Below are 43,022 nucleotides of genomic sequence, written 5' to 3'. Positions count from 1 at the left end.
GCACCGCCACCAGCTGGCTCAGCCAGAGCGACGGAAGCTTCTTCCATAGCCCCGCCACCTACGCCATGCCCACCAACTGGCACGTCCAGTCACCACCAGACCACTTCGTGTGAGATAGGGCTAGCCGCCCGATTGATCTGAAGCGCCTTCAGGTACGGATCGGGCACGAGAATATCCAGCTGACAATCGACGTTTACGATCACCTCATTTTGGATCGTAAGAGGCCGCCTGGGCCGCTTCTGCGGAAAAAGCCCTGCTCGGGTAGCGAAGTTCAACCATACACAGGCGAAACATGATAATGCGCTTTGGCCGATTTGGCGCCATGTTGTAGCAGACTGTAAATCTGCCCGCGCAAGCGTACGCTGGTTCGAATCCAGCCCTCTCCACCATTCCAAAACGTGCGATCCTGAGGGACAAGCGACGCCGACGGCGCCGTTCCTCAACATGAACAGACGTTCACCCCCTTGAAAGCGCTAGAAAACACAAAGGTCGTACAAAGCACGGCCGCCGAGCTCAGGGCGAGGGGCTTGGCTTAGACTGGCTCCGCGTCTGCGCCGGCGGATTTTCTAAAGAAGCCAGGCTGAAATGGCGACGCAGGGTTGAGAGTGTGATGAGGTCGGCGCAGCTTTTTCCCACTCCGATCTCGCCGGAACGCCTTGGGCGCGCCGGGGACAACCTCTTCCCTCTCACGGCTATCTGGGGTCTTTGCCTCGCCGGTCTCTCTATAGTTGCATTCGCCTATTGGCCCGGTGTTATGATCGACGACGCCAGGTGGCAGTACCAGCAGTCCGTCGATGGGGCGTACGAAAACTGGCACCCGCCGATGATGGCGTGGATCTGGCACCAGCTCATGATCATCAAGCCCGGGCCGGGACCGATGCTGCTCCTTCAGCTGTCGCTCTACTGGGTCGGTATCGGGCTGGTGGGAGTGTGGCTCCATCACCGCGGCAGTTCCCGGCTTGGACTAGCCGCCGCATGCGTGGGCTGGCTGCCGGCACCGATGGCCCTCATGGGAAGCGTAACGAAGGACTGCCTCATGGCCGGCACACTGACGTGTGCAGTGGGAGTGCTACTGTGGAGCAAAACGATCGCAAGCTCGAAAGCGCGCACCGCTCTCGTTCTACTGGCGATCATCCTGCTTCTTTTCGCCGCGTCGCTCCGCGCCAATGCATTCTTGGCATGTGTCCCACTGGGGCTGGCAGCTTTGCCGCAACGACTGATTTGCACTGTTCCGCGTTTCCTCCTCAGTGCGCTCGCCTCAATTACGATCTTTTTCATGGCACCGTGGGCCGTTGCTGCGGCCCTTCACGCGGAAGACACGTCACCCGAACTCTCGCTGATCATTTTTGACCTGGGCGGGGTCACCGAGCACTCGGGCGTCAGTCAGTTCCGTGACCTGCACGTTCCGGACGCGGTCAGTACCAATCATGGCTGCTATGATCCAACCGAATGGGATAGTTATTCGGACTGGGCACGGCGGCCCTGTCCACTCGGCTTCACGCCCTTCCAGGCGCTTGTGGATGAAGGCGATACTGACCCGCGAGCGGTTTGGTTGAAGGCAATCGTGAAGCATCCGCTCGCCTACGCGCAGCACCGGTTCGCGCACTTCAACCGGTCCACGTGGTTCCTGGTATCAGCCAATCCAATCCCGACCGCTTGGACCCAGTCAGTGGATAATCCGTGGAATTTCCGCGTCAGGCAAAATGCCGCACTGACGAAGGTGGACAATGTCGCCAACGCCACGGCGAAAACGCCGTTAGGCTGGCCTATCCTCTGGATTGCCCTCTCGCTGGCGATCCTGAGTGCCTGCTGGCTGGCCGGACTTTCTGAGATCGTAACGGCAATCGCGTCTTCAGCCTTCCTCTATGGGATGGGATATCTGGTCTTCGGAGTGGCGACAGGAATGCGCTACTATTTGTGGGCGATCACAGGAGCCGCTCTGGCTGCGATCCTGGCACTATTCGAACTCGGGAAGTCATCGGTTCGATCGCGACGTCGCGCGACGTTTATGGCTGCTTCGACCCTCTGCGTTCCAACGGCGATGGCAATCGCTGCCCGGATCTACCTTTGAAGCGCCACGATGGCTGATCGGCAGATCTTTTATGACCCGTCGGGGCGTCGCCGAAAGCGCTTCAGGCTGGCGATCATCTTGTTCGTTTTGCTAATCCTCCTCACGGCGACTGCGCTATTCGCGACAATTCGCGTCGTTCCCGCTGAACAGCCGCTGCCGGTGGCGCTCGAGCACGGAATTCCGCAGCCGGCTCCCAAGTCGAGCCTTCTGGCACGGACGGGGAAGCGGGTGAATCTGGCCATCATGCGGCTGCTCGGCACTCAGCCGCCGAGCGTGAGGAAGGTTGGGGCGCGTCGGGCCACCGAGGTGGCAACGGCCATGAGCAAGCCGCTGTACGTCGGGTTCTACGCACCTTGGGACCCAAGTTCGGTCGCTTCGCTGCAGCGGCACGTCAACGACATCGATTGGTTGGCCCCAGTGTGGGTTACGGTCACAGGCGCCAATCACCAATTTTCAGCATTGCCGGACCAGAGCGGCCGCGCCTTGCTCAATTCGACGCGGCACAGGCCGCTTATCCTTCCGGTCGTCCAAAACTTCCAGAACGGTCAGGTCGATAGCGCCGGCATCAAGGGACTGCTTGCTGATGCTCGCCAGCGTCGCCGATTCCTCAACGAGCTCGAGCCCTTCCTAGTCGCAAATCATGCCTCCGGCGCCGTCTTCGACTTTGAACAACTCGATCGCGCCGACCAGTCGAACTACCTTGAGCTGCTACGCGAGGCTCGCCGAGTCTTCACCCGGCACGGCTGGCTGATCACGGTCGCGGTGCCCGTCGATCAGCAGTGGGACCTTCGGCGCTTTTCGGCGCTTGCCGACAAGCTCTTCGTCATGGCTTATGACGAACATTCAAACGACGGCCCCGCCGGGCCCATTGCATCCCAACAATGGTGGGCCAGTTCCGTAGCAGCCGCGCTACGCGATATCCCGCGAAGCAAGGTTATCGTGACCATCGGCAATTATGCTTATGATTGGCATGACGGGACCGGGGATCCCGAGAACGTCGAGGAGGCATGGGTCGACGCCGGGGATAGCGACACCCGACCGTCGTTCGACCGGGGGAGCGCAAACAGCACGTTCGCTTACGATGACGAAAACGGGCATCCCCACACCGTTTGGATGCTGGATGCCGCGAGCGCATTCAACCAGCTCAGCATCCTCGATCGTGCAGGGCTCCGCGAAGTGGCGCTGTGGAAACTCGGATCGGAAGATCCCGGCTTATGGTCGATCTTCGGCAAATCCATTGCGGCACCACGTACCGTAAACGGCCTCGAGCATTTGGCTCAAGGAACGAACGTGGACATCGAGGGTCACGGCGAGATCCTGCGCATCACGGCTTTACCGACGGCCGGCGAACGCCGGTTCGCCCTCAGTCCGAACGGACTGATCTCGAACGTCGACTTTGTGCGAATACCCCGGCCTTACACCATCACCCGCACGGGGTACCGGCCTCGCCTGGTCGCCCTCACCTTTGACGACGGGCCAGATGAGCATTGGACGCCGCGCATACTCGACATCCTAAAGTCGAAACACGTCCCCGCGACCTTCTTCGTCGTCGGCGAAAACGCACTGACCGAGCCCGGGCTTCTCGAGCGGGAGGTGCGCGAAGGACATGAGGTTGGGAGCCACACTTACACGCACCCAAATCTGGCGACGGCCGACCGCACGCGTACCTTATTTGAACTCAATGCGACGCAGCGTCTGTTCGAGGCTTTTACCGGAAGAACGCTTAAGCTCTTCCGCGCTCCGTTCTTTGGCGATGCTGAACCGACAACGGCCGATGAAATCATGCCGGTGTGGGAAGCGCAAAACCGCGGTTACGTCTCCGTCGGGTTGCATGTCGACAGCGAGGATTGGCAGCGCCCCGGCGTCGCCGCGATCGTCAATAATGTCGTGTCCCGGATTCTAACCGCGCCTTCGACCTGCAACGACGAGTCCGACGCTCAGTGCAGCCGGAACATCGTTTTGCTCCATGACTCGGGTGGAAATCGAGAGCAGACCGTCGCCGCTCTGCCGATCATCATCGATACGCTGCGGGCTCACGGCTACCACTTCGTTGCCGTGTCCGAGCTCGCGGGCCTGACACCAAGCCAGGCGATGCCGCCCCTCTCGAGTTCCGACCATCTTGCTGCTCGGATCGATCTTGGCCTGTTCGAGCTCCTTGGATTCAGCATCAAGGTGCTCGGATTCCTCTTTGCAGCGGCAATCACGCTCGGGATCGGACGGGCGGTGGTGCTTTCCGGCCTCGCCCTCCTCTCAGCTTGGAATGAGCTGCGACGCGAGCCGCCGCCAATTGCTGAAGATATCTTCGTCAGCGTCCTGATCCCCGCATTCAATGAGGAACGGGTCATCGAGCGCTCGGTTTCGCAGGTTCTCGCGAGCAAGAACGTCCGGGTCGAAGTCATCGTCATCGACGACGGGTCGAAGGACCGGACGTCGCAGACCGTCGAGAACGCATTCCGCGGTGACCAGCGCGTGCAACTGCTGAGACTTGAGAACGGCGGGAAAGCACGGGCGCTCAATCATGGACTTGCCCTGGCCAGGAGCGAGATCGTCATTGCGCTCGACGCCGACACGCAGTTCGAGCCTGACACAATTGCGCGTCTGTCGCGATGGTTCGCGCAGGATGACCGGCTCGCCGCAGTCGCGGGCAACGCCAAGGTCGGAAATCGCATCAACTTGGTCACCCGATGGCAGGCCCTCGAATACATTACCGCGCAGAACCTCGAGCGCCGGGCCCTGGCGCGCCTTGGCGCGATGACCGTAGTTCCTGGTGCAGTCGGCGCATGGCGCAAGCAGGCGATCGCCGAGGTCGGAGGCTATCCGCCGGAAACACTAGCCGAGGACCAGGATCTCACGATCGCAGTTCAGCGCGCCGGGTGGACCGTCGCCTACGATCAGAGCGCTATTGCCTGGACGGAAGCGCCGCAGTCCTTCCGTCAACTGGCCCGGCAGCGCTTCCGTTGGGCCTTCGGGACGATTCAATGCGTCTGGAAACACAAAGCGATCCTCACTCAGGGGAAACCTCGCGGGCTCGCTCGAATCGGCCTTCCTCAAACGATCCTCTTCCAACTCCTATTCGCCCTGATCTCCCCGATCATCGACCTGGCACTATTGGCAAACGTCTTCTGGACGGTGAGTTCGATCCACGAGCATGGATACACTGCGGTAAAAGGCGATCTTCACCAGGTCGCGCTGTTCTGGATCATCTTTGGGTTGATCGACCTCACGGCGGGACTGATCTCCTTCGCGCTCGAGCGGGGAGAGGACTGGCGCCTGATCGGCTGGCTGATCCCCCAGCGCTTCGGCTACCGCCAGATCATGTACTACGTGGTCATCAAGGCCGTTGTGCAAGCGCTTCGGGGGCCGCGAGTGGGTTGGTCATCGATAGCCAGATCGGGGCAAGTCGCGGTCAGTAGCCCACGTTAATGGTCAGCGCCTTTGCAGCGTCACCGTGGGTTTCCCCCGATTTACGATGCGGAGCTCCTGCTGTGGCATGCGGGCATGAACGAGCAGCAGCTTAGAACGTCTCACGCCTTCGATCGTCAAACCGACATGGTGTTCCTGCCAGGTGGCGAGTTCTGGATGGGGTCCGATGCCCACTATCCTGAAGAAGCACCACGGCACCCGGTGCGGGTGGACGGGTTCTGGATCGATGTGGCGCCGGTCACCAATGCACAGTTCGCGGCCTTCGTCGAAGATACCCGGCACGTCACATTCGCCGAGATCGCGCCGGACCCGAAGGATTATCCCGGCGCACTGCCCGAGATGTGCAAGCCCGGGTCGTTGCTCTTCACCCAGTCCGAAGGCCCGGTCGACTTGCGGGACTGGTCGCAATGGTGGCGGTTTGCGTTCGGCGTCCACTGGCGCTGTCCGCAGGGTATCGACACGGACTGGCGCGACTTACCTGACCATCCGGTGGTTCACGTCACCCACGGCGATGCCGAAGCATATGCCAAATGGGCAGGAAAGGCGCTGCCGACCGAGGCCGAGTGGGAATATGCGGCCTGGGCCGGCGCGGAAGACTGCGAGTTCGCCTGGGGCGATGAACTCGAACCTGATCGCGAGCACCGCGCCAATGTCTGGCAGGGCCAGTTCCCCTGGCAGAACTCATGCGGCGACGGGTTCGCGAGGACTTCACCCGTCGGCAGTTATCCTCCGAACGGGTTCGGCTTGTCCGACATGATCGGCAATGTCTGGGAGTGGACCGAAGACTGGTTCAGCACACGGCATCCCGAGCCGGCCAACAAGCCGTGCTGCGTGCCCTCCAATCCCCGCGGCGGGCCCAAGTCCAACAGCCATGATAGCTGCGGCGGCCCACCAATTCCCAGGAAAGTGGTGAAGGGCGGATCGCATCTTTGTGCGCCAAGTTATTGCCGCCGCTACCGCCCGGCGGCACGCCATCCGCAGCCGATTGATTCCTCGACCAGCCACATCGGCTTCCGCTGCATCAGGCGCGACCCTCAAGCCAGCTGAGTGCCGCGATCGTATATGACCGCGGCACTCAATCAATTCCTCAAGCCTTCGGCATCAACTGCTCGACGATTTGATCGATGCTGAAGCTTGCCGAGCGGGCACGCGGTGGGAACTCCTTGAAGCTCGAAAGCCATTCCGCGATCATCGGTTGTGCCGCGTACAACAGGAACATATTCTCGACCATCCAGTCGTCATATTTGAAGCTCTCCGCGCCTCGCTCGAAAGGATCGGCGCGCAAATTGTAGAACTTAGGGACGCGCATAGGCGACAAGGGCTCACGCCATACATCGATGCCGGTGTGGCGCTGTTCGCTGAACACGATCTTATACTGGTTGAATCGCGCAGCCATCAGATCGCCGTCGTCGCTCCAGTAAATGAAGCCCTTGCGCGGGCTTTCCTTTTCCTTGCCTGCCAAGAACGGCATCAAATTGTAGCCGTCGAGGTGGACCTTGTAAGTCTTGCCGTCGATCTCGTACCCCTTCTTCACCCTCTCGACGAGGTCGGGCTCGCCGTTGGCAGCGGCGAACGTCGGAATGAAGTCCTGAAGTGAACCGATCTCATTGATCACCTGGCCAGGCTTGATGACGCCCGGCCAGCGCATGGCACATGGGATCCTCCAGCCGCCCTCCCAGTTGGTGTCCTTCTCTCCACGGAATGGTGTGGAGCCGCCGTCCGGCCACGACATAACTTCCGCGCCATTATCGGTGGTGAAAACCACGATCGTGTTGTCCGCGACGCCGAGCTCGTCGAGCTTGTCGAGCAGCTGCCCGACGTAGCCGTCTAGTTCCACCATCCCGTCGGGATACAAACCCAGTCCCGTCTTCCCGACAGACGACGGCTTCAGGTGGGTGAAGATGTGCATCCGGGTCGTGTTGAAGTAACAGAACCAGGGAGCGTCCTCCTTGGACTTGCGGTCCATGAAATCGAGCGCAGCCGCCAGGAACTCCTCGTCGACCGTTTCCATCCGCTCCTTCGGAAGCGGTCCGGTGTTCTCGATCGTCTGCTTGCCGACTCGCCCGAAATGCGGATCGACGGTGTCGTCGTCCTTGTCGGTCGCCTTGCATTTCAAGACACCCCTGGGCCCAAACCTTTCCCTGAATTTCGGATCCTTCGGATAGTTCTCGTAATAAGGCTCTTCCTCGGCATTCAGGTGATAGAGATTGCCGAAGAATTCGTCGAAACCGTGAACTGTCGGCAGATGCTCGTTGCGGTCGCCCAGGTGGTTCTTGCCGAACTGGCCAGTCGCATAGCCGAACTTTTTAAGGAACTGCGCAACGGAGGGGTCTTCAGCGCTCAGGCCTAATTCCGCTCCGGGCATCCCAACCTTTGTCAGGCCCGTACGGATCGGCGACTGGCCGGTGATGAAAGCCGCACGACCGGCCGTACAGCTCTGCTGGCCATAGAAGTCCGTGAAGTTCGCGCCCTCTTTGGCGATCCGGTCGATGTTGGGCGTGCGGTAGCCCATGATGCCGTTGTTGTTGCAGCTGATGTTAAACCAGCCGATGTCGTCAGACATGATGAACAGGATATTCGGGCCCTTGGGCATAATCGACTCCCTCGACCGAGCAATGGTGGAACGATGTCTTGACCCTTGGCTGGAACTCCGGGCCATCGGGGATTCACCCCAATGGTCTCCAACCATCTGAAATTATTGTGGCTTCGGCGGCGCCTCCGGCATGATCATCTTGATCGGGAAATCGAGGCTCAGGAAGAAAGCCTTGCCATTGTCGACACGGTTCTCAGCGCCGAATTCCTTGAACGCTCTTCCCCGTACCGAAACCGGCGTCTTGCCGACCTCGAAGTTGTAAACCGTGGTTAGCCCTAGTCCGGTGACCTTGCCCTTGTACGGGCCTAGCGTCGCGCCCGGTCCGCTGTCTCCGGTAACCTGGTTGAAGTGGTAGGCCTGGATGCCGGCCGCGAATGCTTTTGAGAATATCCGCTCGACGGACCCTTCAACGTGGAACTCGGTGCCGGTCTTATATTCGGTGTAGTGGTTCTTTCCGTTGAACGTCAGGCCGGCTTTTCCGCTCACGTCCCAGCCCGCTTTATCGTCATGCCAGGTGACGGCGGAAGACCAGTCCATGACCCACCGGTGGAACGACAGGTTGGCCAGCTTGTCCTCACGATAAGTCCCAAGCGGCAAATTGAACGTGGGTCCAATCGACAGGTGGGTGTTGCCTCCAAGGTTCCAGCTGGCGGTCGCAAGCACGATCGGGTCACCGACGATCCACGCGGTGTCGCTCTTGGAAATTGTAACCTGACCGCCATGCGGACCGGTAATCACTGCGCTGACATCCGCGCCGACTTTGCCCACGGCACCCGCACCGCCCACGGCGAGCGTGCCGCCCAGAAAGTTCGTGGTGGGTACCCACATGAGAGTCGCAAAATCGGCATCGATCCTGGCGCGCAGGCCTGCGACTAGGCTTCCGCCGACCACGAACTGCTTCGAAGCGTTCGACTCGCCGCGATAGTGGAGCATCGTATTGTCGAAATATAGTCCGCGCAGGGGCGGCAGGAGCGCCGCACCAGGTCCGCCTGATCCCAGCAGGTAAAAGCTCGCACCGCCCTCCGACGCGTTGGCGGGCGAGGCGGAAAAAGCGCAGAAGAGTGCGCCGACAAACAAGCAAGAAAATGACTTCGCTCGGCGCTGCGCCACTTCTCGTTCCTCCAGATCAGAGTTGCAGCGTAGCGAGCCGTTGTTGTCCCCTTCATTGGGGGAAACCCGGGTTCCAGCTGGGGCACCTTCTTACTGTTGCCGCGCGGGGTATCGCACCCAAATGCTCGCAAACATTGCAAAGCGAACCGAAATTTTAGCATGCGGCACCGCGCGATCTTCTCACCGACCGCCGCCGCAATCATATGTTAGAAAATCAGGGATATTCCGGATGAGGGGCCATTCGGACGGGACGAGCCGACGCAACGCTGCCCTGTCAGCATCTGTTGGTTTGATCCCGGTTCTTGGGATTGTGAAGCAATGTTCTTAGATCTGAATCCAGACCGCTTTTGGGATGAGCCAGCGGCTTGCAAGAGCTGCAAGGGGCCCATCCTTTCGAATGATGCTACCGAAAATGTGCAGGTACCCTTCGATGGGCAGCACAAGCTGCATGAGCTGAACGGCGTCTACCATTCCGAATGCGCGAAGCCCTTTCTCAGCCTGATGCACGCAATGACGTTGCTGTCCCGCACCCACCGTTAGGCGTTCGAATTCCAAAGCAGTTGAAGACTCTGCCTGCATCGCCGCGCCACGGTTGCCAGCATGCGTCTGCTGCTCGACATTTCCCGGAAAACTGCAGAAAAGTAGTAAAGCCGTTCGACATGGAATAAGGGTCTCCGACGGACTCGTTGCTCGGGGAGACCGCCATGTCGCGCGGGATGGGAACTGCTTTGAAGGAGACGGCGCGTTTGCCTGACGCGGCCGATGGACACGAGGGGCCTGCGAACGACGACCTTATGGCCCAAAAGGTTGCTCGGCTGAACGCCGGACAGCTCGATTGCCTGCGCCTCGTCGACCAGCACCTTTCATCGAAAGAGATAGCGGTCGAACTCGGGATTTCTCCGCACACCGTCGATCAACGCATCCGCCAGGCTCTTGCGATCCTCGGCGTCGAGCGCCGGACCCAGGCAGCGCGGGCCGTCGCGCAGTACAAAGGCCCATATCAACGATTGATACATCAATCGCCGTACATTGAGGCGGCAAGCTCGGAAGGCCAACCAGAGGCCGCGGTCAGTCATCAGATTCGGCACGCTGATCGCGCAGGGGAGGTCGGAGGAGCGAGTTTCCTAACCGAGCAGAGGCCCGCATTAATTCGGCCTTCCCTGCAGTTACCATTCGCCACCAGGAGTAACCCGCGTAATGAGATGAGCGTCGGACAGAGGCTCTTCTGGGTCGTTGCGATCGCTATCGGATCGGCCTTCTCAGCGGGCATGTACCTAGCCGGGCTCGAGAGCTTGGCCAGGCTGATGAAGGGCTAATCGAAACCACGTTCGTTCTCATTTCGGCAACCATCCCGCGCGATTCTGTTCGCGCGGAAAGGAGCAGTCATGCGCAAGCATCAGATTGAAGACGCCGCATTTGAGGTCGCCACCCAAGTGCGCGCCGTCGAAGACAGTATCGAAGCCGCCATCGCCGAGATCGCCGAATTGCAGGCGCGCATGGTTCGCGCCCGCGGCATCACTCGTGCAAACATGGTCGCAAGCCATCCTGCGTTCGAGCTACTCGCCGCAACCACGAACGGCTTGATTGCGGCGCGCGGCGCGATCGGGAATTGCCATAATGCCTTGGTGGAAACCAAGCAGACCATCCCCGGTCTGCGAACAGTTGCCATCGGCGATGAGGACTGCCCACCAAAGGTCGGCTTCGCCGATCTCAGGGTAGTCGCTTGAGCGCTGATTGACCGCACCCAACTAAGCGTGCTCCGGGCACGGAGGAACCATGGCTCCAACGTTCTTCAGAATCATGCTTGGGATCGTCGCGCTGTCTGCGTTTTGGCTTGGACGGCGCGACGAGCGGATCGTTGGAATCACGCTGGTGCTAGGCGTCGTCGCTACGCACCTCGTCATCTCTCCCGTGGCTCATCGCTATTCGGGGGTGGAGACGCCCGTGATGCTGGTGGATGTCGCAGTGTTCCTTGGCTTCCTGTGGGTCGCGCTTAAGTCGGAGCGTTTTTGGCCGCTGTGGATCGCTGGCCTCCAGCTCACCACCCTTTTCGGCCATCTGATGAAGTTCATCGCGTCCGATCTGGTCAATCGCGCTTACGGGGCGGCCTTGGTCTTCTGGAGCTATCCGATCGTGCTGATCCTCGCGATTGGCACGTGGCGGACGTACCGCCGTACGGCCGCCGAGAAGCGTTCGGCTCTTCCGGCCTGAACGGCCGCGCTGGACTCATGCGCTGCTGCGGCTAAGCGGAGCGCATGTCCCGCCGGAAGAAGTCGCATCAGAGCCACGGCACCCCGAACCGCCCCCGCCTGTGGGGCAAGCACGCGGTTTCGGCAGCACTCGACAATCCGGAGCGCCGCGTGCTGAAGGCCTGGGCGACGCGTGAAGCGGCAGGCTTCATGCAATTCCCTAAGGAGGTCGGAGTCACGCTGGCGGAAGCGCCCGATCTTGGAAGGCTGGTCCCAAACGACGCGCCCCATCAAGGCGTGGTGATCGAGGTCGAGCCGCTTGAAGAGATTTGGCTTGGCGAGCTGCTGAACGACGCACCCGAAAGGGCCGTCCTCCTCGTGCTCGATCAAGTCACTGACCCCCACAATGTCGGCGCGATCCTGCGCTCGGCTGCGGCATTCGGTGCGATTGGGATCGTCACGCAGGATCGGCATTCGCCGCCGGAAAGCGGCGTGGTCGCGAAGGCGGCGTCAGGTGCGCTGGAGCGCGTCCCATGGGTGCGGGTCGTGAACCTCGCGCGGGCGCTCGAGGAGATTGGCGAGGCGGGTTTCTGGCGGATCGGGCTGGCTGGTGATGCAGATACGGACCTCAAGGATGCGCTCGGACCGCCGCGTGTAGCTCTGGTGCTCGGCTCGGAAGGTCCCGGCATGCGGCAGAATACGCGAGAGCATTGCGATGCGTTGGCGCGGCTGCCCATCAGCGATGCGATTGAAAGCCTCAATGTGTCGAACGCGGCGGCGGTCGCTCTCTATGCGGCAAGCATCGCCTGATGGTCCGGTCGAAGCAGAGCATCAAAAGCCACGTGGAGGCGCTCGCCGGCCGTGAGCCGGCTTTTGCCGGAGTGCTCGAGAAGCATGGTATGCCGGAGCCACGGAGCAGCGAGCGGGGTGCGCAGACCCTGCTCCGGACGATCGTTGGCCAGCAAGTCAGTGTTGCCGCGGCGCGAGCGATGTGGGCCAAGCTGGAAGCCGCCTTCGGGTCGCCGCCTGATCTCAAGAAGCTCTTGGCGGCTAGCGATGAGGAGCTGCGCGCGGCTGGGATGTCGCGGCAGAAGTCGGGTTATATTCGCAGCCTTGCCGAGCTGGTGCTTTCGGGCGAGCTCGACCTCGAAAACCTTCCTGAGGATGACGAAGAAGCCATTGCGCTACTGACGAAGATCAAGGGCATCGGGCACTGGTCGGCGGAAATCTATCTACTGTTCGCGGAAGGCCGTGCAGACGTGTTCCCTGCCGGTGATCTCGCCGTGATGATTGAGCTGGGCCGCCTGATGGGGCTCGCCGATAAGCCGAGCGAGAAGCAATTGCGCGAATTGGCGGAAGCTTGGCGCCCCTATCGCGGCGCGGCAGCAGTGCTCGCATGGCACAGCTATAACAGTAGCGTGCTCTAGCTTAGCGGCGCACGCCGTTCGGCAGCTGCTTCGCGCCAAGGCTCCGGAAGATCCGATCTCCTTGATCCAGACGGAAGGGAGCCATCTTGCCGCCCTCATTGTCGCGGCCGAGTAGATAAGCGACTGACGTCTGCCCATCACCAGATCCACGGCGATAGAAAGCGTTGAACGCCAGCAAGGGCAGAAATACCTGCCGGCCGCCCGCATCATAGACACGAACATGATCGCGGCCGGTGACCACCTGAGTCTTGAACGAGGTCCGCGACAGCGGATGGAGCACGTCAATCGCATTGCCGGGGCCGGCGGGCCGGCCGAAGAAGGCGGAAAGCTCCTGATCCTGCGTCTCTCCGGCGTTCACGACGACGGCCTCGATCAGGATGTCGCGCGCAGGTGCGTTTCCTGAATTAAACAGCTCCAGCTCGAACTCCGTCGTGACCGCTTCGTCAGTGACGATGCAGCGGAGCGGTTGCGCGCTCACCTCGACCCAGGGACGAAGGCCCGTGGAGACAATGCCCACCGGCTTTGACGGAGGCGGAGGCGGCGATGCGGCGCGGGGCGGAGGCACCGGATCCGGCTTCGGCTGCGGCGCGGGAGCAGCTGCCGGAGTCGGGAGGTGCGCTGGCTTGGGGGCCTTGAACAAATCCACCTGAGGCCCGCCGGCAAAGGCGTGGCGCGATCGATTGCGCCAAAAGAGAAACGCCCCGCCCGCGCCGAGCGCAACGGCCGCCAGGAGCCAGGGCCAAAGCGAGAAGCCACGCTCTGGTGCCAGCGTCGGGCTAGCGGCCGGCGCATCCCCGACGGGACTGAGCGATGAAGCCGACGCAGGGGTCGGCGCCGCCTGCGTCAGGCTCGTCGGAGCAGGCGTGCTCGGAAGCGGTTGCGTAGTGGCTTCAGCTGCCTGCTGACGAGCGGGTTCCGACCGGCGCTCTGGGGTGGGCGTCGCCTGAACAGTTCGCCGTATAGCCTCACGTGATGCGGGAGCAGGTGTCGCGGCCTGCTCGTCAGTCGCGCTCGTGGTCGGCCGCGACGCGGCGGGCTGAGCCGGCGGCTCGGCCGTTCGAGTGACATTGCCCTGCAAACTGAAGTTCTGCAGTTCGCGCGGACCGACTGAATCTGTCGCGGGCGGATTGGATGGGGGCGCCTCCTGCGCAAGCGCAGCGGCAGGCCCGAGCGAAAGCCCGGCCGCCAACATCGCAATAGTCCAGCGCAACGCGCCCCTCATCTACTCCCCGCCTCTGTCAGTGAATCGCGCCATTTTCCGCGGCGCGACAGGCACATGCCTCCGACACGCCCGTCATTCAAGCATAGCTTGGATGAACCGAACCGGACTCGCGTCCGGATCGGCTTACTGGGCGTCGACCAGGACCAGTTCGGCGTCGTCCTCGGCTTGGATGTCCAGCTTGGTCTCACCGGTGATGGCCACCCCATCGCGCGGACCGGCCTCTACGCCGTTCACGCGCACGCGGCCGCTCGGGACCAAATAGAGGTGACGGTCGGGCGAAGCATCGATCGCGATGGATTCGCCGGCCTTCACGGTCGCGCCGAGGATCTTGGCGTCAGCGTTGATCGTCAGGACTCCGTCATCGGCATTGCCGCTGGCGAGGAGCTGGAACGCGCCTTCACGCGAGTCCTTCGGAAACGGCATTGCGCCCCAACTCGGCTGGGCCGACGGCTTGTCGGTCTCGATCCAGATCTGGAAGAGCGTCGTCTGCTCGTTCTCGAGATTATACTCTGCGTGCACGACACCCGTGCCGGCGCTCATGACCTGCACGTCGCCGGCCCCGGTCCGGCCCTTGTTGCCCATCGAATCCTGGTGCGTGATTGCTCCAGTCCGGACGTAGGTCACGATCTCCATGTCGCGGTGCGGGTGCGGCGGGAAGCCGGACTGCGCGGCGATCTGGTCATCGTTCCAGACGCGAATACGGCCCCAGCCCATCCGGCCCGGGTCGTAGTAGTTCGCGAAGGAAAAGTGGTGGCGGGCGTTCAGCCAGCCGTGGTCGGCATGGCCGAGGCTATCGAATTTGCGGACGTCGATCATGGCTCTGATTTGGGCAAGCGCCGTTGGGCATCAAGTGTCACGCATGTGACCAAAGATCAGCGATGAAACGTGCTGTTCCGTAGATGAGCTGAGCGATGCTTCTCAGCGATTACTCAGACGTTGCTCATGACCGGCATCCTCTTTGGACAGCACCCTTTCCTCACAACAAGAGGAGGAAAATATCGTGCTCAGAACCTATGGGGAACGTACCCCGGGATCTAAATTGGTGCTGGCGATCGTCGTCGGCCTCGTTCTCACCATTCCGCTCTTCTCGGTCTGGCTGCTGATCTACGATCGTCAGTCGCAGTCGAAAGAAGCGACGGCTTCGATCACCGAAGGCTGGGGCGACCAGCAAACGATCAGGGGCCCGCTGCTGGTCATCCCCTATCGAGCAACGACGACCGAGACGTTCGACGAGAACGGAAAGACTGTCACGCGCACAAATCAGGTGAAGCGCGAGTTGAAGCTTGCCCCAGAAGCGGTCGAATTCTCGACTGATGTGCGACCGGAGGTGCGCAAGCGCTCGATCTACGAAGCCGTCGTTTACGACGCTCAAATTTCCGGCAAGGCGCGCTTCGCCTTTCCCACAGATCTCAGTCGCACGGGCGTCGATCCTTCGCAGATGGACCTGACGCGCGCCGAGCTCCGGTTCGGCCTCAGCGATCCGCGCGGGCTCGGCGCGAATCCCAGGGTCAACGTGTCCGGCATTCCGCTCAAGCTTCAGCCCGGCGGTGGCAGCAGTGGCGGACAAGGGTTCTTTGCATGGCTTGATGCGACCGGCATTACCGGCAAACCGCTGGCGATCGATTTCGCCTTCAACTTCCGCGGCAATGAATCGGTTGGCCTGGTTCCGAACGCGGGCGACACCGCGTGGAAGGTGCGTTCGTCATGGCCGAGCCCGAGCTTCGGCGGAGCATTTCTTCCGCAAGGTCGGCGCGTGGGGGACAAGGGCTTCGACGCGGTCTACCGCATCAGCAACCTTGCGCTTGGGCGATCGCTGGTCAGCACGAGCGATCCGGCAGCAGCCGCAGCAGCCGCAAGAGAGATAGCGACTTGCGACCCCATCCCGCAGGCGGCGCAAATTAGCCTGATCCAGCCGGTCGATCCCTATTCGCAGGTCAACCGCGCCACGAAATACGGCTTCCTGTTCATCGGCTTCACGTTCCTAGTGCTGCTGATGTTCGACGTCATCGGAGGCGTGCCGGTATCGGCGGTGGAGTATCTGCTCATGGGCGCAGCGCTGATCCTGTTCTTCGTGCTCTTGCTCGCCTTCGCGGAGGTGATCGGCTTCACACCTGCCTATGTGGTCGCGTCAGGAGCCATCGCAGGCCTCAACACGGCCTACTCGGCGGCCGTACTTAGAAGCTGGCTGCGGGGCGCCTTCATCGGCGCCCTTCTGATCGGCCTCTATGCAGTGCTTTACATCCTTCTCAGTCTCGAGGCCTTCTCGTTGCTGATCGGCTCGGTTCTGCTCTTCGCGGCGCTTGCTGGTGTGATGTACGCCACGCGGCGAATTGACTGGGGTGGTAAAAAGCAACCGGCCGAGATTGCCGCTTAGTCACACGTACTGTGACTGAAGAGTACCGGCTGTGGGCTAATGTCCGCAGCCGGTATTCGCTTGTCGGCGTGCATCGTGACGATGCCGAACTTTGCGGCTAGGCCCCCGCCCATGAAGACCCAACCTGTACCGCCCAAACGCATCTTTCCGTCATCCAAAGTCGACGCTCGCACCGCAGAGCACGTCCCTTCGATCCCGCAGACCGAGAACTCGGCTTACAAGCTGGCCTTCCAGGACGACGACTTCCTGCTGCGCGAGGATCTGCGACCGGTGCGCTTCCAGCTCGAGCTGCTGAAGCCCGAGCTGCTGCTCAATGAGGCAGGCATTGGGTCGACGTTCGTCTTTTATGGCTCTGCCCGCATCCCGGCGCCCGAGATGGCTGACGCGCTTGTCGCCGCCGCCAGCAATCCGCAGCAGGAAAAGATTGCCGAGCGGCTCAAGGCCAAGGCGAAATATTATGAGGTCGCGCGCGAGCTCGCGAAGCTCGCGAGCCGCTGCGGCTGCGACGAGGAAGGCAAGCAGCATTTCGTCGTATGCTCGGGCGGTGGCCCCTCGATCATGGAAGCCGCGAACCGTGGCGCGTCCGAAGAAGGCAGTGATTCAATCGGCCTTAACATCGTGCTTCCGCACGAACAGCTACCGAACCGTTACGTCACACCGAGCCTAAGCTTCCAGTTCCACTATTTCGCGCTGCGCAAGATGCACTTCCTGCTTCGCGCCCGCGCGGTCGCGGTGTTCCCGGGCGGCTATGGAACGTTTGACGAGATGTTCGAGCTGCTGACGCTAGTGCAGACCGGCAAGGTGCGGCCGCTCCCGATCCTGCTGTTCGGGCGCGACTATTGGAACCGGGTCATCAACTTTGAGGCGATGGTTGAAGAAGGCGTGATCGCGCCGCACGATCTGGACCTGATCCACTGGTGCGAGGACGCACAGGAAGCGTGGGACTTCGTCACCGACTTCTATGCTGAGCACCCGCACCCAGTGCCGGTCCAGTCGGCCCCGCCGGAGTAAGGTTCAACACGCTCCTGCTTCCGCAGGAGCACCGGCGTTATTTCTTGCCTGGAGCCCCGCCGGCGTCACCGCCGCTTGTCTGCGGGGAGGTGCCCGCAGCGGAAGCTGGCAACGTCGGCTCTTTCTCTGCCTTCTGAGGACCGTTGTTCGGGCCCGTTCCTGGCTTGGCTGCCGACGCATCTGCCGTTGCTGCTGCCGGGGCCGCCGGAAGCGGCTGCGGATGGCCGCTCTGCTGGTTGAGATAGGCCATGACGTCCGCACGATCCTGCGGGTTACTGAGGCCCGCGAAAGTCATCTTCGTGCCAGGAGCGAAGTTGCGCGGGCTGGTCAGCCATTGGCTGAGATTATCCCAATTCCAGTTGCCGCCCTTCTTCGCCAGCGCATCGGAGAAAGCGAACCCTCTGCCCTGGCCGATCGGCTCCCCGAGCACGCCCCAAAGGTTCGGGCCAAGCTGGTTCGGGCCACCGTTGGTCGCATTGTGGCAGGCGGCGCACTTGTTGAAGATCTGCGCGCCCTTCGCAGGGTCAGCCTTCGCGAGGAAGGTCTCGATGGGCTGCTCGGCAGCTGCTCCGCCCTCCCCTTCTTGTTCGACGCCGGCGATCGGGAAGCCCATCTTTTCGGGACGCTCACTGTGGAACATCTCACCGGCCACTATCGAGGAGCCGAGCGCAACAATACCTGCGAACAGCACCCAGCCAGCGATGGTGTTGAAGCGATCGTCCATGGATTTTCCCTGCTTTTCCCGCGGACGCGGGCGAATGGATTTGCGGCCTCTTAAGGGGGAGATTGCGACGCTTCAAGCGTCCAGCCAGTGCTCTAGTAAAGTCCGGGCAATCGCCGTGCGAGGCGGGGGCTGGAAAGGCGCTCCTTCCTCTCGCGCCATGCCTCGACGAACCTCCTCTCGCGTAAACCACCGGGCGTCTTCAAGCTCGGTCGTGTCGATGACGAGATCTCCGTTCGCTGCTTCGGCCCAGCAGCCAATCATGAGCGAAGAAGGGAAAGGCCATGGCTGGCTCGCAACGTACCGCACGTCGCGGACGTCGATACCCGCCTCCTCCTTCACTTCCCGCGCGACGGCAGCCTCGATCGACTCGCCGACTTCCACGAAGCCGGCAAGCGCCGAGTAGCGATCCGGAGGATAGTGCGGCTGGCGGCCGAGTAGCACCCTCCCCTCATGCTCCACCAGCATGATCACGACGGGATCGACGCGGGGGAAATGTTCGGCCGAGCAACGAGGGCACAGGCGCGACCAGCCGCCGCGGACGATTTCGCTCGCATGACCGCAATTGGCGCAGAAGCGGTGCCGCGCATGCCAGCGCGCCAGGCTCATGGCTGCCGCGAACAGAGGCGCATCTGCCTCATCGAGTTGGGTCAGCAACGGCATGACGCTGAAGGCCTGGGTGGCAGGATCGGTCAGTGCAGAGAAACGAGGGGCGCCTTGGTCCAGGCCCAGGAACAGGGTAGCGTCGCTGATCTCTCGCCACTGCAGCGCTCCGACGTCGTCCATGGCAGGAATCCCGTCGCGCCAAACGAGTTCACGCGCATCGTCGCGCTCCGCGAGCGCTGCAATCTTGTCCGGCGTCGCTCGAAGCTGATCGGCCCGGTCGAGCCCGGGTCCGGAGAAGAATGGCTCAGGCCGCATGCCGAACCTCGGCGAGAGCGATCTCCGCAGCCTTGCGGTAGAGGGTCGGCAATCCTGCTTCCTCAAGACGATCGAGTGGATGCCACCAGCCTTGACCCTCCGGCTCGGATCGGAGGACGACCTGGAGGTCGAGCGAGAAATGGGTGAAGACGTGCCGCACGGTTCCGATCGCATTGCTCCCGTGAACCTGTGAGTCCGTCCATTCTGTCCCGGGCAGTGACGCCATGCCGCCAAGCATTCCCTTGGCAGGGCGGCGCTCCAGCCAGACCTGCCCCTCGTGCTCAGTCCAGTAAGCTACGCCAAACCTATGCGGGCGTTCGCGGCGATGCTTCGGCCGCGGAAATGCCTCAGGATTACCGCTCTGAACGGCACTGCAGTGCTCTGTCAGCGGACAAGAACCGCAGCGGGGTGCCTTCGGGCGGCAAATCGTCGCGCCGAGATCCATCATTGCCTGGGTGAAGTCGCCAGCACGTCCGGCCGGAATCATCCGCACCACAAGTTGTGCAATTTCATCCAAACTTGGATCTGCAAGGCCATTTAGCCGAGCAACCACTCGTCGAACATTTGTGTCGACGGCCGGTGCTACCTCCCCGAAGGCGATCGCCGCGATTGCGCCAGAAGTGTAGGCGCCAACGCCCGGAAGCTCACGAAGCTCTTCGGCGGTAGAAGGAAACGTCCCTTGCCGCGCGACCTCGCGAGCGCACGCGATCAGGTTCCGGGCCCGGGCATAATAGCCAAGGCCCGCCCACTCCGAGAGAATGTCCTCGTCCGGTGCAGCGGCAAGCGCTTCGATCGTTGGCCAGCGTTCTACGAATCTCTCGAATCGCGGCTTCACCGTTGCAACCGTCGTCTGCTGAAGCATCACCTCGCTCAGCCAAACGCGGTAAGGCTTCGGCGGCGGTTCACCGGGTGCGGCGCGCCATGGGAGACGCCTGAAGTTATCCACATAATGTTGGAGCAGCAGTGCTGCGGCATTGGCGGTCACCATGTCGCTATGCCATGCTGAAGCGTCATGTCGAAGAGAAAGCCCGAAGAATCCGAACGTAGCTGCCGACCGCGCGCAGCGGGCGAGCTGCTGGGCGACATCGGCGGACAGTCGTTCAAGCGCTTTGGCTTCGTGCAGAGCTCGATCGTCAGCCGCTGGTCGGAGATCGTCGGCGAGCGCTACGCCAGGGTGTCCTGCCCCGAATCGATCAAGTTTCCGACCGGCAAGAAAGCCGGGGGCGCACTGACCCTTCTGGTGGAGGGCGCGCATGCTCCACTCATCCAGCATCTCGCGCCGATGATCATCGAGCGGGTGAACCGTTTCTTCGGCTACTCGGCCGTGAACCGGGTCATATTTCGGCAGGGAAAGCCGCCTGCGCCGCCTGCTCGACCGCAGCGCCCACAGCTCGCGCCAGTTCCCAAGGAACTCGGCGAAGGCCTGCGCGAAATCGCCGATCCTGAGCTTCGGGCCTGCCTTGAGTCGCTTGGCGCACAAATTGCCGCTACGAGCGGCCCGCCTTTGCTAGGGGACGAAGGCACCAAGCCGATACCGGTGATCAAAGGAGTCAAATAGATCCATGAATGTCCGCAATCTGATGTTGTGCGCGGTGGCAGTCGCGGCGGTTGCAGGGTGCAACAAAGGCAATGGCAGCACTGGCGGAAGCACCGCCGACAATAGCAAGGTGACGATCACCCAAGCGAAGCCTGCGCCCGGAAGCGACTGGAGCAGCGTCGTGAACGCCACCTCTGCAGGATTCATGATGGGCAATCCGGATGCCAAGGTGAAGCTGGTCGAGATCGGCTCTCTCTCCTGCCCGCACTGCAAGGCATTCGAAGAGGAAGGCGCACCCAAGCTGATCGAGAAATATGTGAAGAATGGCGACGTGAGCTGGGAATTCCGGCCCTACGTGATTCACGGTCCGATTGACATGGCTGCCAACATCATCGCGCGGTGCGGCGGTGCGAAGACCTTCTTCCCGCTGACCGAGGCCATGTACAAGGATCAGGACGTCATCCTCGCGAAGATCCAGGCCGCTCCACAGGAGAAGGTCGCCGAAATACAGAACCTGCCGACCAATCAGGTCTTCGTTCAAATGGCGAATCTTCTCGGTCTTCAGGATTGGGCTGCGGCCCGTGGTGTGTCGCAGGAAAAGAGCAACAAGTGCCTGAGCGATCAGAAGATGATCGACAATGAGGTCCAGCTGACGACCGACGTCGGCAATCAATACCCTGATTTCTCGGGCACGCCGGCGTTCATCATCAACGGCAAGATGCAGCCCAAGGAGACGACGAGCTGGGCCTTGCTTGAACCTGCGATCCAGTCTGCACTGAAATGAACCGGTCGGCGCCCTGGCCAGGGGAACCGGGGCGCCGCGACCAACGGAGTGATTTGAATCGATGAAGCCGACGACCTTCCTCATCTGTGCTGCCGCGGTGGCCGCCATTGCCGGCTGCAACTCCAAACCGGGCGATGCCGCCACCAACACTGCCGCGGCGACAACGATGTCCCCGGTCGCTGCGCCGAAGAACGGCGACTGGAGCACGGTTGTTACTGCTACACCCGCTGGCGGTTTTCTGATGGGCAATCCGGCCGCAAAGGTGCAGCTGATCGAGATCGGCTCACTGACTTGTCCGCACTGCCGGGAGTTCGACGAGACCGGCGTAACGCCGTTGATCCAAGGCTACGTGAAGACCGGGAAAGTCGGATACGAATTCCGCAATTACGTCCGGGATCCGTTCGATCTGGCAGCAGCGCTGATCGCCCGATGTGGCGGAGCGAAAAGCTTCTTCCAGCTGTCGCGCGCGCTCTACAAGGACCAGTCGACCTGGGTGGGCAACATCCAGAAGGTGCCGCAGGATCAACTCGAGGCCCTGCAGAATCTGCCGCCCAACCAGCAATTCCTGAAAATCGCGCAGCTCGCCGACCTTCAAAGCTGGGCGGCGGCCCGCGGATTGCCGCAAGCCAAGTCGACCCAGTGCCTGACGAACGAAAAGTCCGTTCAGCAGCTGGTACAGATGAACAGCGACGTCACGAGCCAATTCCCGGATTTCCAGGGAACGCCGAGCTTCGTCATCAATGGGAAGTACTTCCCAATCCAAAACGGTACGCCGGTCTGGGACCAGCTGAGAGCAGGTCTCGACAAGGCGCTCGGCGGATAGAGCGGTCGTAAGGGGGAACGGCTCGTTGCGGATTCGAAGGCTCAAGCTCAGCGGCTTCAAAAGCTTCGTCGAGCCGGCTGAGCTTCGGATCGAGCCCGGGCTGACGGGGGTCGTCGGGCCCAACGGCTGCGGCAAGTCGAACCTTCTTGAAGCGATCCGTTGGGCAATGGGCGAGTCCAGTCCGAAGTCGCTGCGCGGCGGCGGGATGGACGACGTGATCTTCGCCGGCACCGCGACCCGGCCGCCACGCGACTTCGCTGAAGTATCCATCCTCCTCGAACGCGACGTGGCGGACGAGAATGCCCGCGGCGAAAGCGAAGTCACTCGGAGGATCGAGCGCGGCGCGGGCTCGGCTTATCGGATCGACGGACGCGACGTCCGCGCGAAGGACGTTGCGTTGCTGTTCGCAGATGCAGCGACGGGCGCTCACTCGCCAGCGTTGGTCAGTCAGGGCAAGATCGGCGCGGTCATTGCCGCCAAGCCCGTCGAACGGCGGATGCTTCTTGAAGAAGCCGCAGGCATTTCGGGCCTCCATGCGCGGCGCAAGGATGCGGAGCAGAAGCTTCGCGCAACCGAGGCCAATCTCGCACGACTCGGTGAAATTCTCAGCGATCAGGAGCAGCGCGCTGCGCAGCTACGGCGGCAGGCGAGGGCCGCGGAACGCTATCGCAAACTGACCGGCGAGATCCGCAGCGTCGAAGCGCGGCTGCTTCACGCGCGCTGGGTGGAGGCGGAGCGCGCGGCGGAGGCTGCCAACGCCGAGGCGAAAGCAGCGACCGAAGAGGTTGCGCAAATCCACACAGCGATCGCTGAGGCCCAAGCTGCACAAGAGCGTGCGAACATTCTCCTTGGGGAGCGCCGCAAAGCGCTAGAAGAACTTCGCGAGCAAGGGCACCAGTTGGCGCACCAACTTGCTGCTGCGAGAGCGCGCCGGGACACGGTGTCGCGACGCCTTGCGGAGCTGGACCGGCTCGACGCGTCGCTCGCCGGCGACATCGCTCGCGAGGAAGCGCTGCAGAGCGATGCCGGCCGCGCCATTGCTCAACTCGACGAAGAGCGCGCGGTCATCGAACGGCGCCTCGAAGACTCGGAAAGCCGCTCGGCCCGGATCGCGCAGGAGCTGAGCAGCGCCGAGACAACATCACGCGAGGCCGAAGCAGCGCTTGCCGAGCTGCTGGCGCGGCAGGCGGCGATGCGCGCGGAACGGCGGGTGGCGGAGGCGGCTTTGGAGGCGGCGCGTGCGCAGCTTGGCCGCACGACTTCGGAGCGTGATCGTCTCGCCGAACAGCTGGCAGCGCTCGGCGACGGCAGCGAGCAGGTACGCGCGCGAGAGGACGCCGAGGCGAAGGCGAACGACGCAGCCGCTGCGCTTGCGGCAGCAGAGGTCCGTCGAGTTGAGGCCGAACAGGGACGCACGGCAGCAGCCGAGCACCGCGACGCCGCAGAAAGCCAGCTGGCATCGGCTCGCGCAGCGCTTTCCGCCGCGAAGTCTGAGCATGATGCGTTGGCCCGCGCCATGGAGCAGGGCGGCGGCGCTGCGATCGCCAGCCTCAAGGCCGAGCCTGGATACGAGCGAGCGCTGGCGGCAGCGCTCGGAGAAGATGCGGATGCGGCCGTGGGGAATGTCGACGGTGCACGCCGGTGGCAGGGCAGCGATCCCCAAGCGTCGGATCCGAAGCTTCCCTCGGGGTGCGATTGCCTCGCCGACCATTCCAGCGCGCCGGCGCAGCTCCTGCGCCGCCTCAAGCAGGTCGGGGTCGCGGATGAGGACACAGGTCAGGTGCTTGCCGTCGGCCAGCGCCTGGTGACCAGATCGGGACGGCTGCGTCGATGGGACGGCTTCGTCGCCGATGTGGCAGGCGCAGCAGCGGCTGAACGGCTGCTGCGGGTGAATCGCCTCGCCGCCCTGGCTGCTGAACTGCCGGGCCTTGAGCAGGCGGTTGCCGACGCGACAGGCGAACGCGACGCGGCACTCAATCAAATGGAGCAGTACCGGACTACTGCCGAGCAAGCCCGCCATGCTGCGCTTGCGGCGGAGCGCGACGCGCGTGATGCCACTCGCGCGGGCGATGCCGCATCTGCAGCGCTCGAGCGCATCGAAGCTCAACGGTCGGGACTGGTCCAGCGTCAGGCGGATTTGCAGCCGGTCCTCGAAGCATCCAACGAAGCAGTCGGGACCGCCGAACGATCGCTGGCCGCTCTGCCTAATCCTGAAGCGCTCGAGCATGACGTTGAAGCCTCAAGGGCAAATGCCGCCACCGCTGCTTCCGCCGTCGCCGACAAGCGCGCGGAAGCGGCGACTAAGGCTCGCGAAACCGCGGCCGATCGCGAGCGGCTAAGCGCATCGTCGCGCGAACAGGCCGACTGGCGCAAACGCCATGCCGATGCCGAAAAGCGTTTGGCCGGAGCAAAGGACCGGCAGACGCAACAGTCCAGCGAACGGGCCGAGCTCGAAAAGGAGCCAGCTGAACTCGACACGCAAATTGCCGACTTCGAGCGGGCCAACAGCGACAGCCAGGTCAAGATTGGCGAAGCCGCGGTCGCCGAGCGGGACGCCGAAGCCGCCGTCATCGTCGCTGGATCCAACATCTCCGCTGCTAATGAGCGTTCAGCCGATGCACGCGAACGTCGTGCCGCGGCCTCGGCACGTGCAGAAGCTCAGCAGGCGCGCAGCACGGAACTCGCGCACAACTCGGTCGAGAAGTTCGAATGCGTTCCGCAACGATTGCCGGAGAAGTTGGGCTTCGAGCCGGACGAGATTCGCGATCCGGAAGTTGAGTCCGCAACACTCGATCGTCTGACCGCTGAGCGCGAGCGCATCGGGCCCGTGAACCTTGTCGCCGAACAGGAGCTGGCCGAGCTAGACGAATCCCGCACCAAGGGCGCCGAAGAAGCCGAAGAGCTGACCCAGGCGATCCACCGCCTCCGCGGCTCGATCGGCAATCTGAATCGCGAAGGCCGCGCTCGGCTGCTCGAGGCATATGAGAAAGTGGACGGCCACTTCCGTCGTCTGTTCACGACCTTGTTCGACGGGGGGCAGGCGCACCTTGCCCTGGTCGAGAGCGACGATCCCCTTGAGGCTGGTCTTGAAATCATGGCGCAACCGCCCGGCAAGCGACTGTCGACGCTGACCCTGCTTTCCGGCGGCGAACAGGCGCTGACCGCCGTCGCTCTGATCTTCGCCTTGTTCCTGACGAACCCGGCGCCAATCTGCGTCCTCGATGAGGTCGACGCCCCGCTCGACGATGCCAATGTCGAGCGCTTCTGCGAGCTGCTGCAACGCATGACGCAGGAAACTGACACGCGCTATCTGATCGTCACGCATAACGCAGTGACGATGAGCCGCATGGATCGGCTTTATGGCGTGACCATGATCGAGAAGGGCATCAGCCGCTTGGTCTCGGTGGACCTTGGCGGCGCGGAGACTTTGCTCGCCGCAGAATAGGAGGGGTGTGTGAGGCGATTGCTGATCGCTCTGCTGCCATTCTGCCTCACCGGATGCTGGACCGGCTTCAATCTATACAGCGCGTCCGATGCGCGGCCTGCGATCCCGCCCGGCGTCTATCGCGCCAATACGGAGGAGTCGGCTGACAAGGTTTACCGCGTTTCGGTCCTGCCCAACGGAATGACCCGGTTCGATGGGGGAGAGAAGAATCTCACCTACGGCTTCGCGCCATTGGATCGGAGCACGTTCGTCGGCTGGATGCAGTTGGATGAAGAACCGCCGGCCGCCGCGGAGAAGCACGAACCCAATCAGATTTACGGCCTCATGGTGCACCAGCCCGATGGCGCTTTCGTGATCTATGCGCCATCCTGCTCCGACGCTGCAGGCGACGTCGCCAAAAGAAGCGGCGCGACGATCGAATCCGGCACGCCGCCGTCCTGCAATTTCACCTCACGGGCGAGTTTGGAGAGAGCCCTTCGCGAAACGCCGCGTGATGGAGCCGACGCCTTGACCCTGCGGCGGATTCCCTAGCTGTCGGCCCAGCGCCGCAGCAGGTTGTGATAGACACCGGTCAGGCGAATAACCTCCCGGTCCGCTTGCCCACGGTCGGCCGCGATCGCCTGGATCGATTGGTCTAGATCGAACAGCAAGGTCCGGGCGCCATCGTCTCGAACCATCGACTGGATCCAGAAGAAGCTGGCGATACGCGCACCCTTCGTGACCGGCTCGACGCGATGGAGGCTCGACGCGGGATAAAGCAGCAAATGACCCGCCGGCAGTTTTACCGCGTGAGTGCCGAGATTGTCCTCGACCACCAATTCCCCGCCCTCGTAAGTGTCCGGCGCTTCAAGGAAGAGCGTCGCGGAAAGGTCGCTGCGCACCCGGAACTCGCTGCCGCGATGAATGCGCACGGCATTGTCGATATGCGTGCCGAACGCTTCGCCGCCTTCGTACTGATTGAACAGAGGCGGGAAGATCTTCAGTGGCAACGCTGCGGCAATGAACAATGGCGACTTGCCGAGGGCGTCGAGGACCAGGCGCCCCGCATCTTTCGCTGCCGCACAATCTTCCGGCAGCTGCCGGTTCTTCTTCGCCAGCGCCGATTGATGGCCGGACGTGGCATTGCCGTCCTGCCAATCGCCCGCGTCGATGATCTCGCGAACGCGCGCCACCTCAGACGCATCGAGCAGATCTGGAACGGCTAGCATCATCGCTTGGGCCTACAGTTTTCAGAAGCTGTACGAAACCGTCAGCGCAGCGGAACGCCCCTCGCCCGGCATCGCCCAGCCGCCGGTAACGATGCCAGCAGCGCTGACGTTATTGCGGATGTTGGTGAAATAGCGCTCGTTGGTCAGGTTCTGCACATTCAACTGAGCGAGCAGTCCCTTGCGAATTTCGTACGCGAAATAGAGGCGGTGGATGAGGAACTCGCCGGCGCGGATCTGGTCGCGGAAATTGATGTTGCTTTGGTTGAGCGCAAACGCTGCCTGGTAAGAGAAGCCGTATCCAAACTGCAGCCCAAAGGGGAGCTCGTAGGTCGTGAAAAGGCTCGCGGAATTTGGAGGTGTCTGGATCAGCTCGTCGCCCCGCTGCGGATCGGGAATCGCTGAAGAATTCGCGCAAGCCGTGCTGGGATTTTCCAGGCAGAAATCGGACACGCTCTGAAGCACCTTGCTGTTGAGATGCGTGTAGTTGGCGAAGATCGACCAGTGCCGCGTGATGTTGCCGGTGGCACCGAGCGCGATCCCGTCAACACGTGAGCGGCCATCGACAACCTGCAGGGTTGGGTTCGTGGGATCGTTCGACGGCACCCGGAAATTGCTGCGTTCGTTGCGAAACAGCGCTGCCGTCAGCAGCAAGCGATTGTGGAAAACGCTCGCCTTCGCACCAACCTCGTAGTTGCGCGCGGTCTCGGGCGCAGCGGCGCAGGGATCGGGCGCACCAGGCGCCGGGATCACGCCGCAGCCGAGCCGCACCGTCGCCGACGTGGGCGTTCGCGAATTGCTGAACGACACGTAGACCGTCGTGTTGAGCGTGGGCTTGTATGCAGCGCCGACGCGATAGGAGAATAGCTTGTCGTCGCTCCGTTGGGGAAGGAGCTGGAGCGGCGTCAGCGGCACGGTACCGGGCGGAACGAACGCGAGCGCAAGGTTCCGGAAAGTCGCCGTCTGTCGCTCATAGCGGAGGCCGCCGTTGAGCTCGAAATGCGGTCCGATCTCCAGCGTGTCGAACGCGTAGATCGCGTTGTCGGATGTGTGGCTCTTGGATCGGGCAGTCGTCGTCGGATTGACTGGCCCGTCGTAGATCGCCCGTGGGTCGGCGATGATGTCGATATCGAGCGGAGCGGCCGATCCATCGGGATTCCGCATCAGCTCGACCGTATCGATGTGATACTTCTCCCATGACAACTGACCGCCGACCACCAGCACATTGTGCAGCTTACCTGGCCGCCCGCTTTCAAGCCGCAGATCGGTCTGATTGTAAAAGAGATCGTTGACCTGATCGCGCTCGCGGCCATGCGGGCCGGTGATCAGGAATTCGCCCGGCTGAACGCCATTTGTGCAGGGAGCGCCCAGGGTGCCGTTTGCCGTCGCAAGCACAGGCTGACGGCCCGTCTCCTCGAGGCAGAATATGCCCTGCGGGGACGTCGTCACCGTGTCCTGGTGCACGCGCTGCCAACGGGTCAGATTTCGGACGCCCAGGTTGCTGGTGAACTGGTGCTGGAAAGTGCCGGTGAGCCGGTCGACGTTGATCCGCTGATTGTCGAAATTGCGGAAACCGAAATAGTCGCTGCGGTGCGAGCCGGGCAGCGGCCCGTCGTTGATCTGGTTCTTGAAATAGGGAACGCCGTAGATCGGGATATTGTCGTCGCGCTGATGGAAGTAGGCGAGCGTAAAGCTGGTGGCCTCCCCAGCATGAAGCGTGATCGAAGGCGCAATGCCCCAGCGGTGGAAGTTCTCCACGTCTCGCCCGGCGTATGAGTTGCGATGGAACATCGCGTTCACGCGGATAGCCGCAAACTCAGATACGCGCTGATTGGTGTCGATGGTCGCGCGCCAATAGTCGTTCGTTCCGACGCCGCCGGTGATGTTGGTGAAGCTGTCGGACTGCGGCACCTTTGAGACGAGGTTGATCGTTCCACCGACGCTACCTGATCCGCCGAACACGGAATTGGCACCGTTGTAGACTTCAATCTGCTGAAGGTTGAAAGGATCGGTTCGGCTGTACTGAGCGCTGTCTCGGACTCCGTCGATCGTGATGTCGTTATTTGCGGAATAGCCGCGCAGGTTGATCGAATCGCCATAACCCCCGCCGCCTTCTCCCGCGCCGAAGGTAATACCCGGCAGCGTCGTCAGTGCGTCGCGAAGCGTGAGCAGGTTCTGTTTTTTGATTTGCTCCGCCGAAAGGACCGTGATCGTCTGCGGCGTGTCGAGCAGCTCACTCGTCATCTTGGGCGATTCGAGTCGCGGCTGCTGCGGGCGGGAGCCCTTCACCACGATCTCGGGTCGCTCCCTGTTCTCGACATCGCTCTGGGCAGCGGCCGACGGGTCCGCGAGCGCTGGGGACGACAGGAAGCCAACGCAGCTCAATGCCAAGAAGAACGGCGCGCGACCTCCGTCCGACCCGAAATCGCTCATTAAACTCCCCTTCGTCCGGTTCATTCCGGGTCCGTGCAGGGGCGCTATTGCAATTCATTCGCAGGAGATCAACCATTTTGCGAACGGTTCGCAAAAAGATCAGCTGGTAAGTTCCTCAGCCCGTGCCTTGATGCGCTTGAGGTCGCGCACGAACAGCGCGCGCTCCTCGCGACGACGGTCTTCCTCAGGAATGCGGAGGAGGAAACTGGGGTGGACGGTGATCCAGCATTCGCTGCCGTCGGGAAGGCTGAGGGGTGAGCCGCGATTCTTCCCGATGGCCATCGCCTTCCCGAACAGGCTTTGAGCGGCGGTGGCGCCGAGCGCGACGGTGACAGGCGGTCTCAGTAATTCGCGCTCATGGTCGATCCACCAGCGGCAGGCTTCGATCTCTCCTGAGTTCGGCTTGCTATGGATCCGCTTTTTGCCGCGGGGGACGAACTTGAAGTGCTTCACGGCATTGGTGACGTATACGGTCGACCGGTCGATCTCCGCCTTTTCGAGGGCGGCGTCGAATAGCTGGCCAGCTGGCCCGACGAACGGACGCCCCGCCAGATCCTCCTGGTCGCCTGGCTGCTCGCCAACGAACATGATCGCGGCATCGAGCGGCCCCTCTCCGAAGACCGTCTGTGTCGCATGCTTGTAAAGGTCGCAGCGGGTGCACTTCCGCGCATCCTCGAGCAGCGCTTCCCAGGAGGCACGCAGGTTGCCACCCGGCTCGATGCGGCGTTTTGCTTCGAGTGCGTTCCCCGGTCCTTCTTTCGCGGCGGCTCGGTCGATCATCTCCAGTTCCCGGTTTCGCGCACCGGCGATCAAAGGTTGAACGAGCGAAGTCTCCGGCATGTTGCGCCAATATTTCTTCGGCATCTCCTTGAGCATCGCGCCGACCTTCAGCCGAGCCGGGTTGAAGATGCTCGCATAGTAAGTGCGCCAGGTCTCTTCGAGCGGATCCCCGGACGGCGCATCCGCTCGAGTGGCTCCCGGCCCTTCGCTGAGCTTCGCTCCATCCCAATGGATCGACAGCTCCGGCGTCAGGATCGACCAGCGCATGTTGGTGAAACGATTGACGAAAAAGCTCGCGGCCTTGCGAACGATGTGATGCTCAGGCTCGAAGAAGGCGACGAAGTGATCGTCGATCTCACGGAAGCGGACGAAGGCGTGCATCTTGTGCACATCGCGACGCACGCCCTTCGCGAGGTCCTGCAAGCGGCGCACGAGCGGATCGGCTTCGTCGTCGAGCGACTGGCGGTTGGCCTTCAGCCGCACCAACATCGCGTAGAGCAAAGCGAACCGTTCCGGGTCCGAGTGGCAAACCACATCGCGGGCCAAAGTGACGAATGCGCGCGGAACGGGAAAGCTTGCGGCGGCCCGTTGCTGAGTGTCGAATCCGAACAGGTCCGGTTCGCCTCCCTCGACCTGCCAAACCACCGCGCTCGCCGGAACGCCCGCTTCGGCGAGATCGCGGGCGGCGTCGCGCCATCCCTCGAAGTCGTCCGGCTCGGACAGGGTCACCCGGTGCGCGTCGATCATTGGTCCTTCTGGCAGCATCTCAAGCGGAAACGGTTTTCATTTCAACGGAGTTGCGCCAAATACGGGCGATGCTCCCCGGTCGGTGTTTTGCATCATGATGAAGGCTGCGCCCTGGCCAGTGATGGCCTTGTTCATCCTGTCGCTGGCCGCAAATCTCTGGTTCGCAGGCGTGCCGGACTGGCGCTGGATCCCTGCGGCGCTTGCGGCCTGGTACTTCGCCGATCTGCTGTCCGGCTTAACGCACATGTACATGGATTATCGGCCCTGCACGCCCGGCATCGGGCTCGAGCGCATCTTCCATTACGCAGGTTCGCGCGAGAGCGAGGAATATCTCGCCATGCGTGACCGCGTGATGCCGCAGATCTCCCCGTTCGAACGGCTGGTCTATGATTTCAAGAATCATCATCCTCGGCCGGATGCGCTCGGTCGGCGCCCGTTCCTGGTGCAGATCGGCTCGACGATCCTCTTCGTCTCGCTGCCCTTTTCGGTACTGCTCAACCTGATGTGCCTTGCGGTTCCGGTTCCGGGCTGGCTGGTCGCAAGCGCCTTGGTGCTGATGGCGGGCGGAACGCTCGCCCAATATTTCCACGGGACGCTGCACCGGTCCGACAATCCGTGGATTGTTGATGCGATGCGCCGCGTCGGGCTGCTGATGACTCCTGAAGCTCACGCGCTGCACCACGCCACGCTACGCCAGGACTTCGCGACCAACACGGGCTGGTCGAACCCTCTGGTAAACACCGTTTTCCGCCTGGCGACCAATCGCGGCTGGCTCGACGAAGCCGGGCTGGAGCCGCGCTGAACCAGCGCCGAAGCGTCACGTAGCGAACAGCTCCAATTGCTTCTCCTTCGGGGCGACCAAAGTTCTCAAATCTTCTCGATCGGTCAGCACGGTGGGCTGCCAATCAGCGGTCGAGATGAACGGACGCACCTTCGTGATGGACAGCGTAAGCCGAGCGACATCGTCCAACCGCAATCGCCGCCATCGTCGAGACGACAAAATTCGGTCGACCGCTTTCGTGCCGAGCCCGGGCACGCGAAGCAGCGCCTCCTTCGGCGCCCGGTTCACATCGACAGGGAACCGATCTCGAAACTTCAGTGCCCACGCGAGCTTGGGGTCAATGTCCAGCGGCAACATGCCTTGCTCGTCCGTCGCGCTCTGCACTTCCTTGGGCGCGAAGCCGTAAAAGCGCATCAGCCAGTCCGACTGATAAAGCCGATGCTCGCGCATCAGTGGCGGCCGCTGCAGCGGAAGCACCGCGCTCGCATCCGGGATCGGGCTGAACGCGGAATAATAAACACGCCGAAGATCGAAGCGATCGTAGAGCGCACTCGCCTTGCCGACGATGTCCACATCGCTCGCGGCATCAGCGCCAACGATCATTTGCGTTGACTGACCGGCAGGCGCGAATTTGGGTGCTGACTTGAAGCGCTTCGCGGCATCGCCTGCGTCGACGATCGCGCTCTTCATGCCGCGCATGGCGCCTTCAATCTGGCGGACATCCTTTTCAGGCGCGAGCCGCGTCAGCCCTGTTTCGGTCGGAAGCTCGACGTTGATCGATACGCGATCGGCGTAGAGCCCGGCCTTTTGCACCAGCTCCGGGTCGGCATCAGGGATCGTCTTCAAGTGGATGTAGCCGCGGAAATCATGATCTTCGCGCAAACTGCGCGCGACCTCGACGATCTGCTCCATTGTGTAGTTCGACGAGCGGATGATTCCCGAAGAGAGAAACAGCCCCTCGATGTAATTGCGCTTGTAGAAAGCCAGCGTCAGCCGAACGACCTCCTCCGCAGTAAACCGCGCGCGTCGCACGTTCGAGCTCTTGCGGTTGATGCAATAAGCGCAGTCGAAGATGCAGCTGTTAGTCAGCAGGATCTTCAGGAGGGAGATGCACCGGCCATCAGGGGCGTATGCGTGGCAGATGCCCATGCCCTCGCTCGACCCCACGCCCTTGCCGCCCCGGCTGTCGCGTTTCGACGTTCCTGACGACGCGCAAGACGCGTCATATTTCGCCGCGTCGGCGAGAATTGCGAGCTTTGCCTGAAGGTCTAGCTGAGCCACTTGTTCTATTTATGTTCTTAATAATCTCGTGTCGAGTCAACAATTTGGCCTTTTCGGAACGTGCGACTGGCCACAGCCGTTTTCCTCCAAACAGATGGAGATCGACATGCCTGACGACCGCGAGATCGAAGAACAATTCTGGGGAGCGCTCGAGGACAGCCCGTTCGTCATGCTCGGACTGGACCAGGCTCGCGGCAGCGCGATGCAGCCGATGACCGCGCGCTTCGAAGATGCCGACCGGGGCTCGGGCTACGTATGGTTCTTCACCGCGAAGGATCATGACCTGACCAAGGCATTGGGTCAGGACAATCGAGCGATCGCGAGCTTCGCCAGCAAGGGCCACGACGTGTTCGCGAGCCTGCGCGGGCGCCTCGTGCTCGACAACGATCCGGTCACCATCGATCGCCTTTGGAATGCGATCGTCGCTGAATGGTATGAAGGCAAGGACGACCCGAAAATGGCGCTGCTTCGTTTCGAGATCGATGATGCCAAGATCTGGCTGAGCGACATCGGCGGCTTCCTGAAACCAGCCGTCAACAAGCTCTTCGGACGCAAGCCCGAAGCCGGTATGAAGGACAAGGTCGCGGAGGTCAGTTACTGACCTACATTACCGTGCTTGCGAGCTAGCGCGGCGCTGCTATCGCCGGGCGCATGAAAAACGCGCTCCTTCGCACCGCCGCCTCGCTCCTTCCGCTGATCGCCGTCGCCGCTGCGCAGCCCAACGCTGCGCCGGTGACGCCGATGACTCCGGACGTCGTCGCCAAGTACGACCCGATCCTTCCGGAGGCCGATTACATCAAGCGCACGGCGATGGTGCCGATGCGCGACGGCACGAAGCTGTACACCGTGATCGTGATGAAGAAGGGCACAACGAACGGTCCGATCCTTCTGTCGCGCACGCCGTACGACGCGAAGAGCAGCATGAACCGGGAGACGAGCCAATCCGTCGTCGACATGCTCCCGATCATGTACAAGGAGTTCGTCAACGACGGCTACATCATCGTCCAGCAGGACATCCGCGGAATGCACAATTCCGAGGGCCAGTTCGTCATGAACCGGCCGATCGTGGGACCGCTCAACAATACCGGCATCGACGAGAGCACCGACGCCTACGACGCGATCGATTGGCTGGTGAAGAACGTGCCGGAGTCTAACGGCAAGGTAGGTACGATTGGCTCGTCCTATCTCGGCTTCCTGACGCTGACCTCCGAGATCAATCCCCATCCGGCGCTTAAGGCCGCGGTTCCGCAGAGCCCGATGGTCGACGGCTGGATGGGCGACGACTGGTTCCACAACGGCGCATTCCGCACCGGCAGCCTGGACTTCGCGGTGTCGCAGAGCACCGCGAAGGCAGAAGGCGCCAGCATCGCGACCCCGCCCGGCGATGATTATACACGGTACCTCGAAGCCGGATCGATGGCTGACTTGGCTCGCCACCTCCGCATCGAGAACTATCCGTTCGTGCAGAAGCTGTTTCAGAACCCCGCCTACACCGAATTCTGGTCGGGTCAGGCCGTGGACAAGTGGCTCGCCGCTCGTCCGCTGACGGTGCCGACATTGATCGAGGTGGGCCAGTGGGACCAGGAGGACAGCTACGGCGGGCCCGCAGTCTACAAGGCGCTGAAGGCAAAGTACGAAGGCACCGGCCTGTTGCACCTCGCCATCGGACCATGGCGACACTCCGGCGCCAACCACTACGGCTACGATCTCGGCGACATCATCTTCACCGGCGACACGGCGCAGGAATGGCGCGCGAAATATGTGAAGCCCTTCTTTGATCACTATTTGAAGGGCGCGCCTGACCCGCACACGCCGAATGCGCTGACCTACGCGACCGGCATCAACGAGTGGCAGGCGAGTCCGGCGTGGCCGATGGGCACGCCGACGCCACTCTACATCAGCGCCAACGGCACGGCCGGCTTCGAGCGCCCTGCATCCGCGGGCTACGACCAGTACGTCTCAGATCCGTCCAAGCCTGTGCCCTATCTCCCGCGTCCGATCACCGGCGCGAACTGGAAGACCTGGCTCGTTACCGACCAGCGCTTCGTCAGCGATCGACCGGACGTCATCAGCTACACGACCGCTCCGCTGACCAAAGCCGTGCACATCATGGGCGCGCCGCAGGTCGACCTGTTCGCCGCGACGAGCGGCACCGACAGCGACTGGGTTGTGAAGCTCATCGACGTCTATCCGAACGAAACGCCGGAGGGTCCGGGCCAAGGCTCGAAGAAGGACATGTCGGGCTTCGAGCTGCCGATCGGCATCGAGATCTTCCGTGGACGCTACGTCGACAGCTTCGCCAAGCCGCGCGCGCTCCGCGCTGGCAAGGTCGAGCATTACCGCTGGGGACTGCCGAACGTGAACCACGTGTTCCTGCCCGGCCACAAGATCATGGTGCAGGTGCAGTCGAGCTTGTTCCCGGTCTACGATCGCAATCCGCAGACGTTCGTTCCGAACATCTTCTATGCGCGCCCGGGCGACTATCGGAAGGCGACGCAGAGCGTCTATCACGGCGGCTCAACGGCGACCGCGGTCTACCTTCCCATCGTGTCTAACTAGGGACTGCTTCCCCGATCTTGCGCTTGATGTGCTCGGTCGGGGGACGATGGATCGAACGGTAGCGCGCCTCGGTGATCGAATAGAGGCCGAACACCGCGAGGCCTAAGGCGACCGGAACCTGCAGTGGTCCGCGCAGCGCATCCAGTGCTTGCTCAAGGCCGCCTGCGGCAGCTGCGCTATGATGCAGCGCGGCGCGTGCAAGCAGCCATCCGACGGTCAGGAAGATAATCCCGCGCGCCGCGAAGCCGATGCGTCCAAACCATTTGGCGAAGGGCTGCCGTCCGCGATCGTTGAGATGCCTCAGGAAGGAACAGCTGCCCGCCTTGTAGAGCTGTACCAGCCCCGCACCCGCCAGCACGGCAGCAGCGATTCCAAGCACCAACGCGCCCGCCGGCAAGTGCAAAGCCTGGGCCGCATGCTCGTGGGCATCGCCGGCATCGTCGCGTCCGCCGAGCATGACTCGCACAGCCTTGTAGGCGAGGAACGAATAGATGATCCCGCTACCCGCGGCGACCGCCCGCCTCCGCCATGCCTTCGGGTGATGACGCCCGCTCTCCATGCCGAAGACCGCGTCAGTGAGACGCCACAGTCCGTACCCGGCCATGCCGGCCACGACGAAAATCATCAGCCCACGCCCGAAGCCGTGCCCGACATATTCCATCGCGCCGCTGAGATCCTCGGTACGGCCCGTCGCGATCACCAGCCAGGCGATGACGATGTAAAGCAGCCCGCGCGTGACGAAGCCGAACCGCGCCCACCACTGAAACTTGCTCTGACCCGCCAGATCGTCTGTCACGCTCAGGACAACGCGGCGGCTTGCTCCTTGGGTCCAGTCGTCATTCGCTTGCCGACGACGACCTTGAATGCGGAGAATGCGACGAAACCGACCGCCGCGCTTCCAGCGTGAATTAGCCAGAAGGTCGTTGTCGGCAAGCTCGAGTAAAGGCCTCCGACCCAGCCGACCATCGCGTTCGCCAGAAAGAAGGCGAGATAGTAGAGGCCAATCACGGTGGCGTTGATTTGCCGAGGCGCGATCTTCGAGAAGAGAGCGAGGCTGACCGGCAAGATGTGCGCAAAGCCGATGCTGTTCATTAGTTCGAACAGCATCGGCCAGAACAGGCTGATCTTTCCGCCATGCGGCTGGGTCAGTGCGGCCATGAACAGGCACAAAGCGCCCGCGACAGTGAACAGGCTGCCGATGATCATCTTCGTGATCTCGTCAGGCTCGGTCCACCGCGTGCTCCACCATTTCCAAAAGCCGGCAACCGCAAGCAGCATCGAAAAGCTGACCGCGGCGTCGACCGTGATCAGCCAGCTGCTCGTGTTGTTGAGCAGAGTCAGATCGAACTGCTGATCGCCCCAGGTGAGGTAAGCGTTGAAGATCTGCTGGTTCGTCAGCATCGCCACCGCCAGCATCGGGATCAGGACGATCAAATATGTGACGCATAGCCAGTCTTCGCGGCTGAGCTTTTCGCACAGTTGGCGTTCGCCCCTGGGTGCTCGGTCGTCAGGCGGGAGCCACCTGCGGCCGCTCAGGTAGATGATCAGGCCGAGCACCATCACAATCCCGGCGCAGCCGAAGCCGTAATGCCAGCCGACCTTTTGGCCGAGCGTCCCGGAGATAAGCGGGGCGATGATCACGCTGACGTTGATGAAAATGTAGAAGATCTGGAACGCCATGGCGCGGCGAAGATCGTTCGGTCCGTAGAGCGCACCGACCTGGCTTGCGATGTTGCCCTTGAAGGCACCCACACCAAGCAGCAGCGCGACGAGCGCGAAGACAAATGCGGATTCGATCGCCATGAGGAAATGGCCGAGCGCCATCAGCAGACCGCCGAGGATCAGCGTGCGCGTGCGCCCAAGCACTCCGTCCGCGAGCATCCCGCCAAAGATTGGCGTGAAATAGACCAGCGCCGTGTAGGTCCCGAAGATCGCCGATGCGAGCGGCTGGCCCGAGATGCCGCCATAGACGTGGGTCTGAAGCCACTGGAGCCCGACGACCTTTTCCATCCGCCCAGGCACGAGCAGGTAATTGACCATGTAGAGCACCAGCAGCGTCTGCATGGAGTAATAAGAAAAGCGCTCGCAGCCCTCCGTGAACCCTAGGTAGCCCAAGCCCTTAGGATGTCCGAGGAAGGCGCGATCGTGTCGATCGACCTGTTCGAAATCGGGCGTCGCGTCTGCGACGGTCATGACTTACCGAGCAATATTCGAAAGAGCCTTATTGTTCCGGAGCAGCGCCCTGCTGCGACGCTTCTTGGCTCTCGCGGCGGGCCTGCCTGATTTCTTGCGTCAGGCAGCCGGTGTATCCACCGGGACCGACGGCCGAGCAGCTCTGGATGCCCGTATTGCCGGCACTCATGAGCTGACGCGACTTGTTAGCCCATGCCTGGCGTTGCTGGCGGGTCCCGCTCTCGCGCAGCGTTTCCGGAATGCGATATCGTTGGTTCTCAGGCCGGCGCGTACAAACGTAGATCGCGCTGTCCGTCGACCGAGGGCATGGGTCGTTACCATAGACGATGACTTCGTTGTTTCCCGCGTCCTGCGCGGCCGCCGGGGTCGGAAGCGCCGCGAATTCGCCAACCGCCACGGCGGCAACGGCGAGGGTGATCATCAACTTCGTCATGTCCAACTGCCTTTCAACGCTTCAGCGGGCGACCCAGCCTGTAGTTCCTCATACGCGTTTGGAAAGTTCGATTGCCACCCTGCAGCCAGCACGGATGGCCGCGGTCAATAGGGGATAACCCACCGCGTTCGCCGCACCAGCCTCGCGAGCGGTGTCGCGATGCTCGACTTCCTCGGCGCGAAACTCGGCAATATCGGCCGCAAGCTCCGGATCTTCGTCGGCCAATTGCTCGAGCTGCCGCCCGTAATGCTTGTCGATTTCGGTCTCGACCGCGTCGGTGCAGGCCAGTGCCGCCTGCTCCGACATCAGCGCCGTGGCTGCTCCGAGCGCGAAGCCGGCGACATTCCATAGCGGCTGAAGCGCGGTCGGCCGCCCGCGGCGCTCGGCCATTAGATGATTGAACCGCTTGAGGTGGCGCTCTTCCTGTGCCGCCATGCGCGCGATCAGCTTGGCCTCGGCGCAGTTCGGGCGGAGCACGGCAAGCTGGCCCGCATAGATGCGCGTCGCACCATATTCGCCGGCCTGGTTGACCCGAAGCATCGACTCCCGGTCGGCCCGCCGATCGCCCGGGCGCCACGTCACCGGCGAGCGCTCCGCAGGCTGAGGATCAGGATCGCGGCTGCGCCTCCGAGCGACAGGATGGCGTTCCAGCCTGCCATCGAGATACCGAGGAACCGGAACTGGACTTCGTCACAGCGGACCAGCGGCGCGTGTGTGATCGCCTTGAGCATCTCCGCGGGGCTCAGGCCCCTGGCGAGCGCCGTGCATTGCGTCAGCCCTTGGAAGATCTTTGCTTCAACCCCCGCATGATAGACGCCGATCGCTCCTGAAACGGCGATCGCGAGAGCAGCAAGGAGCGTCAGCGTGCGCGAGCGACTACTATCCGCCGGAGCGGTGAACGAAAGCGATGCGAGCACGATCGCAACCGCGTGCGGATAGCGCTGCCAGTAGCACATCTCACACGGGTGGAGGCCGCCGAAATATTGCGAGCCCAGCGCTCCACCCAGCAGAGCGACTGGCAACAATAGAGCGATCAGCCGGGCGATTGCGGGCGCGGACATCCGCGGCGCGCTGCGCTGCACTGCAACCGCTTCGGTCATGAGCCTCCTAGCGCGACTTCTTGGGCGCCGCGCCAGACGCGATGGCCGTCGGGCCGGTCAGACGCTTCAACGTATTCAGCGCATAGTAGAGCTGAAAGTCCTTGATGCCCTTCTTCTCGAGATCAGCAGGCTTAGCCGAGAAGCGCGGATCCGGGGTGTCGTCGCCTTCGAGCAGCTTGTCCTCAACCTTTGCCTGGGCAAGCAGGTGGCGGCGGAGATCGGCCTCACGCACGACCTTCCGGTCCTTGTAATCCTCGTCCGTCAGCTGCGGAACGGCGATATCGGGGTCTATTCCGCCCGCCTGCACCGAGCGGCCGGACGGCGTGTAGTAACGCGCCGTCGTCAGCCTGAGCGCGCTCTCCGGTCCGGTCTGAACTACCGTCTGGACGGAGCCCTTGCCGAAGCTCTTTTCGCCCATGATCAGCGCACGGCGGTGATCCTGAAGCGCGCCGGCCACGATTTCGGACGCGGATGCGGTGCCGGCGTCGACTAGCACGACCACCGGAAGCCCGTGGGCCATGTCTCCCGGCCGCGCATAATAGCGCTCGATATCGTCCTTATCGCGACCGCGCTGCGAGACGATCTCTCCCCCCTCGAGGAACGCATCGCTCACATCGACCGCCTGATCGAGCAGGCCGCCCGGGTTCGAGCGCAGATCGATCACGTAACCGAGCGGATGACCACCCGTAGCCTTGTCGATCGCCACCAGCGCGGCCTTCGTCTGGTCGGCCACGTTGCCCGAGAAGGTGTTGATGTTGATGATGCCGATCCCGTCCTTGATCTCCCACTTCACCGGGCGCAGCTCGATCCGCTCGCGGGTCATGGAGACGTCGAACGGCTTGTCGCGACCGGGACGGACGATGGTGAGCTTGATCTGCGTGCCAGGGTCGCCGCGCATCTTGGTCACGGCTTCGTCGAGGTTCAGTCCGTAGACCAGCTCGCCGTTGATGTGCGTGATGTAGTCGCCTGCCTTGATACCGGCCTTCCACGCCGGCGTGTCCTCAGTCGGAGCAACGACCTTCACTGCACCGTCTTCGACAGAAACCGTCAGGCCGAGGCCACCATAGTTGCCGTCCGTTGTCGCCTTCAGTTGATCGAAGTCCGAGGCCTCGACATAGGATGAGTGCGGATCGAGTGAGGCGAGCATGCCGTCGATCGCGCCCTTGATCAGCGTCTTGTCGTCAACCTTGTCGACGTAATTCGCCTTGACGCGCTCGTAGACGCTCATGAACTTCTCGAGCTCCTGGTAATTCGTCGTGTCGGCGGCGGCGAACGACGTCGTCGCCACTGGAACCAGGGCGAGCGCTCCGACGAGCGCGAGCGGCGGAAGCAGTTTCGCATTGAATTTCATAACAGTCGCGTCCTGTAGCGGCGGCTTGCCTTTATACCCATAGATTTAGCCGCCTTTGAGGGGCTTTGACAGGTTTTGAGATGAACCTGCGATGAGAGCAGGCGAGATTCGACGCCCAAATTGGGACAATTCGACCTGCAGCGGGCCGAGCGCCCGGCCAATCGGCTGCCCGAGCTGTACCTTATCTCCGCTCTTGAGATCGGAGGTCACATTGACCAGGAGGCTCATCCAGCCGCCGCCATGATCGATGATCAGGATCCCGTCATAGTCGCGATAAGGCCCGGCAAAGCGGACGGTCCCTGCCGCCGGAGCCGCGACCGGCGCGCCTCGGAAGCTGCCAAGCGTAATACCCCGAGATTGCACGCCGCTTTCGCTGACCGTTGCAAGACCTTCCGTGACAGGCGCCGCGACCGGGAGCTCGTAGGCGAATGGGGGCCGTGAAGCGGGCCCCTCGCCCGTAACCGGGCGTGCTGGCGCCGCGTCGATTGCCGACAACTGAGCGGCCACCGAAGCAGCGGCGAGGTTGCTTCCTTCGGCACCGCGCAAGCTCTCGACATCTTCCGACGCAGCGATGGCGACGTCGCTTGCACTGAGCGCCTGCGTTCCCGTTCGGGCCGCCAGGGCCATGGCCTTCTTCTCGAGTTCCGCAAACTGCTCACGCCGTTCGACGAGATTTTGCCGACTGGCGATCATCTCCGCGCGAGCCTGCGCGGAGGCCTGCTCAAGCCGCCGCCCCTTCTCCAGCTCAGTCGACAGCTTCGCAGTTCGCGCGCGGATTACCGGCAGCGTTGAATCGAGCAGGATCCTGACCTTCACCAACTCGTCGGCACTTTCGTGGTCGGCGATCACGAGCAATGGCGGCCGGCGCCCCATGACGGCGAGGCCCGCGAGCAATGAAGAAACGGGCCGCTGCTCGTCCGCAAGTTGCCGGCGGTGAGCAGCGACATAGGCCGATGCCAGCCGCAACTGCACGTCTGCGGCAGTGATGCGAGCCTCTGCTGCCTCGAGCACTTGCGCCGACGCGGCCTGTTCGGCGCGAAGCTTTTGAAGGTCGCCCTGGGCGGCGGTGGCCGCCTTTTCGAGCTTTGCAGCTTGTGCTTCGGCCGCGGCCTGCTCGGCACGCGCCTGTCGCAACTGCTGATCCAGCGGGAGCACTCCCGGTTCAACGGGCGCGCCAGCTGCCATCAGCAACGGCAGAAGCAGCAAAGTTGCGGCGCGGTGCATGCCTAACCGTCGCGGTGATGTTGCGGCGCGGTGCATGCCTAACCTTCGCGGTGATAGGGATGGTTCGCAAGGATCGATGTCGCGCGGAAGAGCTGCTCAGCAAGCATCGCGCGCACGAGGAGGTGCGGCCATGTCGCCTCGCCGAAGGACAGCAGAAGGTCCGCCGCGCTGCGCAGCTCCTCCTCGTGCCCGTCTGCGGCACCGATCAAAAAGCGCGCCTCACGTCTGCCACTATCGCGCCAGCCTTCGAGCTTCTTCGCTAGCCCCTTCGAGGACAGGGGTTTCCCCCGCTCGTCGAGCGCAATGGTAACACTATCGGCAGGGAGCGGAGGCGTCTTACCACCTTTCTCCGGCAGCTCCGTAACCTTCGTCGGCCAGGCGATACGCTTCATATAACGTTCGACCAGCTCGGCCTCCGGAGAGCGGCCGATCTTCCCGCGCGCAACGATGTGGAGAAGCACTACTGTGCGGTGAGAGCGGGGCGGAACGGCCAAGTGAAGACCGTCCGGAAGCCGTCGTAGATCGTCCGAGCCGCCTCGGCGATCGTCTGCGGACGATTACTTCCGCCACGAGCGAAGATCGCCACGGCCACCCGGCGTCCGTCCGGCAGCGTGATGAAGCCGACGTCATCGGTCAGGCCGTTCAAGGTCCCGGTCTTGTGCTCGACCGGCGTGCCCATGGGCAGAAGTGCCTTCATTCGATTCTTGCCCGTCTGACACTGAGCCATAAGCCGAAGCAGGTAGTCACGGCTCTGCGGCTTGATCAGCTCCGCCTTGTAGATGCGCTTCAGCAGATCGACCATCGCGACCGGCGTGCTTGAATCCCTTTGGTCCCAAAGGTCGCGGCGATCGCTGAGCAACTGAGCGATGGTCCGATCCACCCGGAGACCGGTCACACCGTTGTCGGAGAGCCAGTCGTGCAGCGCCCGCGGGCCACCGAGGTCGCGCAGCAACTTGTCGGTCGCGATATTGTCGCTGTGGATCAGCATGCGAGCCATCAGGCTACGTGCCGAAGCGCCACTAATCGTATCGTCGAGCGAGCGCCGGCCATGCTCGACCTGCGAGAGGTAGAGCGCCGCGACCGCAACCTTGACCGTGCTGGCCATCGGGAAGGGCGTGCTTCCCTTGATGCTGACCATTTCGCCCGTGTTGAGGTCGAGAGCGGCGATGCCGACGTCAGCAGACTTGCCGGCGACGAGATAACTCAGCTGCTGCTCAAGTTCAGTTAGGCTGGCTGAAGACGCGCCTGCAGCTGCCGCGGGCTGCGCGGCAAACAGCAATAGCC

General features: G+C 62.5%; 39 protein-coding genes (1 of these 39 only partly in view). 19 read left to right on the top strand and 20 right to left on the bottom strand.

Going from position 1 to position 43,022, the window contains the following annotated elements; genetic code table 11:
- Window positions 1–754 precede the first annotated feature (754 nt).
- The 3 genes from AC4GYV_RS15380 (at window position 755) to AC4GYV_RS15370 (ending at window position 6,541) form a co-directional block, all read left to right on the top strand.
- The gene (locus tag AC4GYV_RS15380) at window positions 755–2,071 is read left to right on the top strand and encodes a hypothetical protein (protein ID WP_491101576.1); all 1,317 of its coding nucleotides are present in this window, start codon (window positions 755–757) and stop codon (window positions 2,069–2,071) included.
- Window positions 2,072–2,080: 9 nt separating this feature from the next.
- Window positions 2,081–5,494 carry a trifunctional glycoside hydrolase family 18/polysaccharide deacetylase/glycosyltransferase family 2 protein gene (locus AC4GYV_RS15375; protein ID WP_491101575.1) on the top strand — a complete coding sequence of 1,138 codons (3,414 nt, stop codon included), beginning with the start codon at window positions 2,081–2,083 and terminating at the stop codon, window positions 5,492–5,494.
- A gap of 126 nt (window positions 5,495–5,620) precedes the next feature.
- Window positions 5,621–6,541 (top strand): formylglycine-generating enzyme family protein, encoded by a 921-nt coding sequence (locus AC4GYV_RS15370; protein WP_491101622.1) that lies wholly within the window; start codon window positions 5,621–5,623, stop codon window positions 6,539–6,541.
- A gap of 40 nt (window positions 6,542–6,581) precedes the next feature.
- On the opposite strand, the gene AC4GYV_RS15365 is transcribed toward AC4GYV_RS15370, so the two are convergent.
- Both AC4GYV_RS15365 and AC4GYV_RS15360 read right to left on the bottom strand, forming a co-directional pair.
- Complete coding sequence (locus AC4GYV_RS15365) at window positions 6,582–8,087, bottom strand: arylsulfatase (protein ID WP_491101574.1); 1,506 nt, start codon at window positions 8,085–8,087, stop codon at window positions 6,582–6,584.
- A 102-nt stretch (window positions 8,088–8,189) separates the two neighbouring features.
- On the bottom strand, window positions 8,190–9,197 hold the full coding sequence (locus AC4GYV_RS15360) for a SphA family protein (protein WP_491101573.1): 1,008 nt from the start codon (window positions 9,195–9,197) through the stop codon (window positions 8,190–8,192).
- 318 nt (window positions 9,198–9,515) lie between these two features.
- Here AC4GYV_RS15360 and AC4GYV_RS15355 point away from each other — a divergent pair, with 318 nt between their 5' ends.
- The 6 genes from AC4GYV_RS15355 (at window position 9,516) to AC4GYV_RS15330 (ending at window position 12,813) form a co-directional block, all read left to right on the top strand.
- Window positions 9,516–9,737: a hypothetical protein gene (locus tag AC4GYV_RS15355; RefSeq protein ID WP_491101572.1), complete on the top strand. Its 222-nt coding sequence runs from the start codon at window positions 9,516–9,518 to the stop codon at window positions 9,735–9,737.
- A gap of 164 nt (window positions 9,738–9,901) precedes the next feature.
- A complete protein-coding gene (locus tag AC4GYV_RS15350) occupies window positions 9,902–10,513 on the top strand; it encodes a helix-turn-helix domain-containing protein (protein WP_491101571.1) in 612 nt (203 codons plus the stop codon).
- A 69-nt stretch (window positions 10,514–10,582) separates the two neighbouring features.
- Window positions 10,583–10,924, top strand: coding sequence for a hypothetical protein (locus AC4GYV_RS15345; protein WP_491101570.1), 342 nt, complete (start codon window positions 10,583–10,585; stop codon window positions 10,922–10,924).
- A gap of 49 nt (window positions 10,925–10,973) precedes the next feature.
- The gene (locus AC4GYV_RS15340) at window positions 10,974–11,408 is read left to right on the top strand and encodes a hypothetical protein (protein WP_491101569.1); all 435 of its coding nucleotides are present in this window, start codon (window positions 10,974–10,976) and stop codon (window positions 11,406–11,408) included.
- A gap of 44 nt (window positions 11,409–11,452) precedes the next feature.
- Complete coding sequence (gene rlmB / locus AC4GYV_RS15335) at window positions 11,453–12,196, top strand: 23S rRNA (guanosine(2251)-2'-O)-methyltransferase RlmB (protein WP_491101568.1); 744 nt, start codon at window positions 11,453–11,455, stop codon at window positions 12,194–12,196.
- On the top strand, window positions 12,196–12,813 hold the full coding sequence (locus AC4GYV_RS15330; protein ID WP_491101567.1) for a DNA-3-methyladenine glycosylase family protein: 618 nt from the start codon (window positions 12,196–12,198) through the stop codon (window positions 12,811–12,813). Before rlmB ends, AC4GYV_RS15330 begins: the two co-directional genes overlap by 1 nt.
- A gap of 1 nt (window position 12,814) precedes the next feature.
- Here the strand turns inward: AC4GYV_RS15330 and AC4GYV_RS15325 are convergent, their stop codons facing one another.
- Both AC4GYV_RS15325 and AC4GYV_RS15320 read right to left on the bottom strand, forming a co-directional pair.
- Entirely contained in the window at window positions 12,815–14,035 is a 1,221-nt protein-coding gene (locus AC4GYV_RS15325) for a hypothetical protein (RefSeq protein ID WP_491101566.1), read from the bottom strand.
- A 123-nt stretch (window positions 14,036–14,158) separates the two neighbouring features.
- The gene (locus AC4GYV_RS15320) at window positions 14,159–14,851 is read right to left on the bottom strand and encodes a pirin family protein (RefSeq protein WP_491101565.1); all 693 of its coding nucleotides are present in this window, start codon (window positions 14,849–14,851) and stop codon (window positions 14,159–14,161) included.
- A 184-nt stretch (window positions 14,852–15,035) separates the two neighbouring features.
- On the opposite strand from AC4GYV_RS15320, the gene creD reads away from it, so the two are divergent.
- On the top strand, window positions 15,036–16,409 hold the full coding sequence (gene creD, locus AC4GYV_RS15315; RefSeq protein ID WP_491101564.1) for a cell envelope integrity protein CreD: 1,374 nt from the start codon (window positions 15,036–15,038) through the stop codon (window positions 16,407–16,409).
- Between the two features lie 111 nt (window positions 16,410–16,520).
- Complete coding sequence (locus AC4GYV_RS15310; protein WP_491101563.1) at window positions 16,521–17,420, top strand: LOG family protein; 900 nt, start codon at window positions 16,521–16,523, stop codon at window positions 17,418–17,420.
- A 37-nt stretch (window positions 17,421–17,457) separates the two neighbouring features.
- Here AC4GYV_RS15310 and AC4GYV_RS15305 read toward each other — a convergent pair whose 3' ends face one another.
- The 3 genes from AC4GYV_RS15305 to AC4GYV_RS15295 form a co-directional block, all read right to left on the bottom strand.
- Window positions 17,458–18,144: a c-type cytochrome gene (locus tag AC4GYV_RS15305; protein WP_491101562.1), complete on the bottom strand. Its 687-nt coding sequence runs from the start codon at window positions 18,142–18,144 to the stop codon at window positions 17,458–17,460.
- Window positions 18,145–18,216: 72 nt separating this feature from the next.
- Window positions 18,217–19,062, bottom strand: coding sequence for an NAD(+) diphosphatase (nudC, locus tag AC4GYV_RS15300; RefSeq protein WP_491101561.1), 846 nt, complete (start codon window positions 19,060–19,062; stop codon window positions 18,217–18,219).
- Window positions 19,052–20,050: an A/G-specific adenine glycosylase gene (locus tag AC4GYV_RS15295; protein WP_491101560.1), complete on the bottom strand. Its 999-nt coding sequence runs from the start codon at window positions 20,048–20,050 to the stop codon at window positions 19,052–19,054. The genes nudC and AC4GYV_RS15295 overlap by 11 nt, the downstream gene beginning before the upstream one ends.
- 24 nt (window positions 20,051–20,074) lie before the next feature.
- On the opposite strand from AC4GYV_RS15295, the gene AC4GYV_RS15290 reads away from it, so the two are divergent.
- The 5 genes from AC4GYV_RS15290 to AC4GYV_RS15270 all read left to right on the top strand — a co-directional run bounded on the left by AC4GYV_RS15290 (window position 20,075) and on the right by AC4GYV_RS15270 (window position 26,182).
- Complete coding sequence (locus AC4GYV_RS15290; protein ID WP_491101559.1) at window positions 20,075–20,620, top strand: DUF721 domain-containing protein; 546 nt, start codon at window positions 20,075–20,077, stop codon at window positions 20,618–20,620.
- A 4-nt stretch (window positions 20,621–20,624) separates the two neighbouring features.
- Window positions 20,625–21,383 carry a DsbA family protein gene (locus tag AC4GYV_RS15285; RefSeq protein WP_491101558.1) on the top strand — a complete coding sequence of 253 codons (759 nt, stop codon included), beginning with the start codon at window positions 20,625–20,627 and terminating at the stop codon, window positions 21,381–21,383.
- 61 nt (window positions 21,384–21,444) lie between these two features.
- The gene (locus AC4GYV_RS15280; protein ID WP_491101557.1) at window positions 21,445–22,206 is read left to right on the top strand and encodes a DsbA family protein; all 762 of its coding nucleotides are present in this window, start codon (window positions 21,445–21,447) and stop codon (window positions 22,204–22,206) included.
- 25 nt (window positions 22,207–22,231) lie between these two features.
- Window positions 22,232–25,651, top strand: a complete 3,420-nt coding sequence (locus AC4GYV_RS15275) for a chromosome segregation SMC family protein (protein ID WP_491101556.1) — start codon at window positions 22,232–22,234, stop codon at window positions 25,649–25,651.
- A 9-nt stretch (window positions 25,652–25,660) separates the two neighbouring features.
- Window positions 25,661–26,182, top strand: a complete 522-nt coding sequence (locus tag AC4GYV_RS15270; protein WP_491101555.1) for a hypothetical protein — start codon at window positions 25,661–25,663, stop codon at window positions 26,180–26,182.
- Here the strand turns inward: AC4GYV_RS15270 and AC4GYV_RS15265 are convergent.
- From AC4GYV_RS15265 to AC4GYV_RS15255, 3 genes are all read right to left on the bottom strand, one after another.
- Window positions 26,179–26,862 carry a Fe2+-dependent dioxygenase gene (locus AC4GYV_RS15265; RefSeq protein WP_491101554.1) on the bottom strand — a complete coding sequence of 228 codons (684 nt, stop codon included), beginning with the start codon at window positions 26,860–26,862 and terminating at the stop codon, window positions 26,179–26,181. The two genes, AC4GYV_RS15270 and AC4GYV_RS15265, sit on opposite strands and share 4 nt — an antisense overlap.
- Before the next feature lie 18 nt (window positions 26,863–26,880).
- The gene (locus AC4GYV_RS15260) at window positions 26,881–29,289 is read right to left on the bottom strand and encodes a TonB-dependent receptor (RefSeq protein ID WP_491101553.1); all 2,409 of its coding nucleotides are present in this window, start codon (window positions 29,287–29,289) and stop codon (window positions 26,881–26,883) included.
- 99 nt (window positions 29,290–29,388) lie between these two features.
- Window positions 29,389–30,816, bottom strand: coding sequence for a UdgX family uracil-DNA binding protein (locus AC4GYV_RS15255; RefSeq protein WP_491101552.1), 1,428 nt, complete (start codon window positions 30,814–30,816; stop codon window positions 29,389–29,391).
- Window positions 30,817–30,910: 94 nt separating this feature from the next.
- Here AC4GYV_RS15255 and AC4GYV_RS15250 point away from each other — a divergent pair, with 94 nt between their 5' ends.
- Complete coding sequence (locus AC4GYV_RS15250) at window positions 30,911–31,618, top strand: fatty acid desaturase CarF family protein (RefSeq protein WP_491101551.1); 708 nt, start codon at window positions 30,911–30,913, stop codon at window positions 31,616–31,618.
- 15 nt (window positions 31,619–31,633) lie between these two features.
- On the opposite strand, the gene AC4GYV_RS15245 is transcribed toward AC4GYV_RS15250, so the two are convergent.
- Window positions 31,634–32,878: a putative DNA modification/repair radical SAM protein gene (locus AC4GYV_RS15245; protein WP_491101550.1), complete on the bottom strand. Its 1,245-nt coding sequence runs from the start codon at window positions 32,876–32,878 to the stop codon at window positions 31,634–31,636.
- 106 nt (window positions 32,879–32,984) lie between these two features.
- On the opposite strand from AC4GYV_RS15245, the gene AC4GYV_RS15240 reads away from it, so the two are divergent.
- On the top strand, window positions 32,985–33,479 hold the full coding sequence (locus AC4GYV_RS15240) for a pyridoxamine 5'-phosphate oxidase family protein (RefSeq protein ID WP_491101549.1): 495 nt from the start codon (window positions 32,985–32,987) through the stop codon (window positions 33,477–33,479).
- 50 nt (window positions 33,480–33,529) lie between these two features.
- Complete coding sequence (locus AC4GYV_RS15235) at window positions 33,530–35,437, top strand: CocE/NonD family hydrolase (RefSeq protein ID WP_491101548.1); 1,908 nt, start codon at window positions 33,530–33,532, stop codon at window positions 35,435–35,437.
- Here the strand turns inward: AC4GYV_RS15235 and AC4GYV_RS15230 are convergent.
- The 9 genes in view from AC4GYV_RS15230 to AC4GYV_RS15190 are tightly spaced (at most 48 nt apart) and all read right to left on the bottom strand, a layout consistent with a single transcriptional unit that may run on beyond the window.
- Window positions 35,430–36,233, bottom strand: coding sequence for a DUF1206 domain-containing protein (locus tag AC4GYV_RS15230; RefSeq protein ID WP_491101547.1), 804 nt, complete (start codon window positions 36,231–36,233; stop codon window positions 35,430–35,432). The genes AC4GYV_RS15235 and AC4GYV_RS15230 overlap by 8 nt on opposite strands.
- Before the next feature lie 2 nt (window positions 36,234–36,235).
- A complete protein-coding gene (locus AC4GYV_RS15225; protein WP_491101546.1) occupies window positions 36,236–37,630 on the bottom strand; it encodes a peptide MFS transporter in 1,395 nt (464 codons plus the stop codon).
- Between the two features lie 28 nt (window positions 37,631–37,658).
- On the bottom strand, window positions 37,659–38,063 hold the full coding sequence (locus tag AC4GYV_RS15220) for a hypothetical protein (protein ID WP_491101545.1): 405 nt from the start codon (window positions 38,061–38,063) through the stop codon (window positions 37,659–37,661).
- A gap of 48 nt (window positions 38,064–38,111) precedes the next feature.
- On the bottom strand, window positions 38,112–38,603 hold the full coding sequence (locus tag AC4GYV_RS15215; protein ID WP_491101544.1) for a demethoxyubiquinone hydroxylase family protein: 492 nt from the start codon (window positions 38,601–38,603) through the stop codon (window positions 38,112–38,114).
- Window positions 38,604–38,641: 38 nt separating this feature from the next.
- Window positions 38,642–39,163, bottom strand: a complete 522-nt coding sequence (locus tag AC4GYV_RS15210) for a disulfide bond formation protein B (RefSeq protein ID WP_491101543.1) — start codon at window positions 39,161–39,163, stop codon at window positions 38,642–38,644.
- Between the two features lie 7 nt (window positions 39,164–39,170).
- Window positions 39,171–40,514: a S41 family peptidase gene (locus AC4GYV_RS15205; protein WP_491101542.1), complete on the bottom strand. Its 1,344-nt coding sequence runs from the start codon at window positions 40,512–40,514 to the stop codon at window positions 39,171–39,173.
- 45 nt (window positions 40,515–40,559) lie between these two features.
- Window positions 40,560–41,774, bottom strand: a complete 1,215-nt coding sequence (locus AC4GYV_RS15200) for a murein hydrolase activator EnvC family protein (RefSeq protein ID WP_491101541.1) — start codon at window positions 41,772–41,774, stop codon at window positions 40,560–40,562.
- Window positions 41,775–41,776: 2 nt separating this feature from the next.
- Window positions 41,777–42,199: a 23S rRNA (pseudouridine(1915)-N(3))-methyltransferase RlmH gene (locus tag AC4GYV_RS15195; RefSeq protein ID WP_491101540.1), complete on the bottom strand. Its 423-nt coding sequence runs from the start codon at window positions 42,197–42,199 to the stop codon at window positions 41,777–41,779.
- Window positions 42,199–43,022, bottom strand: partial view of a serine hydrolase gene (locus tag AC4GYV_RS15190; RefSeq protein WP_491101539.1) — the 3' portion only. 25 nt of this gene lie beyond the right edge of the window; the window shows 824 of its 849 coding nt (coding positions 26–849); its start codon lies beyond the right edge, outside the window; the stop codon is at window positions 42,199–42,201. The genes AC4GYV_RS15195 and AC4GYV_RS15190 overlap by 1 nt, the downstream gene beginning before the upstream one ends.

This window comes from Sphingomonas sp. SP4, from assembly GCF_058313375.1.
Note: the sequence above shows the minus strand (reverse complement) of the source record. Positions and strands in the feature narration are given on the sequence as shown.

Coding starts and splice junctions, on each gene's coding strand:
- AC4GYV_RS15210 (WP_491101543.1), bottom strand. CDS start 39,163: ATGACCGAAGCGGTTGCAGTGCAGCGCAGCGCGCCGCGGATGTCCGCG.
- AC4GYV_RS15290 (WP_491101559.1), top strand. CDS start 20,075: ATGTCGAAGAGAAAGCCCGAAGAATCCGAACGTAGCTGCCGACCGCGC.
- AC4GYV_RS15370 (WP_491101622.1), top strand. CDS start 5,621: ATGGTGTTCCTGCCAGGTGGCGAGTTCTGGATGGGGTCCGATGCCCAC.
- AC4GYV_RS15250 (WP_491101551.1), top strand. CDS start 30,911: ATGATGAAGGCTGCGCCCTGGCCAGTGATGGCCTTGTTCATCCTGTCG.
- AC4GYV_RS15340 (WP_491101569.1), top strand. CDS start 10,974: ATGGCTCCAACGTTCTTCAGAATCATGCTTGGGATCGTCGCGCTGTCT.
- AC4GYV_RS15380 (WP_491101576.1), top strand. CDS start 755: ATGATCGACGACGCCAGGTGGCAGTACCAGCAGTCCGTCGATGGGGCG.
- AC4GYV_RS15330 (WP_491101567.1), top strand. CDS start 12,196: ATGGTCCGGTCGAAGCAGAGCATCAAAAGCCACGTGGAGGCGCTCGCC.
- AC4GYV_RS15375 (WP_491101575.1), top strand. CDS start 2,081: ATGGCTGATCGGCAGATCTTTTATGACCCGTCGGGGCGTCGCCGAAAG.
- AC4GYV_RS15305 (WP_491101562.1), bottom strand. CDS start 18,144: ATGGACGATCGCTTCAACACCATCGCTGGCTGGGTGCTGTTCGCAGGT.
- AC4GYV_RS15205 (WP_491101542.1), bottom strand. CDS start 40,514: ATGAAATTCAATGCGAAACTGCTTCCGCCGCTCGCGCTCGTCGGAGCG.
- AC4GYV_RS15285 (WP_491101558.1), top strand. CDS start 20,625: ATGAATGTCCGCAATCTGATGTTGTGCGCGGTGGCAGTCGCGGCGGTT.
- rlmB (WP_491101568.1), top strand. CDS start 11,453: ATGTCCCGCCGGAAGAAGTCGCATCAGAGCCACGGCACCCCGAACCGC.
- AC4GYV_RS15365 (WP_491101574.1), bottom strand. CDS start 8,087: ATGCCCAAGGGCCCGAATATCCTGTTCATCATGTCTGACGACATCGGC.
- AC4GYV_RS15200 (WP_491101541.1), bottom strand. CDS start 41,774: ATGCACCGCGCCGCAACATCACCGCGACGGTTAGGCATGCACCGCGCC.
- AC4GYV_RS15215 (WP_491101544.1), bottom strand. CDS start 38,603: ATGCTTCGGGTCAACCAGGCCGGCGAATATGGTGCGACGCGCATCTAT.
- AC4GYV_RS15220 (WP_491101545.1), bottom strand. CDS start 38,063: ATGACGAAGTTGATGATCACCCTCGCCGTTGCCGCCGTGGCGGTTGGC.
- AC4GYV_RS15240 (WP_491101549.1), top strand. CDS start 32,985: ATGCCTGACGACCGCGAGATCGAAGAACAATTCTGGGGAGCGCTCGAG.
- AC4GYV_RS15295 (WP_491101560.1), bottom strand. CDS start 20,050: ATGGTGACCGCCAATGCCGCAGCACTGCTGCTCCAACATTATGTGGAT.
- AC4GYV_RS15235 (WP_491101548.1), top strand. CDS start 33,530: ATGAAAAACGCGCTCCTTCGCACCGCCGCCTCGCTCCTTCCGCTGATC.
- AC4GYV_RS15225 (WP_491101546.1), bottom strand. CDS start 37,630: ATGACCGTCGCAGACGCGACGCCCGATTTCGAACAGGTCGATCGACAC.
- nudC (WP_491101561.1), bottom strand. CDS start 19,062: ATGCGGCCTGAGCCATTCTTCTCCGGACCCGGGCTCGACCGGGCCGAT.
- AC4GYV_RS15310 (WP_491101563.1), top strand. CDS start 16,521: ATGAAGACCCAACCTGTACCGCCCAAACGCATCTTTCCGTCATCCAAA.
- AC4GYV_RS15355 (WP_491101572.1), top strand. CDS start 9,516: ATGTTCTTAGATCTGAATCCAGACCGCTTTTGGGATGAGCCAGCGGCT.
- AC4GYV_RS15345 (WP_491101570.1), top strand. CDS start 10,583: ATGCGCAAGCATCAGATTGAAGACGCCGCATTTGAGGTCGCCACCCAA.
- AC4GYV_RS15350 (WP_491101571.1), top strand. CDS start 9,902: ATGTCGCGCGGGATGGGAACTGCTTTGAAGGAGACGGCGCGTTTGCCT.
- AC4GYV_RS15265 (WP_491101554.1), bottom strand. CDS start 26,862: ATGATGCTAGCCGTTCCAGATCTGCTCGATGCGTCTGAGGTGGCGCGC.
- AC4GYV_RS15255 (WP_491101552.1), bottom strand. CDS start 30,816: ATGATCGACGCGCACCGGGTGACCCTGTCCGAGCCGGACGACTTCGAG.
- AC4GYV_RS15325 (WP_491101566.1), bottom strand. CDS start 14,035: ATGAGGGGCGCGTTGCGCTGGACTATTGCGATGTTGGCGGCCGGGCTT.
- AC4GYV_RS15280 (WP_491101557.1), top strand. CDS start 21,445: ATGAAGCCGACGACCTTCCTCATCTGTGCTGCCGCGGTGGCCGCCATT.
- AC4GYV_RS15320 (WP_491101565.1), bottom strand. CDS start 14,851: ATGATCGACGTCCGCAAATTCGATAGCCTCGGCCATGCCGACCACGGC.
- AC4GYV_RS15260 (WP_491101553.1), bottom strand. CDS start 29,289: ATGAGCGATTTCGGGTCGGACGGAGGTCGCGCGCCGTTCTTCTTGGCA.